Genomic DNA, 57,088 nt, shown 5'->3' with positions numbered 1-57,088 from the left:
CGTGTAACAATCCACCAATAATCGCTTCGGCAATAGAGCCTGCACCGAGAAAGGATATGTTTTGAATAGACATGATGTTCCTCCTTTAAACTTGGTTAGAAATACTTATAAATGTACATACATTCGGTTTTTTATAGAAAACACCTCTTTTTATCTGAAAATAATGACAAATTTATGTAGAAGTTGTAAACTGAAGAGGTATTCATTTTTGAACCGGAAAGAGTCAGGGGGGCTAAGCATGACGGCGATTCACCGAATGGAGATTCCTGTGCCATTTGCAGTTGAGACTGTGAATGTGTTTTTAGTTGAGGGGGAGACATTAACATTAATTGATACAGGGACGAATACAGAAGAGGCAAAAAATGCGTTAGAAAGTCAATTAGGTGCATTAGGTTATACGATAGAAGATATTGAAACGGTAGTGATTACGCATCATCATGCGGATCATTGTGGACTTTTAAATATATTTTCTGAGAAAACGAATATTATTGGACACCCTTGGAATGAGCCGTGGATCACGCAAAATCCAGAGTTTTTAAAGCGGTATCATGAGTTTTTTAGAGAGACAGCCTTGCAGTTCGGTGTTCCAGCAGCATTTTTGAATGACGAGGCATTATTGACGACAAGGACACTTAAATATTCTTGTAATAGATCGTTAACACATACTGTGAGAGAGGGGGATCGTATTGATTCTTTACCTGGGTTTACAGTAATTGAAACCCCAGGTCATGCTTCTACTCATATTTCTTTATATAGAGAATCCGATGGGATATTAATTGGTGGGGATGCTCTCATTAGTCATATTTCTTCAAATCCAATATTAGAACCACCATATGAAGGGCAAACGGAAAGAGCACGTCCATTGCTACAATACAATCAAACGTTAAAACGTTTAAGTGAAATGAATATTTCACGTATTTTATCAGGGCATGGGGAAGATGTTCTAAATGTGAAACAACTTATTGAAACGAGGTTACAAAAGCAAGAAACACGTGCATTTAAAGTACTTGAGTTATTAAAGGAAAAACCGATGACAGCATTTGAAGTATGTGTGAAGCTATTTCCAGTATTATATAAAGAACAATTGCCGCTTACTATCTCCGAAACTGTTGGACAATTAGACTTTTTAGCATATAATCAACAAGTGATGATTGATGAATCTTCGCAACAATTGATTTATTATGCAAAGTAGGTGACAGCAATGACAGGACGCTTACAAGAAAAAGTAATCGTCATTACAGGCGCTTCTAGTGGAATTGGAGAGCAAGTTGCAATGCAAGTTGCAGAGCAGGGAGCGACTCCAGTATTAATGGCTCGAACAGAGGAGAAACTACAAGCGTTAGCAGACAAAATAAAAAAAACTTATAATACGCCTTGCTATTATTATGTATTAGACGTAAGTGAAGAGACGAAAGTACAATCTGTTTTTTCAAAGGTATTACAAGAAGTGGGACGTATTGATATATTGGTAAACAATGCGGGTTTTGGTATTTTTAAAACGTTTGAAGAGGCATCAATGGATGAAGTAAAGGATATGTTCCAAGTAAATGTATTTGGACTAGTAGCTTGTACGAAAGCGGTATTACCTTATATGGTAAAAAGAAATGAAGGACATATAATTAATATAGCTTCACTTGCTGGGAAAATTGCAACTCCGAAATCGAGTGCGTATGCAGCAACGAAACATGCCGTATTAGGGTTTACGAATAGTTTGCGCATGGAATTATCGAATACAGATATTTATGTAACAGCAATTAACCCAGGACCGATAGATACGAACTTTTTTGAAATAGCTGATCAATCTGGTACATATGTAAAAAATATGGGACGTTACATGTTAAAACCAACATATGTAGCAGAACAAATCGTAAAGGCGATGCAAACGAAAAAACGTGAAGTGAATTTGCCGAAGTGGATGGGAATGGGGCCTAAGCTCTATGCGTTGTTCCCTGGTTTATTTGAACGTGTAGCAGGAAAATCATTAAGTAAAAAATAGGAGATTTCCATATGGAAATCTCCTATTTTTTTTATTTTCCAGTCACATAATCGTAAACGGTATCCTCAATTGCCTCGTATACGTCAATTTCATTATTCGAATGAATAATCACTTGAATATGTTTTACTAACATTTCCTGATCCTCTTTTGATACAGGATTGCATTGATATTGCTGAAAACTTTTTATAATCATTTTCTCAATTAACTTTTCGTTCATATTTTTCCCCGCCTGTATGTACGTATGTATTGTTTTATTGTACTTGAAGTGAAATGAAAAAACTACCATGCACTATTCTTGTATAAAAATTCGGTTGAGTATATTGTTTTTCTAGTAAAATTAAGTTTTTTTAGTTTTAAAAATTTATAAATATTTAATTGACTCTATAAATATACAATATTATAATCATACTTAATCTAAAGAATCAATATGAGGAGGAACTTATGAAAGTCGCAATTATTGGAGCAACTGGATATGGAGGTATTGAATTAATTCGGTTATTAGAGCAGCATCCGTATTTTTCGATATCATCTCTCCATTCTTTTTCGCAAGTTGGTGAGTGTATAGCGAATGTATATCCACATTTTCGAAATATCCTTGTCCATACGTTACAAGAAATTGATGTGGAGGAGATAGAGAAGGAAGCAGAAATTGTATTTTTAGCAACCCCAGCAGGTGTATCGGCAGAATTAACTCCAAAATTATTACAGGTAGGTTTAAAAGTAATTGACCTATCTGGAGACTTTCGTATGATAGATCCCTCATCATATGAACTGTGGTATAAAAGGCCAGCTGCACAAGAAGAAATTCTTAGGAAAGCAGTATATGGGCTAAGTGAATGGAAAAGGTCTGAGGTTCAAAATGCAGATTTAATTGCAAACCCAGGATGTTTTGCTACAGCTGTATTATTAGCGATAGCGCCGTTAATGCGTAGCGGCATAATTGAAGAAGATTCCATTATTATTGATGCGAAATCAGGAGTATCTGGAGCGGGCAAAACGCCAACAACAATGGCTCACTTTCCTGAGTTATATGATAACTTACACATTTATAAAGTTAATCAGCATCAGCATATTCCTGAGATTGAGCAAATGCTTGCAGAGTGGAATAGTGAAATGAAGCCAATCACGTTTAGTACACATTTAATACCGATATCACGGGGGATTATGATTACACTTTATGCGAAAGTGAAAAAGGAAATGAAAATAGAGCAGCTTCAAAAATTGTATGAAGAAACGTATGAATACTCAGCTTTCGTTCGAGTTCGCTCTCATGGAGAATTTCCAAGTCTGAAAGAAGTAAGGGGCTCAAATTATTGTGATATTGGGGTAGCTTACGATGAAAGAACAGAAAGAGTTACGGTCGTTTCTGTTATAGACAATATGATGAAAGGTGCGGCTGGGCAAGCGATTCAAAACGCAAATGTATTAGCGGGATTGGAAGAGACAACAGGTTTACAGCATATGCCGCTTTATCCATAAGGGGGACATGATGATTAAAGTAGCGTCTATTACAAAATTAGAAAGTGGTTCAATTGTAACGCCGAAAGGCTTTTCGGCAATCGGTACTAGCAATGGTTTGAAAAAGGAGAAAAAGGATTTAGGTGCAATCGTTTGTGACGTACCAGCATCGTGCGCCGCTGTTTATACAACAAATCAAATACAAGCAGCACCCCTGCAAGTAACGAAAGATAGTATAGCAACTGAAGGGAAATTACAAGCAATTATCGTTAATAGCGGAAATGCAAATGCTTGTACAGGAATGAAAGGTTTGCAAGACGCTTACGAGATGCGCGCATTAGGGGCAGAACATTTTGGGATGAAAGAAAATTACGTTGCGGTCGCTTCAACTGGTGTAATTGGAGTACTATTACCGATGGATAGCATTCGCAAGGGAGTTACATCTCTTATACCGACAAAAGAAGTAAGTGAAGCTCATTCTTTTTGTGAAGCAATTTTAACGACGGATCTTATAACGAAAGAAACTTGTTATGAGATGATTATTGATGGAAAAGAAGTGACTATCGCTGGTGTTGCTAAAGGTTCAGGAATGATTCATCCGAATATGGCAACGATGCTTAGTTTTATTACAACAGATGCCAATATAGAGCATGAAGTATTGCAAACAGCATTATCACAAATTACGAATCATACATTTAACCAAATTACGGTAGATGGAGATACTTCTACAAATGATATGGTCATCGTTATGGCAAGTGGATTGTCGGAAACGAAACCAATCAATATGGAACACACAGATTGGGAAACTTTCGTATTTACTTTACAGAAGGTATGTGAAGATTTAGCAAAAAAAATTGCACAAGATGGTGAAGGTGCTACGAAGTTAATAGAAGTAAATGTGCTAGGGGCTAAAGCGAGTGAAGAGGCAAAGAAAATTGCAAAGCAAATAGTTGGTTCAAGTCTTGTGAAAACCGCAATACACGGTGAAGACCCAAATTGGGGGCGAATTATTAGCAGTATTGGACAAAGTGAAGTAACGATTAATCCAAATACAATTGATATTACTCTTCAATCTATCGTTGTGCTAAAAAATAGTGAACCTCAAATATTTTCTGAAGAGGAAATGAAAAAGAAATTAAAAGAACATGAAATTATTATTGATGTGTATTTACATGTAGGAAAAGAGACCGGATCAGCTTGGGGATGCGACTTAAGTTATGATTATGTAAAAATAAACGCTTGTTATCGTACATAAGGAGAGAGAAGATGAGTGATTATATCGTAATTAAATGCGGCGGTAGCATGTTGGATCAATTAAATCATGTGTTTTTTGGTTGTATAAAGAAATTGCAACAGAAGTATAAGGTAGTGATTGTCCATGGTGGTGGCCCAGAAATTGATGCCAAATTAAAAGAGTGTCATATCAAAGTGGAAAAAAGAGATGGATTACGAGTAACACCAAAAGAAGTGAGGGATGTTGTTCAAATGGTGCTATGTGGTAGTACAAATAAAAAGTTTGTAATGAATTTACAAAAGAATAATTTACTGGCCGTAGGGCTTTCAGGGTGTGATGGTAATTTACTTCAAGTTCAACCTGTCAGCGAAGAAATAGGATATGTAGGAGAGGTAAGTTATGTAGAAACAACCTTATTAAAAAAATTAATAGATATGAATTATATTCCTGTTATTGCCCCAATCGGAATAAATGGTAATGAGGTGTATAACATAAATGCGGATACTGCTGCAGCTGGGATTGCGGATGCGCTATCCGCAAAAGAACTTATTTTCATTACAGATGTAGATGGGATATTACATGAAGGGAAATTGGTAAAGAAAACAGATGAGTCTGAGATTGCAACTTTTATAGAAAAAGGTGTTATTACAGGCGGGATGATTCCGAAAGTACAGGCGGCACTTACATCATTAAAAATGGGAGTACAAAAGGTAAGTATTGTGAATGGTACAAAGGATTTTACTGAGGTCACAGGCGAGTGTATCGGAACGACGGTAACGAAAGGCGTGAGTATCGTATGACGAGTCATCTTTTTCAAACGTATGGAAGAAGAAACGTTGAGTTTGTAAAGGGGAATGGAACGAAAGTTATTGATAAACATGGTAAGCAATATGTAGATTTCACTTCCGGTATTGGAGTATGTAATTTAGGACATTGTCATCCTACTGTTGTAAAGGCGGTTGAAAAGCAACTTGGAGACATATGGCATATATCGAATTTATTTACAAACTCCTTACAAGAAGAGGTTGCATCGTTAGTAACAGAAAATACAGCATTAGATTATGTGTTTTTTTGTAATAGCGGGGCAGAGGCGAATGAAGCAGCTTTAAAGCTAGCTCGTAAGCATACTGGAAAATCTCTAGTCGTAACATGTGAGCAGTCTTTTCACGGTAGAACATTTGGAACGATGAGTGCAACAGGTCAAGATAAGGTGAAAGAAGGGTTTGGTCCACTACTTCCGTCTTTTTTACATATCCCTTTTAACGATATACAAGCATTAGAGGAAGTAATGAATGAAGAAGTTGCGGCAGTAATGATAGAAGTTGTTCAAGGAGAGGGCGGAGTCATACTAGCTGATTCGTTTTTTTTGAAAGAAATCGAAATATTATGTAATAAGTACGGTTCTCTATTTATTATAGACGAAGTACAAACGGGTATAGGAAGAACCGGAACACTATTCGCTTACGAACAAATGGGAATAAAACCTGATATCGTTACTATCGCTAAGGCTCTTGGAAATGGTATTCCCGTTGGAGCAGTAATTGGTAGGAAAGAACTGGGCTCTTCTTTTAATGCGGGATCACACGGTTCAACTTTTGGAGGGAATTATATTGCAATGACTGCTGCGAAAGAAGTGTTACAGGTAAGCAAGGAACCATCCTTTTTAAAAGACGTACAGGAAAAGGGCGAATACGTATTAAAGAGATTGCAAGAAGAGTTATGTCATGTCGAATGTATTCAAAATATTCGTGGCAAGGGGCTTATGATTGGAATCGAATATAAGCATGAAGTTTCAAATTTTATAGAACAACTTGAAAAAGACGGGCTACTCGTATTACAAGCAGGGCCGAATGTCATAAGACTATTACCGCCACTCATTGTAACGAATGAAGAGTTAGAACAGGCAGTATATATGATAAAAAAAGTAGTTTGTACAAAAAACGTATCAATCATATAAGGGGGAAATTTCATGTCAACTGTACAAGTACCGAAATTAAATACGAAAGATCTTTTAACACTAGAAGAATTAACGAAAGAAGAAATTATTTCTTTAATTGAGTTCGCTATATATTTAAAAAAGAATAAGCAAGAGCCTTTATTACAAGGTAAAATATTAGGGCTTATCTTTGATAAACATTCAACTCGTACTCGTGTATCTTTTGAAGCAGGAATGGTACAGCTCGGAGGACATGGAATGTTTTTAAGTGGGAAGGAGATGCAAATCGGAAGAGGAGAGACCGTTTCTGATACTGCGAAAGTACTGTCTCATTATATTGATGGGATTATGATACGTACATTCTCACACGCGGATGTAGAAGAGTTGGCAAAAGAATCGAGCATTCCTGTTATTAATGGATTAACGGATGATCATCATCCTTGTCAAGCATTAGCAGATTTAATGACGATATATGAAGAAGTGAATACATTTAAAGGAATTAAATTGGCTTTTGTAGGTGATGGGAATAATGTGTGTCATTCGTTACTGTTAGCGAGTGCAAAAGTCGGAATGAATATGACTGTGGCAACACCCGTAGGGTATGAACCGAATGAGGAAATTGTTAAAAAAGCGTTAGCGATTGCTAAAGAAACAGGCGCTGAAATTGAAATTTTGCATAATCCTGAATTAGCGGTACAGGAAGCAGATTTTATTTATACTGATGTTTGGATGAGTATGGGGCAAGATGGAGAAGAAGAGAAATATACTTTATTTCAACCTTATCAAATCAATAAAGAACTTGTTATGCATGCAAAGCAAACATATCGTTTCTTACACTGTTTACCTGCTCATCGTGAAGAAGAAGTAACAGGAGAAATTATTGATGGACCACAGTCTATCGTTTTTGAGCAAGCTGGTAATCGATTACATGCTCAAAAAGCATTATTAGTAAGTTTATTTAATAATGTAGAAGAACCTTCCTAAAAGGAAGGTTTTTTATATTAAAATGTCGGATGTATATTTGGTTAATCATTTTTATATCATTTATAATAGAAAGAGAAAACTAAATTTGTTATTCAGTGCGTGTAAGGACATACTACATATAAAATATAGTTAAAGAGATGATGAGAGTGAAAACAACTAAGCAAACATATTCGTTTTTTCAGCGGATGTGGAGAATATTAAAGTTTCAATATTATAAGTTGCTTCGATCGCCAGAAGGAGCAAAGAAAGTGTCGTTAGGTTTTGCTATTGGTTTTGGTTTAGAAATGTTAGTAATTTATACAGCATCGCTCGTATATGTAATATTTTATCCAATCGTTCGATTAGCAAAAGGATCATTTCCTGCTGCAGTTATTGGCAATATTATTGGGAAAATATCGTTTCTCCCAGTGTTTTTATTTCCGCTTGCGTATGCGCTAGGGAAAATGATTTATCCATTTCATGTACAACAAATACATCATGAACCATTTACGATATCGGACTTGTTTTCAAGTCACATTTTTACGATGTTAAAGAGCTTATTACAGAGTGAAGTATATGTATTAATTGGAATGACAATTTTAGGAGTTGTATTCGGTGTAGTTTCATATTTCGTTGTGCATTATTTATATGAAAAGAATCGTAAGTTACGTTTGAAGAACAGAAAGAAAAAAGTGAGAGAACCACTTGTACAAATATAAAGAATGGCACATTCATTTTCTCCTTTGAATATGTTTAAGAAAAAGGGGGAGAGAATGGATGTATTATTACTATGTACCTCAAGTATACCCATATATAAATTATTATCCGGTAAACGATCTGAGACAGCAAGTTGGAGTGTATCAACAGCAACAATTTCAGCAATTGCCACAAATACCACCACAACAATCGACGCAAGATCAAAAACCATATTTAACGACATGGCCATATTCAAATGTATACTACGGTAATTATTATGAATCATAAAGCTGCTTCTATTTAGAAGCAGCTTTATGCGTTTGTTTTCAAAATTAAATTTTGAATGGTTTGAAGAGATTGAATGAGCTTTTCGCGCTCTTCCTCAGATAATGTTTGGAAATTTTCTTTTAGTTTGTCTAAAATGAATTGCTGATACTGATTTACTAATAATTTCCCTTCAGCTGTTAGAGAAATTAAAATGACCCGTCGATCTTTTTCGCTATAATGACGCTCTATTAGTTCCTCTTGAATAAGTTTGTTTAATAGAGGTGTCATGTTAGGCCTTGAAATCGCTAGCCGCTTGCCGATTTCGGAAACTGCTAATGTGCCATTTTCATGCAAAAGTAGTAATACTTGTGTATGTGATGGCGGCATATGTCTTTGAGAAGAAAATTCTCCAGGAAGCATAAATTTGCGATAAAAAAGAGGCACTAGCGAAAGAAGATGATCAACAATACGTTCCCACTCGCGTGATTCCATATAAAGGCCCCCTTCCACTTTCATTGTAACAAAAAAGACATGGTATAAAAATAGAATTGTTTCACAGCAGCTTTAATATTTGTAGGATAACACTTGCTTTGTAAATGTATTAGCAATAATCGCATAGCCGTTATCATTTGGGTGCACTTGGTCAAATAGTAAATCTTTTTTATCATTCGATATTAATTTACGAATTGGTAAAACGATAGACGGTTGATTTGCTTTTGAAATGGAATAAACGGATTCATTCCATCCGTCTAAAAACATGTCTGCATAACTTGCGATGGAGTCATCGAGTTGTAACGGGTTATAGAGTTCTGAGAGAATGAGTAAAGCGTTCGGATTTTGATCTCGAACTGTCTTTACAATAGTTTTTATATCCGCTTCAAAATGAGCTTTTTCTTTATTTAACATTTTAATACCATCTATAACACCGACATCACGATTTAAGCGAAATAAATTATTTCCTCCAATATTAATCGTAATTATATTTGCAGCTCTAATTTTTTGCTTTACATCTTCTGATTGAACTTTTTTAGCGAGACGATCTGTAGTAAGGCCGTTTATCCCAAGATTTTCTACTGTAATTGGTTTATGAATTTGTGCTTCTATTTGTCTGGAAGCTAATTCAGCAAATCCACCTTGTGTCGATCCATATCCTTTAGCGAGTGAATCACCTAATACGAGGTGATAAAAGGAGTCGTTTGTTTGCTTATCAATCCAACTTGGAGCAGGTGTTTTCTCTGTTTTGTCTTCAGGTTCGTTTTGTTTTGTCTCATCGTTCTTTTCAAAATTAGAATAAGAAATGATTAGAAGGAGGAGACAAACAACTATTAAGATGACTTTTTTCATAAATTCATCCTCCTTGTAATTGGTAATTGTATCATATTCAGCAGTATTAGCAATGTAAGGGCATATTATATGTTTATGAAAAGTTTACAATAACTTTACAGAAAATTTGTTGAAGTTTGTCAAAAAATATTGACGATACGAAAGAGTTTTATATATGATAATGTCAGATAAGGTGAAATGCTACTTAGTGGGAGCTTTATCTCCCGTTAATTGTTAGTCTTCATCAATCGAGCGTTTAAGGGGACTACTCGTTAGCGCAGGATGAAATGAAAATCGTGTCTCTAATAGAAGAAAAAAGGTATGTGATTATGGACCGATAGGGATTCATTTCATTATTTCTGGTAATTGTATAAGGGGGATTTTTTGTGAAAAAGTCAAAAAAAATGCTAGCTGGAGCAACTCTTGCTATAGGTGTAATAGCGCCGCAAGTACTGCCAACAACAGCTCATGCGGATGAGAATACTGGGGAGAGTACAGTTAACTTACGAATTCTAGAAACATCAGATATTCACGTTAACTTAATGAATTACGATTATTATCAAACGAAAACAGATAATAAAGTAGGTCTCGTGCAAACGGCAACACTTGTTAATAAAGCACGTGAAGAAGCGAAGAACTCTGTCCTATTTGATGATGGGGATGCATTACAAGGGACACCGCTTGGAGATTATGTAGCGAATAAAATAAACGATCCGAAAAATCCTGTGGATCCTAGTTATACACATCCATTATATCGTGTAATGAATTTAATGAAGTATGACGTCATCTCTCTTGGGAATCATGAATTTAACTATGGTTTAGATTATTTAAACAAAGTGATTAGTAAAACAAAGTTCCCGGTTATTAACTCGAACGTCTATAAAGATGATAAAGATAATAATGAAGAGAACGACCAAAATTACTTTAAACCATATCATATTTTTGAAAAAGAAGTAGAAGATGAATCAGGTCAAAAACAGAAGGTGAAAATTGGGGTAATGGGATTTGTTCCACCTCAAGTTATGAACTGGGATAAAGCAAATTTAGAAGGAAAAGTTAAAGCGAAAGATATAGTTGAAACAGCGAAGAAAATGGTGCCGAAAATGAAAGCGGAAGGTGCAGATGTTATCGTTGCACTAGCGCATTCTGGTGTTGATAAGAGTGGATACAACGTTGGCATGGAAAACGCATCGTATTATTTAACAGAAGTTACTGGTGTAGATGCAGTATTAATGGGACATTCACATACTGAAGTGAAGGATGTATTTAATGGTGTTCCAGTTGTAATGCCTGGTGTGTTTGGAAGTAACTTAGGTATTATTGATATGCAATTGAAAAAGGTAAACGGAAAATGGGAAGTACAAAAAGAGCAATCGAAGCCACAACTTCGTCCGATTGCTGATAGTAAAGGAAACCCATTAGTACAATCTGACCAAAATTTAGTTAATGAAATTAAAGATGATCATCAAGCGACAATTGATTATGTGAATACAGCTGTAGGAAAAACGACAGCGCCAATTAATAGTTATTTCTCATTAGTACAAGATGATCCTTCTGTGCAACTTGTGACAAATGCCCAAAAATGGTATGTCGAAAAGTTGTTTGCTGAAAATGGACAATATAGTAAATATAAAGGAATACCAGTTTTATCTGCAGGGGCACCATTTAAAGCAGGTGGCCGAAACGGTGCTACATATTATACGGATATTCCAGCTGGAACGTTAGCAATTAAAAACGTTGCAGATTTATATGTATATCCAAATACTTTATATGCTGTAAAAGTAAATGGAGCGCAAGTGAAAGAATGGCTTGAAATGTCTGCAGGTCAGTTTAATAAAATTGATCCAAAGGAAACGAAAGAACAGCCGTTAGTAAATATAGGCTATCCTACATATAACTTTGATATTTTAGATGGTTTAAAATACGAAATTGATGTGACGCAACCAGCGAAATACGATAAAGATGGAAAAGTTGTAAATGCAAATACGAATCGTATTATAAATATGACGTATGAAGGTAAGCCAGTAGCTGACAATCAAGAATTTATCGTCGCTACAAATAACTATCGTGGAAGTAGCCAAACGTTCCCAGGTGTAAGTAAAGGGGAAGTTGTATACCAATCACAAGATGAAACACGTCAAATCATTGTGAAGTATATGCAAGAAACACCAGTTATTAATCCAGCAGCCGATCAAAACTGGACATTTAAGCCGATTGTTGCAGATAAATTAAATACAACATTTGATTCTTCACCAAATGCACAAAAGTATATAAAGAAAGATGGGAAAATATCATATGTTGGACCATCTGAAAATGAATTTGCTAAATATGCAATTGATATAACGAAGAAGAACGATGGTGGAGAAAAACCAACAACACCACCAACAGGTGAAGGTAATAATGGAGGAAATCCAACGACACCACCAACAGGTGAAGGCAATAATGGAGGGAATCCAACGACACCACCAACAGGTGAAGGTAATAATGGAGGGAATCCAACGACACCACCAACAAATGAAGGTAATAGTGGAAACAATGCAGGATCTGGACAAACTACAACAGATGATCAAAATACAAAAGAAACAACGACAACTGTAAGTGAAAATAAAGAAGCTGACAAAGATGAACGTGATTTACCGAAAACAGGTGCAAGTGTTGCTTCTACAATTGGAGCGGGTCTTGCATTTGTTGGAGCGGGATTACTTATGTTATTTAGAAGAAAGAAAGCAAATAGATAGTAAAGTGTTGTATAAAAAAGGATTACCGCAATCGGTAATCCTTTTTTTACTTGTATATTATGAAACTGGTACTGCTTTTTCTTTTTTCCATGAAAGACCGAATCCAGTAAAGCCGACGATAATGGTTACAACTGGACAAGCTAAACAGAAGATTGCGTATGGCAGGTAATCGAATGTTGGAACGCTAAGGACGTTTGTTAAGAATACGCCACTTACACCCCATGGTACGAGTGGATTAATTACTGTACCAGCATCTTCTAGTACTCGTGATAAATTACGACGTTCTAAACCGACTTCATCGTATTTGTTAGCGAATGCTTGTCCTGTTAAAACGATTGACAAGTATTGTTCGCCGAGTAAGAAGTTTACACCAATTGCAGTTGAAGCAGTAGAAATAATTAAGCGTGTACTATTTTTAACAAAGCTAGAGATGATATTCATCAGCTGCGCGATAATACCCATCCCTTGTAGTAATCCTCCCATGCAAAGAGCTAGGAAAATAAGGGCAACGGACATCATCATACTTTGTAAACCGCCGCGAGATAATAAGCTATCAATATCTTTTATACCAGTTTTAGAAACGTAACCGTCCTGCATAATTTTCATTAAATCAGTTAGAGATGTACTAGGTTTGAAAATAAAGAGAATAATGATTCCTACTACGATTCCAGCAAGTAATGTTGGAACTGCTGGAACCTTTTTGAATGCGAATAGGAACAGTAATAAAATTGGAATAAGTGTAACGATAGAAATTGTTGCATTTTTTTCTAACGTGCTAATAAAGGATGTGAAATCAACATTGCCTCCAGATCCACTGCCTAAAATGAAATATGCAATAAAAGCAATAATGAAAGCTGGAACTGTCGTCCAAAGCATATTACGAATATGTTCAAATAAATCTACACCGGTTACAGCAGGAGCTAAGTTTGTTGTATCAGATAAAGGAGACATTTTATCCCCAAAGAATGCACCAGAAATAATTGCACCAGCGATAAGCGCTGGATCGTATCCAAGAGCACTACCCATGCCCATAAAGGCAAGTCCTACAGTTGCAGCAGTTGTAAATGCACTACCGATACTCGTTCCAACAATCGCACAAACAACAAAAACAGTTGGAACGAAAATTTTCGGAGATACAAGTTGGAAGCCGTATACCATTAAAGTTGGAATTGTTCCAGCTGCGATCCATACACTAATTAATACGCCTACAAGTAAGAAAATAAAAATAGATGGAATCCCCGCTGAAATACTACTGATCATCCCTTTTTCCATAGTAGACCAAGAGATTTTTTTCATAAACCCAAACGCTAATAAAATAACGATACCGAATAAAATCGGGATATGCGGTGAAACTTCTAATTGAATAACACTAAAACCAATACAGAAAAAGATAAAAATTGTTAAAAGAACAGATTCAATTTTTGAAACCATTGTTTTCCCCTCCTAATTAATCGAGAATAGTCTTTTTTATATAAAATTCGCCAATATTGTATATTTCCTTTTAAATTTTAGAATTTTTTGACAAATTACCGGTAATTTGTTAATACTTCTATATGATACGGAAATGATTGGATAAAAAAACGTCCCTGCATATAATTATGCAGGGACGAAGAAATCGCGGTACCACCCTAGCTTGTAAAATGAATGTATCACAAAATAAAGGGTCGTATGATATGCGTTAATAAAATAAAAAACGCCCCTGCAATATATGCAGGGACGAAAAATTCGCGGTACCACCCTAAATTGTGAAACAGTGTCGTTTCACCACTCTTTAGACATAACGGTCTATAACCGTCTTTCACTACTCCTTACGTTTCGTAAAAGAAGCTCCAGGGGGTAATTCATAATTCGCTCTGTACTGGTTCGCACCGACCACCAGCTCTCTGAAATCAGAAATCGAAATACTACTAAATCCTATCAACGCCGATTCATATGATGTTAATTAAATTTTTATCATATATTCATCATACATGTCAATAAAAATGTGTAATATTTTTTTAGGGAAATAAAGGAGATAGGTTTTAACATTGAAAAATGTGCGTTATAATGAATTCGAAAGGGGAGAAAAGAGTGAAGAAAAAACTAATTCTTTTTACCACCTTACTAGTCATTGGCGGAAGTGCTGGAATTTACACAGCTTTTGCAGCTGAATCAGAGCAGGTGAAGCAAAAGCAAATCCAGCAATCAGAAGTGAAGAAAGTGAAAGAAACGGAAGAGAAGAAGTCGATGGAAAAAGCAGCTGCGAAACTAGGAGTTTCTACTGATGAGAAAACAAAAGAGGAAATTACGAAAGAAGTAAACACAGCTAGATTTGAGAAGCGTCATGATTTATTAATTGAGCACGCAAAACAACTGGGAATTGATACAGAAGGAAAAAAAGATGAAGAGATTATTTTAGAAATCGGAAAGATACAGCATGGAAAGTAGAACAACTTATCGTATGATAAGTTGTTCTTTTTTAAGAACTTTTTAATTTAAAAATAATTGACAGTCTTTTGGATTTAATGTTAACTATATCTATAAACTAGTTAACATTAGGGGTGGCAATTGTGACTGTAAATAGTAATACGACTGAAAAATCATCTTATACATATGAAGAATTATCAGAGAAAAATAAAGCTTACGTATGGCACCCATTTACACAAATGAAAGATTATTTAGAAGAAGATCCTGTCATTATTGAACGTGGAGAGGGAAGAAAGCTATACGATGTAAATGGAAATGAATATTGGGATGGGGTTTCATCTATTTGGCTAAATGTTCACGGACATCAAGTGCCAGAATTAGATGAAGCAATTCGTGAGCAATTAAATAAAATTGCTCATTCTACTATGTTAGGACTTGCTAACGTTCCATCAATTTTATTAGCAGAAAAAATTATTGAGGTTGTACCAGAAGGATTGAAGAAGGTGTTCTATTCAGACTCTGGTTCTACAGCTGTTGAAATTGCAATTAAGATGGCTTTCCAATATTGGCAACATAAAGGGAAACCGAGAAAACAAAGATTTGTTACATTAAAAGAAGCATATCACGGTGATACGATTGGTGCTGTTTCAGTAGGAGCAATAGACTTGTTTCACCAAGTGTATAGTTCACTCTTATTTGAAGCAATTAAAATGCCGTATCCATATACATATCGTTCTCCTTATGGAGATAATAAGGAACAAATTGTAAAAAAACATTTAGAAGAAATGGAAGAAATGCTGAAAGAAAAACATGAAGAAATTGCAGCTATTATTGTAGAACCTTTAATGCAAGGTGCTGGCGGTATGATTACAATGCCGAAAGGATATTTAAAAGGGCTAAGGGATTTATGTACAACATATAATGTTTTATTTATTACGGATGAAGTAGCAACGGGATTTGGGCGCACTGGAAAAATGTTTGCATGTGAACATGAAAATGTGACGCCAGACATTTTAACCGCTGGGAAAGGTTTAACAGGTGGTTATTTACCGGTTGCAGTTACGGTAACGACAGACGAAATATATAATGCCTTCTTAGGAGAATATGAGGAACAAAAATCATTTTTCCATGGTCATAGTTACACAGGTAATCCGTTAGGGTGTGCAGTAGCAATTGCGAATCTAGAATTATATGAAAAAACAAATTTAATAGAAGATGTTGCACGTAAAACAGAATATGTAGCAAAGCAATTAGAAGCGCTCTTTGCATATAAACATGTAGGTGATATTCGTCAGTGTGGGTTAATGGTTGGTATTGAACTAGTGAAGAATAAGGAAACGAAAGAATCGTTTGAATGGACAGAAAGAGTCGGTGTGCAAGTATGTAAACGCTCAAGAGATCTTGGCATGATTTTACGACCGCTCGGTAACACGATTGTATTTATGCCTCCTCTTGCTTCTACAATTGATGAGATTGATGATATGTTACGCATTTTATATAAAGCAATCTCAGATGTTACGGAGGGAGAAGAATGAGCGGTTTTTTCATAACAGCAACAGATACTGAAGTTGGAAAAACTGTGGTTGCAGGTGCGTTAGCAGGTGTATATAGAGAGTTGGGATATAGCGTAGGGGTATATAAACCGTTGCAAAGTGGACATGTTGCATCAAACCCTGAGGGAGATGCAGCAAGATTAAAAGCATTATCGGGTGTACCGACAAAAGAAGCTGAAATTTGTCCTTATTCCATTGAAGAACCGCTTGCTCCGAGACTTGCGATGAAAAGAGCTGGAAGAGTCGTAAAGTTAAAAGACATTATGAGGCACTATGAAGAACTATTAAAAGAGTTTAATAGCGTATTTGTCGAAGGGGCAGGCGGGCTTGCAGTCCCATATACTGAAGATAGTTTAGTAATTGATTTCGCAAAACAATTACAGTTGCCTCTTATTATAGTAGCTCGCCCTACGCTAGGGACAGTAAATCATACTGTCTTAACAATTTCTTATGCACAGGCACACGGTTTAACAGTAGCAGGTGTAATTTTGTCTAGTTGTAAAGAATGTGACAAAGAAAGAGTGCAAGAAAATAAAGAAATGATTGAGGAGTTAAGTGGAGTACCAGTTTTAGGTTTATTACCATTTCTTGAAGGTGAATTTACTAGGGAAAAATTATTGGAATCAGCAAAAGAACATATTATGATTTCAAAATTAGAGGAGTTCATTCAAAATGAATCAAACGTGGCGCACACATCTTCAATCTAAATTACAACAATTACATGAGCAAGGACAGTATCGTAATTTGCATGTAACAGAGCAAGCAGAAGAGACGTGGCTTATTCGAGATAAAAAAAGGTTGTTAAATTTAGCATCAAATAATTATTTAGGATTAGCTGGGGATGAAAGATTAAAAGAAGCTGCTATTGCGTGTACAAAAAAATATGGAACTGGTGCGACTGCCTCTCGCCTCGTTGTAGGAAATTATCCATTGTATGAAGAGGTTGAGAGAAGTGTATGCAACTGGAAAGGTACTGAAAGAGCACTAATTGTAAATAGTGGATATACAGCAAATGTAGGTGCTATATCTGCTTTAGCCTGTCGTCACGATATTGTGTTTAGTGATAAATTAAATCACGCAAGTATTGTTGATGGAATTATATTAAGCGGCGCAGAACATAAAAGGTATCGTCATAATGATTTGGATCATTTAGAGAAGTTATTGAAAATAGCGTCACCTGAAAAGAGGAAATTAATCGTAACTGATACTGTTTTTAGTATGGATGGTGATACTGCATACTTGAGAGAATTAGTGCAGCTTAAGGAGAAATACGGGGCAATCATTATAGTTGATGAAGCGCATGCGAGTGGAATATATGGAATCGATGGAGCTGGGTTATCTCATATAGAAAAAGACATTGCTCAAAAAATTGATATACATATGGGGACGTTTAGTAAAGCTTTAGGGTGCTATGGTGCGTATTTGACAGGCGATGCAATTTATATAGAGTATTTACGAAATATGATGAGAAGCTTTATTTTTACTACAGCCTTACCACCAGGAATATTAGGGGCGATACGAAAAGCAATTGAAATTGTGAAAGAAGATAACGAAAGAAGAGAGAGTCTTATAGCGAATGGTGCATATTTCAGAACCCATTTACGAGAAGCTGGTTTTGATATTGGGAATAGCTCAACTCATATTGTACCGATTGTAGTCGGTTCAAATGAAAATGCTTTACGGTTTAGTAAAAGATTACAAGAGGTAGACATCGCAGCAATTGCAATTCGTCCACCGACGGTTCCAATTAATAGTTCCCGGGTCCGTTTTGCTGTTACGTCACAACATACAATAGCTGATTTAAAATGGGCCATTGACCAAATTATTCACATTGCGAAAGAAGAGGAGCTTTTCGTATGAAAGAGCTAAAGATTATTTTTATCCCTGGATGGGGAATGGAAGAAAATGTTTGGGATTTAGTACTTCCGTATTTCAAAGAATATCCTGTTCAATGCATAGATTGGCGTAACGTGAAAGAGATAGGCGAGTTTGCGGAACGAATAATAGATGTAGCGCATGATGAAAATGTAATTTTAGTTGGATGGTCATTAGGAGCTTTAGCGGCAATTCAAGCCTATAAAAAGATTAAGGCAAAAGGTATCGTATTAATTGGTGGTACTGCTAAATTTACAAATACGAGTGACTATACAAGTGGATGGAATTCTTTGCATGTAGAACGGCTGAAAAAGAATTTGGTGGGGAAGAAAGAAGATACGCTCAAGCGGTTCTATGAAAATATGTTTACGAAAGATGAGTTGAAAGAGAATAAATGTTTTGAAGATATTGTAAAACATTTTAAAGGGGATTCTATTCAGTCTTTACAATTAGGTTTGGATTATTTAATAGAAACAGATATGAGAGGAGAGCTGAAAGAAATTCAAGCACCTATACTATTTATTCATGGAGAGCAGGATGTAATATGTCCATTGTCTGCTGCTCATAGTATGGCGGACAATACAAATGTAACACTCAAGGTAGTAAGTGAGGCAGGACACGCATTATGTATAACGAATTTTGAATATTGTGCAAATGAGGTAATTCAATTTGTAGAGGGGATACGACATGATCAACAAAACGTTACTGCAAAAACGGTTTAACGTGGCAGCTGTATCTTACGATCAATATGCAAATGTACAAAAAAAGATGGCACATTCATTACTTTCTACATTGAATCGACGATATAGTGCAAATTCATCGATACGTATTTTAGAACTTGGATGCGGGACAGGTTATGTCACAGAGAAATTATCAAACTTATTTCCAAAAGCGCATATTACAGCTATTGATTTTGCTGAAAGTATGATTGCGGTTGCGAAAACTAGACAAAATGTAAAAAATGTAACGTTTCACTGTGAAGATATCGAACGATTACGATTAGAAGAATCATATGATGTCATTATTTCAAATGCTACATTTCAATGGCTAAATGATTTAAAACAAGTGATTAGAAATCTATTTCATCATTTGTCTACAGATGGGATACTACTCTTTTCAACGTTTGGACAAGAAACTTTTCAAGAGCTTCACAATTCGTTTCGGAGGGCGAAAGAAGAAAAAAATATACGAAATGAAATAGTGATAGGTCAACGTTTTTATTCGAAAGATCAGTTACGCCATATATGCAAGATAGAAACAGGGAATGTACATGTTTCTGAAACATGTTACATAGAGAGTTTTGCAGAAGTTAGAGAGTTTCTGCATTCTATTCGAAAAGTAGGAGCGACCAATAGTAATGAAGAATCATATTGCCAAAGTCCCTCACTCTTTCGTGCGATGCTTCGTATATACGAAAGAGACTTCACGGGAAATGAAGGGATAATGGCAACGTATCATGCTTTATTTACGTATATAACAAAAGAGGGGAAGAGATGAAATGAAACAAGTACAAACAAAAAGGGATTGGAAAAAACTTGCATACGACGTAGTAGAAGAGAAAATGATTACGAAAGAAGATGCAATAGCAATATTAGAAGCTGATGATACAGAAGTTTTAGAAATTATGAATGCAGCCTACATCATTCGTCATCATCATTTTGGTAAGAAAATAAAATTGAATATGATTATTAATACGAAATCTGGCTTATGTCCTGAAGATTGTGGGTATTGTTCACAGTCTATTATTTCAGAAGCACCAATTGATAAATATGCATGGTTAACGCAGGAGAAGATTGTAGAAGGAGCACATGAAGCAATTCGCCGTAAAGCGGGTACATATTGTATTGTAGCATCTGGCCGTCGCCCGACAGATAAAGAAGTAAATCACGTAATTGGGGCTGTGAAGGAAATTCGTGAAACGACAGATTTGAAGATTTGTTGCTGTTTAGGTTTCTTAAACGAAGATCAAGCAGGACGCTTAGCAGAAGCTGGTGTTCATCGTTATAACCACAACTTAAATACACATGAAAACAATTATGAAAGCATTTGCTCAACTCATACGTATGACGATCGTGTTGATACGGTTCAAAAAGCGAAACAAGCTGGTATTTCACCATGCTCTGGGGCGATTTTTGGAATGGGAGAAACAATTGAAGAACGTGCTGAAATAGCATTTGAATTACAACGTATAGATGCAGATTCTATTCCGTGTAATTTCCTCGTTGCTGTAAAGGGCACACCGCTTGAAGGACAAAAAGAGTTAACACCTGTAGAATGTTTAAAAGTATTGGCGATGATGCGTTTCGTAAACCCAACAAAAGAAATTCGTATTTCAGGAGGTCGCGAAATTAATTTACGTTCTGTACAGCCACTCGGCTTATTTGCAGCAAACTCTATTTTTGTCGGGGATTACTTAACGACAGCTGGACAAGAGCCAACTGCAGACTGGGGTATGATTGAAGATTTAGGATTTGAGATTGAGGAATGTGCACTATAAGATAGAGGAAAAAGCAAACTTGTAAAAGAGTTTGCTTTTTTTGTAAATAAAATGTAATAAAAGGCTATTATCACTTGATACGAATGGGTTTTGAGTGAGAAAAAGAATTTTTGCAGACGAATTTTCCAAGCCCTAGTTGTACATAGTAAATATGTATTTTATATTGGGTTGGAGGATTTTACATGCACAAATACATATTAGCGATTATGACCTGTCTAATTTTAATAAAAGCAATAAGTACTGATCCAGTTAAGGCCGCTGAAAATCCTGAACAAAAAGAGATGCAACAAAGAATTGAACAACATTTTCGAACGAAAGCTGAACATTTTGGATTGAAAACGGAAGGGAAAGATTTAAAGGAAGTACGAAAAGAAATTACTATTATAGAAGAAGCGAAAAAAAGAGAGAATGTATGGAGAACAGCGCAAGCACTTCGTATAAAGACAGAAGGAAAAACGATGAATGAATTAATAAAAGATGTACGAAAAAAAGCGAAAAAATAAAAAGAGGCCGCAGCCTCTTTTTTTATGCCCATTGTTTTGATAAGTGAGCCATTTCAATGGCAGCAACGGCTGATTCATATCCTTTATTACCAGCTTTCGTACCTGCACGTTCAATCGCTTGTTCAATTGTTTCTGTCGTTAATACACCGAAAATAACAGGGATGTCAGTTTGTAGTGATAAAGACGCAACACCTTTTGCTACTTCATTACAAACGTAATCGTAATGTGTAGTAGCTCCACGGATTACAGTACCTAAAGTAATAACAGCATCATACTTTCCGCTACTGGCCATCTTTTTAGCGATTAAAGGAATTTCAAATGCACCAGGAACCCAAGCGACATCAATATCATTTTCTTCTACGCCGTGACGTTTTAATCCGTCTAAAGCGCCGCCAAGTAATTTACTTGTAATAAATTCATTAAAACGTCCAACAACAACCCCAACTTTTAATCCTGTACCAACTAAATGACCTTCGAATACCATAATAAATCTCTCCTTTGATTATAAGTTTAATAAATGTCCTAATTTGTTTACTTTCGTTTGTAAATATGTTTTATTCTCTTCTTTTGTTGGCATTTGCAACGGTACACGCTCGACTACTTCTAAATCGTAACCTTGTAAGCCAGCAATTTTTCTTGGATTATTCGTTAATAATCGTAAACTTTGTAAGCCTAAATCTTTTAATATTTGAGCGCCGATACCATAATCACGAAGGTCAGCAGGGAAGCCGAGTTTTTCATTTGCTTCTACAGTATCGAATCCTTCTTCCTGCAATTTATAAGCGCGAAGCTTATTAAGAAGCCCGATGCCTCGTCCTTCTTGTCTCATATAAAGAAGAACACCTTTTCCTTCACGCTCAATTTGAGCAAGTGCTGCATGGAGTTGTGGTCCGCAATCACAGCGACATGAACCGAATACATCTCCTGTTAAACATTCAGAATGAACACGTACAAGCACCGGTTCACCTGTTGAAATATCACCTTTTATGAGCGCAATATGTTCTTTCGTATCTAATGAGTTAGAATAGCCAATTGCTTGGAAAGTACCGAAATCTGTAGGTAAGGTAATTTCCACTTCTCTCGTCACAAGTGTTTCATGATGGCGGCGATAAACAATTAAATCTTCTATCGTAATCATTTTTATATCAAATTGTTTTGCGCACTGTAGTAAATCAGGTACACGTGCCATCGTACCGTCCTCATTAATAATCTCGCAAATGACACCAGCAGGTTCTGCTCCGCAAAGTTTTGCTAAATCGACAGCAGCTTCTGTATGACCTGAACGGCGAAGGACACCGCCTTCTTTTGCGATTAATGGAAAGATATGTCCAGGTCGATTGAAATCAGCACCTTTAGATGCAGGGTTTAACAATTCTTGTATCGTAGTTGCACGTTCGTGAGCGCTAATCCCTGTTGTTGTAGAAACATGATCAATGCTCACTGTAAACGCAGTATGATGTGAATCTGTATTATGAGATACCATTGGTTCTAATTGTAGGCGCTCTGCGTACCCTTCCGTAATCGGTACGCAAACGAGGCCGCGACCATGTGTAATCATAAAATTAATTGTTTCTGGCGTAATATACTCTGCTAAAGCGATAAAATCGCCTTCATTTTCTCGGTTTTCATCGTCGCATACGATAACGACTTTTCCTTGTTTTAAATCTTCTAGAGCTTCTTCAATACGATGAAACATTATGTTTCCCCCTTATAGAAATCCGTTTTCTTGTAAAAAGCTTTCGGACATTGACCCCGTTCGTTTTACAGGTTTAGAAATAAAGCGTTCGATATATTTACCAATCATGTCACACTCAATGTTTACGATATCTCCGGCATTCTTTTCTCCGATGACAGATTCGCTTACTGTGTGTGGGATGAGTGAAATTGTTATGGAAGATTCGTCTATATCAAATATCGTTAAACTCGTTCCATCAACAGCAACGGATCCTTTATGCAAACAATAGCGTAGCAATTCATCGGAAATTGCTATTTTGTAATAGACGGCATTGTAATGTTGTTTTTTAGTTAAAATTGTCCCGATGCCATCGATATGTCCTGAAACGAAATGTCCACCAAAGCGCCCGTTTGCAGCCATGGCCCGCTCTAAATTTACTTTAGAGTGTGATTTAAGCAGGCGAAGTGATGTTGATTTCATCGTTTCAGGCATTGCATCAACTGTAAATGAAGTAGTTGTAAAGCTCGTTACAGTTAAGCAAATCCCGTTAACCGCGATACTATCACCTAAATGGACATCAGATAAAATTTTATTTGCATGGATCGTTAATTTCATCGCTTCTCCGCTTTGTTGCATGTTTGTGATCGTTCCTAATTCTTCTACAATTCCTGTAAACATTTCGTCACCTCATTTCGGGCAGTCGCAACAATTTTGATATCATCGCCAATTTGTTTCATCTCTTGAATTTTCAAGGAAAGCGAATCTTGTAATTTTGAAAAACCGTTTCCTCCAAAAAGAGTAGGAGCACCTTTCCCGCCAATTAATTTCGGGCTTATATAGGTTACAATTTCATTGAAATTGTTTGTTTGTAAGAAACTTGCATGAACAGTTTGTCCACCTTCGATGAAGAGAGACAGGATTTGTTTTTCACCGAGTAGATCTAAAACATCTTGAATTTCAATTTGCTTCGTTTTCATTTGGAATATCGCTATATTTTTAGATTCATAAGAAGCTATTTTCTCTTTATTTACATCCTTACCTACAATAATCCATGTCGGTGCTAAAGTATCTGTTATGACATGAGAAGATGGTGGCGTTCGTAAATGGGTATCTAAAATAACGCGAATAGAATGTTTCCCGCCATTTGGAATTCTTGTTGTTAAATGTGGATTGTCGGCTATAACTGTATTCACTCCAACAAGAATTGCATCATGTGTATGGCGATATTGGTGAACGTCAGCGCGTGCTTCTGCACCAGTAATCCACTTACTTTCACCAGTTACAGTGGCTGTTTTGCCGTCTAAGCTCATCGCGGTCTTTATCGTGACAAATGGGCGTTTCGTTTTCATGTAGTGAAAAAAGTAGCGATTTAATAAAACTGCTTCCGTTTCAAGAACACCCGTAGTTACTTCGATTCCTGCCTCTTCTAATTTCTTTTTTCCATTACCAGAAACGAGCGGGTTGCAATCAAGGGTAGCAATGACAATGCGCTTAACTCCCTTTTCGATGAGTAATTCACAGCAAGGTGGTGTTTTTCCAAAGTGGCTACACGGCTCAAGTGTTACATAGACGGTAGCGTTTATGGCTTTCTCACCAGCCATATGAAGGGCATGAACTTCCGCGTGTTCTTCACCAGCACGTAAATGAGCGCCCATTCCGACAATTTTTCCATCTTTTACCACAATGGCACCAACCATAGGATTCGGACTCGTTTGTCCTGATGTCCCCTTAGCTAATTGCAAGGCAATCCTCATATATTCTTGATCAGTCATTCTCTTCACCTCTCCTAAAAAAATCAAAAAACCCCAAGGATTTAATATCCTTGGGGTTTGGGAGACGTGATTTCTAGAATTATAGTTCGAATACGAAAGTACAGGAAAGAAACCTAGCGATGATTGACATTTTTGCGTAAGGAAAAAACCTAGCAAAATATCGAATTTTTTAAACGCTAGTTGTCTCTTTTTTATTTCAGTATAAAAAATGAGTATAGAAAACTAAACATATATATAAATTCAAAATGAATGTATAAAAATATGCATACTGAAATAAAAGTGTATTCACTATATAAAAAACTAGAAACATATCCTTCTCCCATCCAGACTATACTGTCGGCCCTAGAGTTTCACTAGATCCACCGTTTTCGAGTTGAAAACGGGTCACGGACTTAGAAGTTTTCACTTCATCACCGCCGGTTGGGAATTTCACCCGACCCCGAAGGATGCTGTTTGGTCAAATTATAGCACAAAAAAGAAAAAAGGCTAGCAAAAAATATTTGAATGTGAAGAATTGTGTGAAAATACATGGAGATTGAAATGGAGACAAAAGTGTTAAAAATGTTGTTAGGAAAAGGAATATCCAGACTTTGATTAAAAGAAAAAACATGCACAAAAAATGTGCATGTCACATACGAAATTACTTTGCCTCTGGTGCTCTAACAACAGATTCGAATTTACCTTTATGCGAAGCATCGCAATAAGGCATATTTTTTGATAAACCACAACGGCATAAAGAAAATGCTGGTTTTGCTGGGAATACATTCCCTTGTGAGTCGACTAATTCCACGTCCCCTGTAACGCGAAAAGAGCCATTATCATTTACTTTAATTTGTACTTTTGCCAACGCTATCCCTCCTTCCCAAACGCTTAATTTCATCATATAATCAAGGGAAGCACTTGACAATATAAAGTGAAACTTTAATTAGTGGAGGGGGTTCATTCCACTGATTATTAGCCTTCACCAATCGGGCGATTACGGGCAGTTAATCTCCCGCCTAACTTCTTTGCTTTAGCCGAATTTTGAGATGGGAGTCTCACTGCCCGTTAACGCGGGATAAAAAGAGCACTTTCTTTGGGAGAGAAGAGAGTGTTATAATGTTTTTTATAACTGACTAGAGTAAGGTGACGAAAGATGGATAAACAATTACTTACATTACGAAATATTGCAAATGAGCGCACGTGGGCATCATTTTTGAATGATAATCATCCATATAGTTTATTGCACTGGTCGATTGCCGGTGTAGGACAAGAAGCGAAGGATGTTTGGTTACTTCAAGATGAGGTAACGTTTCAAACGACAGAATTTCCAACGCTAGATGAAGCTGTGCAATGGATTTCTGAAAACATGGAACAAGTTACAGACGTTTTATCGCAATGAAAAAAACAGGCTTATGCAAGCCTGTTTTTTGTTTCTTTTACGTATGTGTTCAAAAATTGATCAAGAGCTGCTTCATACTCCTCTTTATTTTCGTTATAAGAGCAAGCGTGTGCACCGTGTTCTGCAATATAAAGTTGTTTATTATTTTCTTTTGCTTCATATAGAGCTTTTGTCATATCGGCTAAAATATAATCGTCATCTTTACTATGAATAAAGAGAACGGGATTGTTAATGTTTTTTATACAGTCGATTGGTGAAACTTCACGAATTGTATACCCGTCACGAACTTTTAAAAAAGCATTTGCTAATGGTAATAAAGGCCATTTGGGTAAATGGAATTCAACCTTTAAGCGGTGCTGTAATTGCCCATAGAAATCAGAAAAAGGACAATCTGCAATATAGAAATCAGCACCATCTTCTACAAGTCCTGCGTATTGAAGTAGTGTTGCAGCGCCCATAGATTCACCATGAATACCGAGTATTATATTTGTGCCAAAACGACTTTTTAGCCAGTCAACTACTGATTTTAAATCATGTTTTTCATAGTATCCATAGCTTGTTGTTTTTCCTCCGGTTTTACCATGACGACGATGATCATAAATAAGGACATTAAATCCTCTGCTTAAAAATAAGTTTGCATATTTTACAGAGTTCATTTTGTTTACAGTTACGCCGTGACAAAAAACCATAAACTTGTTGGAATGACCTGCAGGAATGTAATATCCATGAAGATCATATCCGAATTGCGAAGGGATATGAATTTCTTCTTTATGAAGAGCGTCAAAATCTTCTATACGAAAATGTTTTTTCGATTCTCTTTCTAGAACTTCTTCCTCTGTTTTTTTCTTCAAGTACATCACTTTATTTGTAAAGAAAATCCCAAGGGCAGTTATCGCACCTAGTATAGTAAACAATGCTGCAAAAAAACGTTTCATACTTTACCTCATCCTCCAAATACCGTTACATGTGATACACTTACATTGTATCACAAGGATAGAAAAGGAGAGAAATAGGAAATGGTGCATATAAAAAAAATTACATCAACAATGAAAGAAAAAATCCGAATGTTCATGTGTGAAAACTGGGGGAGCTCATTGATGGTTTCGCGTGGTAAGGGGCATCAGTTAGAAGAGCTACCAGGATTTGTTGCGTTTTTAGATGACAGAATAATCGGAATTATAACGTATGAAGTGACTGGGAATTTGTGTGAAATTGTATCGTTAGATAGTTTTGAAGAAAGGAAGGGGATCGGGACGAAGCTTGTGGATTGCGTATTGCAAGTTGCTCAAGAAGCACAGTGCCAAGGAGTTTGGCTCATTACAACAAATGATAATATGAACGCGTTACGCTTTTATCAAAAACGTAATTTCATGATGACAAATTTATATGTAAATGCAGTAGAAGAGGCGCGAAAAATAAAGCAAGAAATTCCGCGCATTGGATATGATAATATCCCGATTTTACATGAAATTCAGATGGAGTATCGTTTATTGAAATGATGTAACAATTTTCAGAAATATAAGTTATTAATCTTGACGAATACTGTAATTTAAGTTACCTTAAAATTGTAATCTATTACCATATTAAGGGGTGACGATGTGGCAACTATACGTGATGTTGCAAAATTGGCAGGTGTTTCAGTCGCAACCGTTTCACGAGTTATTAATGAAAAAGGATACGTTCATGACGAAACAGTAAAACAAGTAAAGGAAGCAATTGAGGAATTACGTTATAGGCCAAACAGTGCAGCAAAGCCATTATTTAAAGAGAATTCAACAATCATTGCATTACTTGTAGAGAATTTATGTAACCCATTAAACATCACTTTGCTACATTGTATTGAGGAAATAGCATATAAAGAAGGCTATCAAATAATCGTTTGTAATATAGAGAATAAAGATAGATACATACATATGTTGAAGCAAAATAACGTTGCAGGTGTTATTTTGACAAAATCAGTTTTTAAAAGTCTAGGGAAAATCGAATTCCCATTTGTTGTGATGGAGGAAAAACAACCTCTTACAAATCATTATGAAAGTGGACAGAGGGCTGTTTCTTTATTAAAAGAGAAAGCATGTCACTTTCTTGCTTATTTCGGTGAGGGGGAAGAAAGTGAAGAAATGGAAGAGCGTATATCAGGATTTTTAGACGCTGTTTGGGATGAAGGGATCTCTTATCGAGAAGCATGTGTACAAAGGTATACGAATAAACAGTTTATTACATTATTGCAAACTCATCCGTATATAGATGGAATTGTAGCTTCAAGTGATAAGGTTGCTACCGAGTTAATTCGAGCAGCCAAATTTCTAAATATACATATACCAGAAAAATTAAAAATTATTGGACCGAATGGGAGTATCGAGAGTGAATGGATAGGTCCATCACTACCAGCAATTGAAAATTACGTCGAAGAAGAAGCGAAAATAGCTTTTCAACAATTAAAAGGGAAAATGAAAAAGTAAAAGGTGCGTTTTATACGCACCTTTTACAATGTAATTGCGGCAATAAAGCCAAATATAAGTAACGGTATATTATAATGCAGAAAAGTCGGTACACATGTATCCCATATATGATGGTGTTGACCGTCAGCGTTTAAACCTGATGTTGGTCCAAGTGTACTATCAGATGCTGGAGATCCTGCATCACCTAGCGCTCCTGCTGTACCGATAATTGCAATTGTAGCCATTGGACTAAATCCAAGCTGAATGCAAAGGGGTACAAAAATTGTTGTTAAGATAGGAATGGTTGAAAAGGATGAACCAATTCCCATCGTAACGAGAAGTCCGATAACGAGCATAAGAAATGCAGCAAGCGGTTTGTTATTTCCGATGAAATGTGCACTCGTTTGCACAAGTGATTCAACATGTCCTGTTTTTCGAAGAACAGCGCCAAATCCAGCGGCAGAAATCATAACAAATCCGATAAAGGACATCATACGCATTCCACTTGTTAATATTGCATCTGCTTCTTTAAGGGGGAGACTACCACTAATTGATAAGACAATAATCCCCGCTAAGGCACCGAAAATCATTGATTCTGTTGCTAATTGAACAGTTAATGTAGCTGTGATAGATAATAATCCGAAAGTGATGCTTCGCTTTGTATAGGGAACGATTTCACTTTCGGCGGTATGAATTTGTTCTGTTTCATATGTACGAGGTTTTCGGTACGTAATGAATACCGCTACACATAATCCGATAATCATTCCGATTGCTGGAATAGTCATCGCTTTTGGGATAAGCGCGACATCAAATGTAAGGCCGCTTTGGGCAGCATTTGTTTGCAATACGTCATGATAAATTTTTCCGAATCCTGCAGGGATCCACATATAAGGTGTAATTAACCCGAATGTAATAATACATGTGACAAGTCTACGATCTACTTTCAGCTCGTTTAATACTTTTAAAAGTGCAGGAATTAAGATTGGGATGAAAGCGATATGAACAGGGATAACATTTTGTGAGAAACAAGCCATTGTTAAAATGATGAATAAAATCAGTATTTTAGAATAAACTTGTTTTTTTGTGTCTTGTTCGTTGCCAATCCATTTTAATGCGGTTTGAATCATGGCATCTGGAAGTCCTGTTTTAGAAAGAGAAATAGCGAAACCGCCAAGCATTGCATAGCTTAATGCGATAGGGGCACTGTTTCCAAGACCAGTTGTAAAAGTGTTAATTGTTTCTGAAATACCGAGTCCGCCGATAAGTCCGCCTGTTAGAGCTCCAATAATAATGGCGACAATGACTTGGACACGTAACAAACTAAGCAATAGCATGACTGCTACTGCGACGAGTACAGCGTTCATAATAGATATAATCTCCCTAATTTTTATTCTGTTAAGGCAAGTGAATATGAAGCAGTTTGCTATATTTATACATAATACTTGCGACATATTATTATAAAATGTTTTCTATGAAATGTAAAAGAGCCTTTTGTATTTAATGATGAAAAGATAGCTCTTGTTTGATGGATTGTAAAGAATTAGCAAATAGTTCTGGTTCTTCTAGATCAGGAGAATGTGCTGAATTTGGAAACCAAATCATTTTCTTTATGGGTGCTTCAATAACATCACAATATTCTTGAACGAGTGCATACGGAGTTTGATAATCATAGCGACCAGAACAAAAATATACCGGAATAGATAAACTTGAAATAGACGAAAAGAAATCGATTGTCAGCATTTCTTCCCATAAAACGCCAGATTTTAAATTTCCTGCGAGAAACTTGAACCAATCTAATAGCGTATACTCAGGAGAAAAGAAACCTTTTCGTATGAAAGAAAAGGAAGATCCGTTTTGGATTGCGCCTCCAAATGTGCCAAGCCACTTTCTTTGAATAATAAGACGTCTCGTATCTAAAAATGGTGGTTTGCCTAATTTTAAAAGGGAAGCTAATGCTTTTTTATGATCATGTTTTTTGGCAGAATGAATTAAATGTTGATATAGCAATTCTTCATTTTGTTTCATATGTACAATTTGCCCTATACCGATGTAAGCCTCGATATATTTTGGATATTGATGTGCTATGTTAAGCCCAATAATACTTCCCCAAGAATGACCACCGAGAAATAGTTTTTGTTTGTTGAACCTTTTAAGTACATATTGAATCACTTCTTTTGCATCGGAAACGAATTGTTCGATTGTGAAATTTGCTCCGAAATCTTTCATTGAAAAGGATTTACCTGCCCCGCGTTGATCCCAATTAATAACGATAAAGTGCTTCTCTAATTCTTTTTGGAAATGGCGAATAAATCCGATTTGTGCCATGCCAGGTCCGCCGTGACAGCATAATAAAATAGGCTGTTCTATGTTTTGACCACGCATGAGGAGGAATTGTTTTCGGTTGTTAATCATAACGCTTTCCATCGTAGCAATACTATTAGGAATGAGTTGTTTATTTTCATTATAGAACTGTGGGGTACAGCTACGAAAAAGCATATTGAAAACCTCCTTTTCTGAAATCGTATGAATCGCACAGGCTATTTATTTTGCATATACTGTTAGAAAATCATTGTAACATACCATGCTAGTGTCATTTCAACATGGGAGGAGGGGAAATTGTGACGATTGGAGAAATTATAGATTGTTTAAATAGGCGTGAATCCATCGCTATTATAGCAAAGCGCCTTGAAATAAGTCCGTATACATTATCGAAGAAATTAAGGTGGATTGGATACGAGTATGATGGAGAACGGAAGAAACGTATTTTTGTAGGAGATGGAGAAGAACCACGTCACTTACAACTCCAAGAAGCGACCGCCCTTCAATATGCGAAAACAGATTATCAAGTATTAATTTATGAGCAATTACAAAGCATTTATGAATTATTAAGAAAGAGAGAAGAAGTAAGTGCACCAATTATGAGTAAAAGTACAGAAAAAAAGAAACGTACCTTCTCTATTAATAAAGAAATATTAGCAAGATTAGACATCATATCAGAATCAAAAGGGATTCAAAAATCTAAACTTGTAGAAGAGGCATTACAACAATTTTTACAGCAATATGACTTTAACAACACATCACATTTTGATAATTGAAGAAAAGGATACTGTGTTCATTATAAGAACGAGTATCCTTTTCTTTGTTTCATGTATATTACGGCTAGAATAAAGGATAAGTGCATATCCTTTGCAATGAAAAGTACAGAGTGCGTATTTCGAGCGTACTTAATTTATTTTTTGAATTCTACCATCAATAGTTGGTTGAATTGGCTCTTTTACTTGTTTTACATAATCAACTAGTGCTTCAAAGTCATTTGGACCAGTCTCTGCATTTTTACCATTTTTAAATGATACGAATCCATCACCACCAGAAGCTAAGAAAGCATTTGCAACTACGCTATACGTTTTAGATGGAGATAATTCTTCTCCATTTGTTAAGCGTATATTCGTAACCTTTTCACCGTTTGGTTTGCTTGCATCCCAAGTATATTGAATACCTGAAATTTGCAGCATTCTCGTTGTTCCTTTTTGCCATTGTTGATTTAAAATATCACGAATATCTTGACCTGTTAAATCTGCTTTAATCAACTGATTTCCAAAAGGTTGAATGCCGTACAATTCGCCCCATGTAATATCACCAGCGTCTAAGTCGTTACGAATCCCACCAGGATTCATAAGTGCGATTTGAGTTTGCATCGTTTGGCGCTGTGCATCGGCAACTAAATTTCCAAGTGTAGATTCACCAGCATCGTTTTGTTTACGGTCAATAGGTGCTGTAGATTTTCCGACTACTTCATTTACAAGAGGTGCGATTTTTTCTTTATATTGATCTAACTTTTGTTTTACTTGTTTATCAGGTTCGACACCTTCATGGTATGTTGTAACAACTTCAGCTTTTTTCTTTACGATATCTTTTGTTTTACGGTCAATTGTTACATCTACGTCTGAGAAAGCCATCCCGTAAGAGTTCGCTTGTACGATAAGTTTATTATTAACAGTACCATTTACATACGTATGACTATGCCCACCGAAAATAACATCAACTTCTGGATCAGCTTCATTTGCAATTCGGTTAAGGTCGCCATTTGTTATACCAGATTCATCTGTCGTTCCGCCAACATGTGCAAGGACGACGATAGATTTAACACCGAGACGCTTTAATTGTTGCGTTGATTTATTAATCGCTTCCACTTCGTCAGTAATCTGTACATTTTTAAGCATAGTAGGCATAACGACATTTGGTGTATCAGTTGTAACGACACCAATGAATCCTACAGGAACACCATCTACCATTTTTACAGTAAATGGTGGTAAGAATAAGCGACCAGTTGATTTGTTATAGAAGTTTGCAGCGACATAAGGGAAGTTTGCTCCTTTGAAATTCCCTGTTTTTTCGTGGTAACCACCGTAAATGAGTCGTTTCATTTCATCGATGCCTTCATCAAATTCATGGTTTCCGATTGTACCTACATCAAATTTTAAGTCGTTTAAAAATTCAATCGTTGGTTCGTCTTGTAACAATGCTGAAACTGGTGGACTAGCTCCGACAATATCGCCAGCATGTACGAGAAGTGTATTAGTGTTTTGTTTTTTACGTTCTTTTAAATAAGTGGCTAAGTAATCAGCGCCACCAGCTTCTTTATTATTAATTTTTTTAACAGTATCTAGTTGTCCATGGAAATCATTAATGCCAAGCATTTGTACGTCTATGTAACGGTTTTGTTCGGCTGGAGTCTGAGATGGGGGAGCGGCGAATACACTTGAAAAAGTAATGGTGCTTAAAACTGCGACAGCGGGAATAATTTTTTTCCACATAATTCATTTCTCCTTTTTTTATAATCTGACATCATACGACATAATTTTAATAGATTCATAGGATTATATCTATATAAAAATTTAGTTTTTTTAAAAAATTAACAAATTTACAAATAATGAATAATAGAGTAATGAACCTTTTTTATTGTCGATTTCAGCATGTATCCTCTATAATGGAGAAAAAAGTAAAAGGTGAGCGGTATGAAGAAAAAGAAACAAAGGCAAGTGCAAAGACAATCTCAAATGAACCAACCGAAGAAAGAATCACTTACATTAGGTGATCAATTAAATGATTCACTCATGCAACAATTAAAAAATAAGAAAAAAGAGTTACAAGTGAGAGAAGAGAAAAAAGAGGCAGCAGAACTGGAAAGAAAGCGTCAAGAGCAAAAAGAACGTGAAAAGAATAAATCATTTGAAGAACTGTTAAGTGAAAGTAATCTTACTTGGAAAGACTTTAAATAATAACGAAAATGATCAGTGTATATCGCTGGTCATTTTTTTGACGAGCTTGTAAGAAAAGGGGAGTTAAAATGAGAAAAATTGTAGTCGTACCATATGAAAATCATTGGATTGAAAAATTTCAAATGGAAGCCGAAAGATTGAAGTCTGTGCTGCCAGAAACAGTGGAGATTCATCATATTGGCAGTACATCAGTGCCAGGACTAGCAGCTAAACCTATTATCGATATGATTATGGAGGTAGAAAGTATCGATCGTGTAGATCGTTGGAATGAAAGATTTAAAGAGCTTGGTTACATCGTAAAAGGAGAAAATGGTATTTCAAGACGCCGTTATTTTATTCATGGAACGGAGGAAAAACGCTCGTATCACTTACACGTGTTTGAAAAAGGAAATCCTGAGATAGTAAGGCATTTAGCGTTTCGTGATTATATGATGGCGCATTGTGAAGAAGCAAAGGCGTATGCAGTTTTAAAGAGAGAACTAGCCGAAAAATATACATATGATGGCACGTTATATACGGAAGGGAAAAACGAGTTTGTACGTAATATTGATGAAAAAGCAAAAGAATGGAGAAAAGGAAACGTAAATAATTGAGTTCGTATTTTTAGTGTATAAAATTATTATGTCAACTATACGTATATTTTGACTTTTTGGATGAATCTTGTTGAAATAAAGTAGTGGTTTATAAAATGTAACAATGAAAGGGAGAACGACTGTGCATATTCCAACAACTACACTTCATAATGGCGTGAAAATGCCGATGATTGGTCTAGGCGTCTATAAAGCGAAAGAAGGCGACGAAGTAAAGCAAGCAGTAAAAACAGCGTTAGAAGTTGGATACCGTTCGATTGATACAGCAGCTGTATATGAAAATGAAAGCGGTGTCGGTGAGGCAGTTCGTGAATCAGGAATTCCGAGAGAAGACATATTTATTACAACAAAAGTTTGGAACGACGATCAAGGATACGAGGAGACACTCGAAGCATTTGAAAACAGCTTAAAGAAATTACAGATGGACTATGTAGATTTATATTTAATCCACTGGCCAATTAGAGGGAAGTATATTGAAACGTACCGAGCTTTAGAAAAATTGTATGAAGAAGGTAAAGTACGCGCGATTGGTGTTTCTAATTTTCATAAACATCATTTAGAACTGTTATTACCAAATTGTAAAGTGAAGCCTATGGTAAACCAAGTGGAACTTCACCCCATGTTAACACAATTTGAATTGCGTAATTTCTGTGAAGGCGAGCAAATTCAAATGGAAGCGTGGAGTCCGTTAATGAGGGGCGGCGAAGTATTCGAGCACCCAATTATTCAGGGGATTGCTAACAAATACGAAAAAACACCCGCACAAGTTATATTACGATGGGATATTCAAAGTGGGATAGTAACGATTCCTAAATCTGTGACACCATCTCGTATTCAGGAGAATTTTACTATCTTTGATTTCTCATTAACTGAAGAAGAGATGAATCAAATTAATACGTTAAATCGCAATTTACATGTAGGAACGAATCCGGACAAATATGATACGTTATAAAAAAGACTGCCTCCTAATGTTTAATGTTGGGGGCAGTCATCTGTTTTTATCAGTAAATCGATATTTTAACGGTGCAAGGCATATGAATCATGCTTAACGATTTTTTGAAGTTGTATATATTCTTCTTTTGTTACAGGTAACTGTTGGCAAGCGTGTACATTTATCTGTAATTGTTGAATAGAGCTTGCACCAGGTATAACAGCTGCAACAGTTTCGTTATGTAAGCAATAGTGAATAGCTGTTCCTGTTAAAGATTTTTCTCCGATAACTTCTTTTACACTCCCGAGTGTAGTGTTTAATTCATCGTAAGAATAAGAGAGATAGTCCTTTTCTTTTACTCTTTCTATCTTTCTTGCATTGTTGTCAGTTAAAATCCCTTTCGCAAGTGGTCCGCGGGCAATGACACTAATTTGGTGTTCATTAAGAAGTGGGAACCATTCTTCTGGACGACGATTTAAAAGGCTATATTCCATTAGTACACTAACGATATTTGAGCGTTTTGCATACTCACGGATGACATTTGGACGTATAGAAGAAATACCGTAATGGCGAATAATACCTTCTTTTTTCAATTCTTCAAAAGCTTCAATAGTTTCATCTATCGGATCTTCCAGCGTTCCGCCATGAAGTTGATAAAGGTCAATATAATCAGTTTGAAGTCTACGTAAACTTTCTTTTACTTCGGCTTTTATGTAGGCTTTAGAAGGGTCCCAAGCCCAGCCGTTTTTTTCTTCTGTCCATCGATTTCCAACCTTTGTTGTAAGAACAATTTGGTCTCGTTTTCCCTTCAATGCTTTTCCAACAAATTCTTCGTTTAATCCATAATCATATAAATCCGCTGTGTCAAAAAAATTGATTCCTAAATCGATTGCTTCATCGATAATGCGCATAGCTTCTGTTTCAGATGTGCCGAGAGACATACAGCCAAGTCCCATTTCTGTCACAAATAAATCTGAGTTTCCTAATTGACGTTTTTTCATAAGTCAACCTCCTTTCCTTTATTGTACGAAAGGGAAAAGAGGTTGACAAACGTTTACTTTTTATTCGCTGTAATCCACTCTTGTACGGTTGTATACTCTTTGCCATATTGTTTTAGTTTATGGCGAATTTGCCATGCTTTGCCGACTAACGTGATGCGATTTGGTAAAATATAAACTTTCATTTCTATCACGCTCCTTTCAATGTGGTAAAATGTATGAAGAAAGAATAGGAAATAGAACAGGGAGATGAAATAGTATGAGTAATCTTGCAGAGAGAACGGTAAAAACTGAGCCGATTTTTGATGGTAGAGTTATAAAAGTTCGTGTTGATGATGTAGTATTACCAAATGGAGAAATGAGTAAACGTGAAATCGTAAATCACCCTGGTGCAGTTGCTATTATTGCTATTACTGATGAGGGGAAAATTGTGCTTGTTGAGCAGTACCGTAAAGCGCTTGAGAAGGCGATTATTGAAATTCCTGCTGGGAAATTAGAACCTGGGGAAAAGCCAGAGGTGACAGCAGTTCGTGAATTAGAAGAAGAAACAGGATATGTATGTGAAAATATGGAGCTCATTACTTCTTTCTATACATCTCCAGGATTTGCAGATGAAATTTTATATGTATATAAAGCGACAGGTTTGACAAAAAAAGAAAATAAAGCAGCTTTAGATGAAGATGAGTTTGTGGAATTAATGGAAGTATCATTAGAAGAAGCGATTGATCTTATGAAAGACCTTCGTATCCATGATGCGAAGACGATGTTCGCTGTGCAATATTTACAATTACAAAAATAAAACACTCGCCAAAGGCGAGTGTTTTTTAATTGATTTTTGCATATACACGTGCATCACGTAAGCTACCATCTGGCGCAAGGAAATCATTTTCCATTGTACCTTCTAGAATAAATTCTAAACGTTCTGCTAAGTTACATGCATTGGCATTTGTTGCATCAGTACGAATTTCAATCCTTCTAGCACCTAGCTTATCAAAGGCAAATTGAATGGCACCTTTAACAGCTTCAGTCATATAGCCTTGTTTTGTATAAGCACTATGGAGCCAAAAATGAAGTGAAAACTTTGGAATATCCCAGTTTTCAGGCTTGAGCGTAATAGCTCCGATGAATGTACCGGATACTTTATCGTATAAGTGAAAATCAAGTGTTTCACGAAGTAAAAACTGCCCGTGAGCGTTACGAACGATTTCTTCAGCACTCTCTTCTGTTTCAGCGTCAATTGGCATCCATGGTACTAAGTCTTCTAGAGAAGCTTGGATTGCTTCATATACTTCTGCACCATCACCTGGAAACGGCTTGCGAACTTGTAAGCGTTCAGTTTGAAATAATGTTGGAAAATCTAATAATAATGGTTTCAAGAGAAATCCCTCCTATTCTCTACTTTTTAGTTTAGCAAAGTAGAGCGGAATTTCAATGTTAATTCGTCATACTTTTTTTCTTTCTTTCATACATTTTTAGTAAGAGTGTGAACGGAGGGAAGAAAAATGTGGCGAAAAACTTGGCAAAACCGCGTAATGTCTCACATACAGGAAAACTCTTCATTATATATATTTAATGCTGTTTTATTATTGATGGGAGTAATATTTGGAGCTATTCTTGTGAATAGTTTACAAATGAATCAAAAGCAAGATTTATCATTTTATTTACAACGTTTTTTTGGACAAGTTTCTAAAGGAGAATTTGCTATTGCAGGCGAAATGTTTCGAGAAAGTTACTTTTCGCAATTAAAATATATCGGCTTTATTTGGATTTTAGGGATTTCAATTATTGGGTTGCCCCTCATTTTTATTTTATTATTTGTAAAAGGAGTAGTTGTTGGATTTACAGTAGGTTTTTTAGTAAGCCAGCACGGATGGAATGGATTATTATTAGCATTTGTATCTGTATTGCCGCAAAATTTAATTATCATTCCAGTCTTTCTCGTTATGACAACAATTGCTGCAAGCTTTTCCTTACGTATGATTAGGCATCAGTTTATTAGGAAAATAACCGAGCCACTATTACCATTATTAATTCGTTATACATGCTTCTTTCTAGTGATCGGAGTGGTGTTAGCTCTTGCTTCTAGCGTTGAAGCATATGCATCACCAGTTTTAATGAAAGAAGTTGTTGAGGCTATTAACAAAAAATAAATATTTTTTGAGAATAATTATCAATTTGTTTTTATTGTTTTTCTTTTGACAGAAGCCCTTCTTCTGATATAATGGTGTAAGAGTGGCGAGGAGGGAGTAGTACCGAATGGAAGAAAGAATTGAACGAATTAAGAAGCAATTACATGCAGCGAGCTATAAATTAACACCGCAACGTGAAGCAACAGTTCGTGTGCTGCTAGAAAATGAAGAAGATCATTTAAGCGCAGAAGATGTTTACCTCCTTGTAAAAGAAAAGTCGCCAGAGATCGGATTAGCAACCGTCTATCGAACTTTAGAGTTATTATCTGAGTTAAAAGTTGTCGATAAGATTAACTTCGGAGACGGTGTTTCACGCTATGACTTACGCCAAGAAGGTGCGCAGCGTTTCCACCATCATTTGATTTGTACACAATGTGGTGCTGTACAAGAAATACAAGAAGATTTACTTGGTGAAGTGGAAAGGAAAGTAGAACGAGATTGGAGCTTTAAGGTGAAAGATCATCGTTTAACATTCCATGGGATTTGTAAAAACTGTCAAGAAAATGAAACGGATGAAAAATAACCTTTTCCTATTTATCTAGGAAGAGGTTTTTTATTTGAATAAGGTATAAATTGGTGAAAGCTTGGCATATGTTGTAATAACTTATATTTTGGAGGAATTTACAATGCGCCGAGCTTTAAAATTAACTTTTGATGGAATAAAAGTATTTTTATTATTTACAAGTTGTACGATTTTGTTTTATTTCGCTATACTATGGATAAATGAAGAATACGAAAGCTATCATCGTTATGAAAAGCCAAAAGAAGAGACTGTAGAAAAAGTATCAGGGAATGAAGAACCGGCAAAGGATGCTTTCGTAAATAGAATGATGTTTTTCTATGAAAATGGGGAGTAGTGTAGATTGGAAGATCAATTAAAAGATTTTATTCATTATATGATTGTCGAAAAGGGATTAGCGAAAAATACAGTAGTATCTTATGAACGTGATTTAAAAAGCTATGTAAAGTATTTGCAAAATGTAGAACAGATGAAAACCTTTCATGAAGTGACACGTTTGCATATTGTTAACTTTTTGCAGTATTTAAAAGAAAACGGAAAATCTTCGAAAACATTAGCACGTCATATTGCATCAATTCGTTCATTTCACCAATTTTTACTTCGTGAAAGAGCGGTAGAGCACGACCCATCAGTACATATCGAAACGCCGCAAGGAGAACGAAAGTTACCAAAAGTATTATCAATCGATGAAGTAGAGGCGTTACTGCAGACACCAAAAATGACAAGTGCTTTTGGGATTCGTGATAAGGCAATGCTAGAGTTATTGTATGCAACAGGACTTCGTGTTTCAGAATTAATTGCTTTAAATTTAGAAGATGTACATTTAACGATGGGATTTGTTCGCTGCATTGGGAAAGGGAATAAAGAAAGAATTATTCCATTAGGAAGTTTAGCGACAGAAGCGATTCAAAAGTACATTGAAAAAGGAAGAAGAGAATTGATGGGTAAAAAAGTAGTAGATGCACTATTTTTAAACCATCACGGTAATCGATTATCAAGGCAAGGTTTTTGGAAAATATTAAAACGATTAGCGAAAGAAGCGAATATTGAAAAAGAACTTACACCTCATACGTTACGTCATTCTTTTGCTACGCATTTATTAGAAAATGGGGCAGATTTACGTGCTGTACAAGAAATGCTTGGACATGCAGATATTTCAACGACGCAAATTTATACGCACGTTTCAAAAGCTAGATTAAAAGATGTATATAAACAGTTTCATCCGAGAGCATAGTTACTATGCTCTTTTTTCATAGATTAAGAAGAGTAAGCCGTTTCACAGAAACTTCACAAACATTTCGTATATTGTTTTCAGCAGAAGACTGGAATATTACAATGTATTTCCTCTATACTAAATAAAGTATAAAGGAGGAAATGATGATGAAAAAACTGATTATAACTTTATTTATCGCGATGCTAGCGTTGGCTGGCTGTAATACAAACAAAGAAGAACCGAAAAAAGAACAGAAACTTGAAGCTGTAAAAGTAGCAGTCCAAACAAATCCGAAAGAAATTAAACCAGGTGAAAAAACAGAAGTACAAGCACTTGTTACACAAGGAAAAGAAAAAGTAACAGATGCTGATGACGTAAAGTTTGAAATTTGGAAAACTGGTGACGAAAAACACGAGATGTTAAATGGTAAGCATAAAGGAAAAGGTGTTTATGCAGTAGAGAAAACATTCGAAACGGATGGCGTATATCATATTATCGCTCATACAAATGCACGTGAAATGCATGTAATGCCAGAAGTAAAAGTCGCTGTAGGAAACGCAAAAGTAGAAGATGCGAAAAAAGAAGAGGCACATGGTGATCATAAAAGTGACACAATGATTCATCTTATGGCTGGTGACATAAAAGCAAATGCTGAATCAACGATGAAAGTTCATTTAAAGCAAAAAGAAGAAGCGTTAACTGGTGCTGAAGTGCAACTTGAGATTTGGAAAGATGGCGTTGAAAAGCACGAATTTATTCCAGCAAAAGAAGGGAATAAAGGAGAGTATGAAAGTAAACATACTTTCAAAGAAAACGGTGCTTACAAAGTGAAAGTACATGTAAGAAAAGGCGAACTGCATGAACATAAAGAAGAAACAGTAGAAGTAAAATAAAAAGTAGCTCTTTAGAGCTGCTTTTTATTTTTATATGAAGAAATAAATCATAAAATAATTAGCACTTCTTCGCCGAATGGATTACAATAGAAGTGTGAATAAAATAAGAAATTCTACGAAAATGTATTAAAAAGAAAGCGTAAACATGTTATGATATCAATATCAGATGTCTGACATCTGACTTAGAAAAAACTAGAAATGTTTTTGAGTCGTTTCAAGTAAAACGAAATAGGTTAGAGAATGATTTAAAGAAGTACTGTTTGACAATGAGAAGGAAAGAGAATTCTTATGAATAACAGTTTCACTTTATAGCGTTTTGAACATACTACAAGAAGTAGAACTGAACTTATAGGAGGTCGCAGTTATGAATAAATATAAACGTATATTCCTAGTCGTAATGGACTCTGTAGGAATCGGTGAAGCACCAGATGCTGAACAATTTGGTGATCTAGGTTCTGACACAATTGGTCACATTGCTGAACATATGAATGGATTACAAATGCCAAACATGGTGAAATTAGGTCTTGGTAACATTCGTGAAATGAAAGGTATTTCTAAAGTAGAGAAACCACTTGGATATTACACAAAGATGCAAGAAAAATCTACTGGTAAAGATACAATGACAGGACACTGGGAAATCATGGGCCTTTACATTGATACACCATTCCAAGTGTTCCCTGAAGGATTCCCGAAAGAATTACTTGATGAATTAGAAGAAAAAACAGGCCGTAAAATTATCGGTAATAAGCCAGCTTCTGGAACTGAGATTCTTGATGAACTTGGTCAAGAGCAAATGGAAACAGGCTCTTTAATTGTTTACACTTCTGCAGATAGCGTACTACAAATTGCAGCACACGAAGAAGTAGTACCACTTGATGAGTTATATGAAATTTGCAAAATTGCACGTGAATTAACACTAGATGAGAAGTACATGGTAGGTCGTGTTATCGCTCGTCCATTCGTTGGAGAACCAGGGAAATTCACACGTACACCAAATCGTCATGACTATGCATTAAAGCCATTTGGTCGCACAGTAATGAATGAATTAAAAGATAGCGATTATGATGTTATTGCTATCGGTAAAATCTCTGATATTTATGATGGTGAAGGGGTAACGGAATCACTTCGTACGAAGTCTAATATGGATGGAATGGATAAGCTTGTAGATACATTAAACATGGACTTTACAGGTCTTAGCTTCTTAAACTTAGTTGACTTTGATGCATTATTTGGTCACCGCCGTGATCCACAAGGATATGGAGAAGCACTGCAAGAATATGATGCACGTCTTCCAGAAGTATTCGAAAAACTAAAAGAAGATGATTTATTATTAATTACAGCAGACCATGGTAATGATCCAGTACATCCTGGTACTGATCATACACGTGAATATGTACCGTTATTAGCATATAGCCCAAGCATGAAAGAAGGCGGACAAGAATTACCACTTCGTCAAACATTTGCTGATATTGGTGCAACTGTAGCAGAAAACTTCGGTGTGAAAATGCCAGAATACGGAACAAGCTTCTTAAACGAGCTAAAGAAATAGGGGGATAAACAAATGAATCGTGAACTTATTACAAAATCAGCTTCATACTTAAAAGAGAAATTTCAAGAAACACCACAAGTAGGACTAATCCTTGGATCTGGACTAGGCGTATTAGCAGATGAAATCGAAAATGCGGTAACAGTGCCTTACAGCGAAATTCCTGAATTCCCAGTATCAACTGTAGAAGGACATGCAGGTCAATTAGTATTCGGTACACTTCAAGGTGTAACAGTAGTAGCAATGCAAGGACGTTTCCATTTCTACGAAGGATATGACATGCAAAAAGTAACATTCCCAGTTCGTGTTATGAAAGAGTTAGGTGTAGAAACTGTTGTTGTAACGAACGCGGCTGGTGGTGTAAATACATCGTTCGAGCCAGGTGACCTTATGTTAATTTCAGATCACATTAACTTCATGGGTACGAATCCATTAATCGGACCAAATGATTCTGAAATGGGTGTACGTTTCCCTGATATGTCTACATCATATACGACAGAACTTCGCGAAATGGCGAAACAAGTTGCAGCAGACTTAAACATTAAAGTACAAGAAGGTGTATACGTTGGAATGACAGGTCCTGTATATGAAACACCTGCTGAAATTCGTATGCTTCGTACATTTGGTGGAGATGCAGTTGGTATGTCAACAGTACCTGAAGTAATTGTAGCTCGTCATGCTGGTATGAAAGTACTAGGTATTTCTTGTATTTCAAACATGGCAGCTGGTATTTTAGATCAGCCACTTCACCATGATGAAGTAATTGAAACGACAGAACGTGTCAAAGCAAACTTCTTAGCATTAGTAAAAGCTATCGTAAAACAAATGAAGGGGTGACCTCACAATGAGAATGGTGGACCTAATTGCAAAAAAACGTGATGGACAAGCATTAACGACAGAAGAAATTAACTTTATTGTTGAAGGATATACAAATGGTGATATTCCTGATTATCAAGTAAGTTCACTTGCAATGGCAATTTTCTTCCAAGATATGAATGATCAAGAACGTGCAGATTTAACGATGGCAATGGTAAATAGCGGTGATACAATTGACTTATCAGCCATTGAAGGGGTAAAAGTAGATAAGCATTCAACAGGTGGAGTTGGTGATACAACGACACTTGTATTAGGTCCATTAGTAGCTGCTTTAGGTGTACCAGTTGCGAAAATGTCTGGGCGTGGTTTAGGACATACTGGTGGCACAATTGATAAATTAGAAGCAGTTCCAGGATTCCATGTGGAAATTGAAAATGATGAATTCATGCGTCTTGTAAATGAAAATAAAATTGCTGTTATCGGTCAAAGTGGAAACTTAACACCTGCTGATAAAAAATTGTATGCACTTCGTGATGTAACAGCAACAGTAAACTCAATTCCGCTTATTGCAAGCTCGATTATGAGTAAAAAAATTGCTGCTGGTGCAGATGCAATTGTTCTTGATGTGAAAACTGGAGCAGGTGCATTTATGAAAACAGATGAAGATGCAAAACGTTTAGCAGAAGCAATGGTACGTATCGGTAATAACGTTGGCCGTAATACGATGGCTGTTATTTCTGATATGAGTCAACCACTTGGTGAGGCTATTGGTAACGCATTAGAAGTACAAGAAGCAATTGATACATTACAAGGTAAGGGACCGAAAGATTTAGAAGAGTTATGTTTAACACTTGGAAGTCAAATGGTATACCTTGCTGGGCAAGCTTCATCTTTAGAAGATGCGCGTGAAAAGTTAATTGAAGTGATGAACAACGGTAAAGCGTTAGAATCTTTTAAAACGTTTTTATCAGCACAAGGCGGAGATGCATCTGTTGTTGATGATCCTTCTAAATTGCCACAAGCACAATTTAAAATTGAAGTAGAAGCGAAAGAAGACGGTTATGTATCGGAAATCGTTGCAGATGAAATCGGAACAGCAGCAATGCTTTTAGGAGCAGGACGTGCAACGAAAGAATCTGAAATTGATTTAGCAGTTGGCTTAATGCTTCGTAAAAAAGTAGGGGATAGCGTGAAAAAAGGTGACTCCCTTGTTACGATTTACACAAACCGTGAAAATGTTGAAGATGTAAAAGCGAAAATTTATGAGAACATGAAAATCTCTAAAGAACACGTAGATGCACCAACTTTAGTACACGGAATTGTAACGAAGTAATAAAGTGAAACTTTAATCAGCGTGGGCTTTATCCCCACTAATTATTACCCTTCACTAACCGGGCGTTTATGAGCAGTTGATCCCAGACCTAACTTCTTTGCTTTCGCTGAATGTTGAGGTAGGGGTCTTACTGTACGTTAATATGGGATAAAAAAAGGCTGAGGAGATTTCTCCTTGGCTTTTTTTACTATTTTTTGTTTATAATAATAATGGGTGAAATTATGATTAGAATATGTGCAGTAACAAAAACAGATGAAGTATTATATGACGTTTCGCTAGAAGAAACAACGAAAGACCATATTGTATGGTATTGGCTAGATTTATATAAGCCAACGAAAGAAGAGTATACATATATTTTGCAAGACCATTTTAAGTTCCATCCCCTTGCAATTGAAGACTGTATAGAATATGTACAGAGGCCAAAGGTTGATTTTTATGATGGATATAATTTTTTAGTTCTCCATGGATTTGGTGAGGATGGATTAGAACCGCATGAAATCGATTTATTTATTAGTGATCGTTATATTGTTTCTTTCCATTTTTCTCATAACAATGCAATCGAAAGAGTATGGAAAACACTTGGCGAAAAAAAACGTATTAAGAAAGGTCCTTTGCATGTGGCACATACAATTATTGACCAAATTGTAGATGACTATTTCGCACCTGTTTATTACATTGAAGACCATTTAAATGCGATTGATGATAATTTAACGGGTGAGACAGCAGGAAGCGTGTTAGAAGAGGTATTTGATATACGTGCGGATTTATCTAAGCTAAGGCGGACAATTATTCCGATGCGTGATTTATTGTATCGTATTTTAAATTCAACTCGTTTTTACGGCATAAGTGATCATGAGATTTACTTTAAAGATATACATGACCATTTGCTTAAATTAACTGAAATGATTGAAGCGAGCCGAGAGTTGACGGCAGATATTCGGGATAGCTACTTTTCATTAAACTCACATCATATGAATAACATTATGAAAACATTAACTGTTTTCTCTACTATTTTCATGCCACTAACATTTATTGCAGGAGTATATGGAATGAACTTTTCACATATGCCAGAGCTTGGTGGGAAGTATAGTTATTTTATTTGTTTGTTGTTAATGGCGTTAATTGGTGGCGGAATGATGGCCTGGTTTTATAAAAAAGGATGGTTTAAATGAAAAAACACCGAGGTATTCACCTCGGTGTTTTTTTATTTAACCAATAGCATGTAATACAAACATGGCTAAGAATAGGCATGTAACGATATACATAGATGGCGCGACTTCTTTACGCTTTCCAAGTGCAACTTTTAAGATAGGGTAAGCAATAAATCCGAACGCAATGCCATCAGCGATACTATATGTGAGCGGGATCATAACGATAATTAAAAACGCTGGAAATCCTTCTGAAAAGTCGTTCAGAGGAATTTGTTGAATGCTTGTAATCATCAGACCGCCAATAATAATTAAGATTGGTGCAATGGCACTATCAGGAATTAATTTGACAAACGGAAGAGCGAACAGTGATGCAAAGAATAACATCCCAGTAACGATAGACGTCAGACCTGTCTTTCCGCCTGCAGTAATACCTGCGGCACTCTCTACTGTTGAAACGGTAGGACTTGTGCCAAATAGACCACATGTCATTGCTGAAATCGCATTGGCTTGGTAAGCACGTGGGAATTTGCGGTCATCTTCTAATAAACCGTGCAGAAGTCCCATGTTCTCAAAAATAAGCACCATGCTTAAGGAGAATGTTGCAATCCAAAACGGTAAGGAAGAAAGTTTCCCAAATGACATAGCTCCAAACACATCGCCGTAATTAGCGAATGAAAATGAACTATTTCCCATTTGACTCGTATCAACAAGACCAAATAGCCATGCAATACCAGTTCCTATTGCAATCGTCCATAAAAAGTTTCCACGTACGTTACGAATAAATAATACAAGTGCAACGATAAGAGTAAGCAATGTCGCAAGAACGACAGGATTACTTAATTTCCCCATTGCAACAGCAGTATTTGGATTCGAAACGACTAAACCACCTTTTTGCAATCCGATAAATGCTAAAAACAATCCGATACCGACAGTAATAGCTTCCTTTAATGACTTTGGAATCGATACTGAAAGCACGCGAGCAATTGGTGTAAACGCAGCAATTGCAAAAATAATACCAGAGATAAAGACAGCTGCTAATGCTTCTTGCCAAGTTAAACCGAGCGTATGCACAGCTGTGTACGTGAAGAATGCATTTACACCCATACCTGGGACAAGAATAGCAGGTGCATTTGCCCAAAATGCCATGAGCAGACATCCGACAAATGAACTGAAAACAGTTGCTAAAATTCCAGCTTCAAGTGGAATGCCGGCATCCGATAAGATTGACGCATTTACAATCATAATATATACGATTGTGAAAAATGACGTAACTCCAGCTAAAACTTCTTGTTTTGGTGATGTTTCGTGTAAGCCTAATTTAAATGTTCTTTCAAGTATTCCTTTCATGTTAAACCTTCTTTTTCATATCCCTCTCCCACCCGTGATATCTCTTTTGTAAGAGCTCACCGTCCTTTATTATATCAGAACATCATGTTTTTACAACAACGAAAATGATAACGTTTACTTATAAACGAAATTATTTATAAATACGTAAAAATAGCCCGTATAGTTGAAATGATTTCTAATTCTCCCGATTGAATAGGTGGAGCTGTTTGTGCATGCAAAGTAGCATAGGAAGCAATCTCCCGTGGTAATTGAGCAGATTCTTCAACGAGTGAGAGGGGGACAGGATTAATATTTAAATTGTATGTACTCGCAATAGCACGAGCTTTTTCTACCGCTTGATGCAGAGCCTGAATAAGAGCTTGCTCATAATATTTATTTGGATGAGATATTCGAAAACGTAAACCTTTTGCTACGTTTGCTCCATTTGAAACGGCTATATCATATACTTCCCCTGCTTTTTGTACATTTAAAACGGTAATTTCATACAAATGTTCCACACGATATCCTTGTAGTAACGCTTTATCATTTACATACTCGTATTGAGGAGTGATCGTATAAGAAATCGTTTCTATATCTTTATCAGCAATACCAAGCTGTTTAAGTGCATCCAGCAATTGTTTTGATTGTACTGCATTTTCTTCTTGCGCTTGTTTCACATTTTTACTATCAGTTCGAATGCCAAGTGTTAATAGAACAACATTTGGTTTCGCTTTGACAACACCTTCACCTTGTACAGTAATAGTCGCTTCTTTACCAGTATTAGCTGTGCGTACGTTTTGTAAATAAGGATTCATTCCACCCTGCATTTTCCATCACCATCCTTTTTATATGTATATGTGTGAACAAAAAAGAAATTTATATGAAAAAAGTTACATAAATGAGAATGTTGAGGAAAGAAAGCATATACAACATAGGTATTTATAGATTATAATATGTGTAAATATGATAAAAAAGGGACGAGGCTAGTGAACGAAAAAAGAGAAACACTGATTTTAGATTTATCCGCATCATTTCGAAAGATGATACGTTTATTACAAAATGATATTAATACACGCTTTGCAGAACATATGCCATATAATGAATTTTCTGTATTACGTGCGTTATTTTTAAACAGTCCACAGATGGCTTCGCAAATTGCGAGTGAAGTAAACGTAACCTCCAGTCATATTACAGCTGTTACAGATCGTCTCGTACGAAAAGGGTTTGTAGAAAGAAAGCGTTCAAATTCAGACCGTCGTATCGTGTACTTAGAAATTACAGAACACGGAAGAGAAGTAACTGAAAAACTTGAAGCTGTGCGTAAGGAATACTATAAAGAGAGATTTAAAGGTTGGAGCGACCAAGAAATAGAAATGGTATTAGAATTATTTGGCCGCGTATTATAATAAATGAGGATAGGAAGCGAAAGCTTTCCTATCCTTTTTCTTTTGAATAAAAATATTTTGAAACTCCAATACTTTAATTAAAAAGAATCGGAGTGAAAAATTATGAAACGTATTTTTACGCTTTTCATTATGATTGGAAGTATGTTCTGCTTTAATAAGTTCGTGGATGCCGCAACGCCAATTCATGTCGTTCAAAAAGAATTACAACATATTTCAAATAAGCAACCTGTTTTATATTCAAAACTATGGATTCGTTCTATGCAGAATGCCATTTTATTTCATCATAGTGATAACATGCGGCATGAAGATACGATAAGCAATGTGACAAAGTCTTCTCTTGTAAAAGTAAAACAACTTCCACTTCAGAAAGCATCACAGTACATCCCGAGATTATCACAATATATTGCTAAGTTTGAGGCTGAAAATGTTCAAGTGTATTATGTTGCAGCTCGTTATGAAGTGAAAAAAGAAAATCCGTATCAATTAAATGGAATGAATTATTTTATGCAAGTGTTTATTCAACAAGGGGGAGAATGGAGAATTGCTGAAAGTATAGTTGCTCCAACAGATCAAATCGTAGCAAATGGTGACGGATTTGGAACGAAGCAAGAAAAAGAGTATGGGAAAAGAAGAGAGAATGTGAAATAACCTCCTCAAGAAGAGGAGGTTATTTTATTTGAAATTCCAAGAGACTTTCCATTTTAATATTTTAGGTAGAAGGAAGTAGGTAATTATGCTCGTCACGAAAAATCCAATGTAAAAATTCAGTAATGATTTGTCTCTCCCCAAGACTAAACCACCAACTATTCCTATAAAGAAAATAGCAAGGCTCATAACTATTTTTTGAAACTTCGGATATAGTAAGAAACTTCCATTTCGCTCATTGACTGAACGAACATATAAATATAAACTGAGTGGTAACAAAATAATGATATATATAATAGGTGCAATCAATAATTTTGCTGAAGGGATTTTTGTAAAGTTTGGTTCGTTATGACGCACTCCATCATCATCAATATAAGAACTTTGTGGATCGTAATCAAAGCGAATAGTAAAATTTTCTGCCGGACCAGAAATCCGCATGTTTTCCATAACCCGATGCATATTGCCATTGTTCTCATGAAAGTCAATATTTGAGTGGACAGCGATGACTCCTGAGATAAGTGTTGGAAGTAATAATGGGAATATGAATATAGCTGCAGTGAGAAGTCCTTGCGAGATAAGATTCCCAGTTATTGTCCCTATACATAAGGCAAGTGTATAAATAGCAATTAATACAATTAACATGTATATAAAATAAGAATGAAATGGGGAAAATACTTGATATTTATTATGAAAAGTTAACTTTTTCATAATAGCAAATAGTCCCCAGTTTATACTAACAGCTGCTACAATGTTACAAATACCAAACAACCATTTTGTCATAAAAAGGTGTGAACGTTTAAAAGGCATAGACCAAAGAAAATCGATGGAGTTATTTTGCCTTTCCCAACCTATTAACGTACAGGCTAGAATGATAAGTGCACCACCTTGAAAGATGACAGGGTCCATAAGTAATAAACCGAAATTGTAATGATATACATATTCCCCTTCTTTTTGCATTTTTAGAAGGTATTGTTGTTCAATCGATGCCAAATAGTATTTGTATGACAAATTGTATAAGCTAACGAACCAAAAGAGCCATAAAACATATTTACTTTGTTGATACGTTCTTAGCCATAGTGCTTTTTGAAACATAGGATCTCTCCTTTAAAAAACTTTATAATTTGTTAGGCGTGATAATACAATATAAGTAATGATTCCAGCGAGAAACAAACCGATATAGTAGTTAAATAAGAAACTAAATTGATTTATTTTATAGCCACCTAGTAATGCAAAATAAATGGTTGTTCCCCATATCCATATTCGTAAATGTTTTTGGAAAATAAATATCTTTTGAGTGTTTTCATTAGGCGATCGTGTATATAAAAATGAGCCAAGTAGTAAGTAAAATATTGTATACAAAATAGGGACTAACACTGATTTAGCCGAATAATACGTATAAGATGCTGGATCTCTTAAAGTAGTTGGGTCATTTTCTTTTTTGCGCGATTCAGGATTATATTGGTAATAGATCGCGAAATTATATATTGGTGCAACTATATTTGTTTTTCGATTGATTTCATCAAGCTGGTGATACAAGTTGGTATTTGTAGTATCTGTAGCCTGTAAATGGTTTATTGTAAAATTGTACAATAATGGAGTAAATGTAAGTCCCATTAGTAGCCATGGAATACAAAAAGCGATTTGTGAAACAATGCTCCCAGTAAAAGTACCGATACATAATGCAGCTGTATAGACTGCAACATAAGAAACAATTGCATAAAGAAAGTATCGATGAAATGGACTGAATGTTTGATACTCAAAATGAATGGTTGTTCTATAAATAATGTACATAAGGATCCAGTTTACAAGGAGAGACCCTATAATCCATAGTGAACCGAAAGCCCATTTAGAGAAGAAAATATCTTTTCTTGTAAATGGCATTTCCATAAGTAGGGTATTAGATTGGTTGCTACGTTCCCAACCTATTAATAGACAAGCTAAACAAATAATAAGAATAGTTAGCCAAAAACTATTACCTGTATTTGACAAAAAAGCATAATAGTAATAGAAAGTCCCCTTTTCTGAGAGTTCATAATAATTAGCAAGTTGTTGCTGAGCTGCTTTATAGTATCCGAAAGATAAAAGATAAAGTGTACTCAAGAAAAAGAGTAATACACCATATTTCCCGCGTTTCCAATTCCACATCCATAGTGCCTTATGAAACATACCCATCCTCCTCAAGTATCGTAACGAAGACATCTTCAAGTGACATTGTTAACTCTTCAATAAGTATTGGTTGCTCTTTATAAAACTTTTCAAGCGTTGTAGCAACATTTCCTTCGATTAAAATCGTAAATACTTTTCCTGTTTGATTTAATATTTTAATATTGCTTAAGTTTTCTAGTTTTTGAGGTAATGACCGTTCATAAGCTACTTGTATTTTTGCAAATCGTGATTTTGCATCATCAAGTGAAGTAATAGATGCCACGGTATGGCCTTTTAACATAATGATTGTATCTGCAATTTGTTCCACTTCATCTAAATGATGAGTTGAGATGAAAATGGTAATCTCTTTTTCTGCAACTTCTCCAACGAGAAACTGCAAAATCTGTCTTTTAACGATAGGATCGAGCCCATTTGTCGGTTCATCTAAAATGATATACTCTGCTTTTGTAGCAACGGCTAAAATGATCGCAAGCAGCGCTTTCATTCCTTTTGAGTAACTACGAATCCGCTTGTTTGGTAAGTTAAAACGTTCAAGCAGTTCGTAGAAATATGATTCATCAAATGCTGTATAAACTGCTTTATAAAATTTCACGATTTCTTTTACTGTATATCCGTTCAGTATGTTAGTAGAATCTGGGACATATACGACCTTTTGTTTCATTTCAGGCTGCATATGAATATCTGTATCTTCATATGTAACCGTGCCTTCATCTGGGTCTAAAATGCCGATCATCGTTCGTAATAAAGTTGTTTTCCCCGCACCGTTTCTTCCGAGTAATCCGACGATACTACCTTTTTGTAATGTGAAAGAAACATCGTCTAAAATCGTTTGATTATCAATTGTTTTCTTCAAACTTGTCACTTTCAGCATCCATATTTCCTCCAATCTCTTTATAGTATGAATCTATCCAATCATGAATTTTATCTTTCGTAATCCCAAGATAAGAGGCTTCTAGTAATAATTGATGAAATTGCTTTTCAACCATAGCGATTTTCCTTTCGTCTAATGTTGGGGTAATCGATTGAGATACAAATGTTCCTTTTCCTCGTAACGTTTCAATAATCCCTTGTCGCTCTAATTCTTGATACGCTTTACTCACTGTATTTGGATTTATAACAAGTAATGAAGCGAGCTCACGTACAGAAGGAAGTTTATCACTTGGAGCTAACATGTTTTTTAATACGAGTTCTTTTATATTTTGAACAATTTGTTCCCATATCGGAGTGTTGCTTCTTGGATCAAGTTGAATATGCAAGAGCAATGTCTCCTTCCTCATATGTATTAAGTGTACTACTATGCGTAATACACTTAATACAATATAGGGTATGAATGTGTTTGTCAACTGAAAAAAATAGAAGAATATGGTATTAAAAAATAATAAATTGGAAAAAATAGGTCTGATATAGAATGGAGGGTTAGTCATGAAGCGAGTTTTTGGAATACTTGTTTGTTTCATGTTATTGCTTTCTGGTACTTCAGTTAGTTTTGCACAATCTGAGAAAACGAAGCAGGAGAAAACAGAAGAAACCGCGCCGAAGTTAGCGGAGCAAGCATCGTCAGCAATCGTAATTGAGCAAGATACAGGTAAAGTTTTATTTGATAAAAATCCGAATGAAAAGTTACCACCTGCTAGTATGACAAAGATTATGACAATGCTATTAATTATGGAACAAGTTGAAAAAGGAAAACTAAAACTAAACGATAAAGTTAGAGCAAGTGAACATGCAGCTTCAATGGGTGGATCACAAATCTTTTTAGAACCTGGGGAAGAGATGACCGTAAATGAAATGCTAAAAGGTATTGCCATTGCATCTGGAAATGATGCATCTGTTGCAGTAGCAGAGCATATCGCTGGTTCAGAAGAAGGATTTGTAAATATGATGAACAAAAAAGCGAAAGATTTAGGGTTGAAAAATACACATTTTCAAAACCCGACAGGTCTCCCGGCTAAAGATCATTATTCTACAGCAAATGATATGGCTATAATGGCGAGAGAATTGATGAAGTATCCACTTATTCGCAAATACACAGGTAAATACGAAGATTATTTACGAGAAGATACGGATAAGAAGTTTTGGCTCGTCAATACGAATAAGTTAGTGCGTTTTTATCCTGGAGTAGATGGTGTAAAAACGGGCTTTACAACAGAAGCAAAATATTGCTTAACAGCATCGGCTGAAAAAAATGGCATGCGTGTTATTTCAGTTGTTATGGGAGCACCTACATCTAAAGAACGGAACAATCAAGTGACGAAGCTTCTTGATTATGCATTTGGTCAATATATGACGAAGAAAATGTATACGCGCGGTGAAAAAATTAAGACTGTACAAGTAGGAAAAGGTAAAAAAGAAAAAGTAGATTTAGTTGCATCAGATAATGTGTCTCTTCTTATGAAGAAGGGCGAAAATATGGACAAAGTAAAGCAAGAAGTAATTGCTGAAAAGAAAGTGAAAGCACCGATTAAAAAAGGTGATGCACTTGGCACGCTTGTTATTAAAAAAGATAAAGAGGTTTTATTAAAACAAACAATCGTAGCAAAAGAAGATGTTGCTGCAGCAAGCTGGTGGGAGTTATTTAAAAGAAGTTTTGGGATGTTTTCAACATCAAAATAGCGGCAAACATTTTGCCGCTTTTCTATTCGTATGTAAGTAAATAATTGTTGAATGGTTTCACTTTATGGCGAAATAGTTCTTCTTTTGTCAGTAGGAAGGATTCTTATGTTGTATCACGAAAATCTTTATGTATGTAAATGAGTAAAGTTTGAGCATAAGGAGGAAATCGTGTGAGTCTTTCCATGCAATTAGAAGTAAAACGTGACGTCCTATGTGTGAGACTAGCGGGTGAATTAGATCATCATACTGCTGAAGAGTTGCGAACGAAAGTGACAGATATGATTGAGACACATGGTGTTCATCACATTGTTTTGAGCCTAGAGAACTTATCATTTATGGATAGTTCTGGTTTAGGTGTGATATTAGGCCGATATAAGCATGTAAAGGGATTAGGTGGAGAAATGGTTGTTTGTGCAATTTCACCGCCTGTTAAGCGTTTATTTGAAATGTCGGGCTTATTCAAAATTGTTCGCTTAGAAGAAAGTGAAGCGCACGCGCTCGCGACGTTGGGGGTGGCATAAATGAGAAATGAAATGAACCTTCAATTTTCAGCATTAAGTCAAAATGAATCATTCGCTCGCGTTACAGTGGCAGCATTCATTGCGCAACTAGATCCAACGATGGATGAGCTAACGGAGATTAAAACTGTTGTGTCAGAAGCGGTTACAAATGCAATTATTCATGGATACGAAGGAAATGCAGAAGGTACTGTTTATATTTCTGTAATTTTGGAAGAGGCAATGGTGAAACTCACGATTCGAGATGAAGGGATTGGCATTTTTAATTTAGATGAGGCAAGACAACCCCTTTTTACAACTAAACCTGAATTAGAGCGTTCCGGAATGGGATTTACTATCATGGAAAATTTTATGGATGAAGTAGAAGTTATTTCAAACGAATCTTTCGGGACAACAATCCATTTGACAAAATACTTATCAAATAGTAACGCTCTATGCAATTAAGGAGAATAGCCTATGGACATAGAGGTCAAAAATGAGAAGAAGAAACCTCAGTTAAAGGACCACGAGCTAAAAGCGTTAATTCAAAAAAGTCAAGGTGGAGATCAACAAGCAAGAGATACGATTGTTCAAAGTAATATGCGTCTAGTATGGTCGGTTGTACAGCGTTTTTTGAATCGAGGATACGAACCAGACGATCTATTTCAAATTGGATGTATTGGGCTCTTAAAATCGGTAGATAAATTTGATTTATCTTTCGACGTGAAATTTTCAACATATGCAGTTCCAATGATTATTGGAGAAATTCAACGATTTTTACGTGACGATGGATCAGTGAAAGTAAGTAGATCTTTAAAAGAAACAGGCAACAAAATTCGAAAGATGAGAGACGAGCTTTCGAAAGAATTCGGAAGGGCTCCAACGATTAATGAAGTAGCAGAGGCGCTAGAACTAACGCCTGAAGAAGTTGTTCTGGCGCAAGAAGCGAGTCGTCCTCCTTCATCGATACATGAAACCGTGTATGAAAATGATGGAGACCCTATTACTATTTTAGATCAAATTGCAGATCAATCTGAAACGAAATGGTTTGATAAAATAGCTTTAAAAGAAGCAATTAGAGAATTAGATGAACGAGAACGTCTTATTGTATATTTGCGCTATTATAAAGATCAAACCCAATCAGAAGTAGCAGAGCGCATAGGTATTTCGCAAGTACAAGTTTCAAGACTTGAAAAGAAAATATTAAAACAGATGAAAGATCGAATAGATGAATAACTGTCTATTCGATTTTTTTATGACTTTAATAGGAGGGAGTTGTTAATTTTCGCAAAAATTAACAGAATTTATTGATAATTTAGTTAATTTAAAATATAATCCAAGTATGAACTTGTCATAAAGGGGGAAGGAAACATGGAAACGAGGCAACAATGGGGAACGAGGGCTGGATTTATTTTCGCAGCGGTCGGCTCAGCCGTTGGATTAGGAAACATATGGCGTTTTCCTTATACAGCGTATGAAAATGGAGGAGGTGCATTCTTTTTACCGTACTTATTTGCATTATTAACGACTGGTATTTCATTGCTAGCATTCGAATTCGCTCTTGGGCATCGTCATCGTGGTTCTGCACCACTTACATTCTTCCGTATTCATCCACGTGCTGAATTTATTGGATGGTGGCAAATGTGTGTAACGTTTATCGTTTCAACATATTATGCAGTAATTATCGCTTGGTCTATTTCGTATACGTATTTTGCAATTACTGGAGCGTGGGGGAAAGACACGCAATCATTTTTATTTAAAGAATATTTACATGTTGCAGATAAACCAGGGCAATTTGGGGGGCTTGTGCCAGAAGTATTAATTCCGTTAGCTCTCGTTTGGATTATTGTGCTTGGCGTTGCATTCAAAGGCGTTAAAAAAGGAATCGAAGTTGTTAACCGCATTTTTATTCCTTTATTAGTTGTTATGTTTTTAATTATCGTTGTTCGTGCAGTGACGATGGAAGGTGCGATGCAAGGGTTAGATGCATTCTTTAAACCAGACTGGAGTCGTATTTTTGATGGGAAAGTATGGCTTGCTGCTTATGGACAAATTTTCTTTAGTTTATCTCTAGCATTCGGAATTATGATTACGTATTCTAGTTATTTACCGAAAAACTCAGATACAACAAATAATGCTTTTATTACAGGGTTTGCAAATTCAGGATTTGAATTATTAGCCGGAATTGGAGTCTTTGCTGCTCTTGGATTTATGGCAAATAACATGGGGGTACCAGTTGATAAAGTTGCGAGTGCTGGCGTA

The 57,088-nt window shown here is 35.9% G+C and carries 65 protein-coding genes, 1 riboswitch and 1 other annotated feature (2 of these 67 running past the window's edge); of the genes, 42 read left to right on the top strand and 23 right to left on the bottom strand.

From position 1 onward, the window contains the following. Positions 1-73, bottom strand: partial view of a pyrroline-5-carboxylate reductase ProI gene (proI, locus tag MHH42_RS20900; protein WP_000027276.1) — the 5' end (the start) only. The gene continues 767 nt to the left of window position 1, outside the view; the window shows 73 of its 840 coding nt (coding positions 1-73); the start codon lies at positions 71-73; the stop codon falls past the left edge of the window. Between the two features lie 165 nt (positions 74-238). On the opposite strand from proI, the gene MHH42_RS20895 reads away from it, so the two are divergent. Both MHH42_RS20895 and MHH42_RS20890 read left to right on the top strand, forming a co-directional pair. Beyond that, positions 239-1,192 carry an MBL fold metallo-hydrolase gene (locus tag MHH42_RS20895; protein WP_000125110.1) on the top strand — a complete coding sequence of 318 codons (954 nt, stop codon included), beginning with the start codon at positions 239-241 and terminating at the stop codon, positions 1,190-1,192. A gap of 9 nt (positions 1,193-1,201) precedes the next feature. Next, positions 1,202-1,996, top strand: coding sequence for an SDR family oxidoreductase (locus MHH42_RS20890; protein WP_000147787.1), 795 nt, complete (start codon positions 1,202-1,204; stop codon positions 1,994-1,996). Between the two features lie 31 nt (positions 1,997-2,027). Here the strand turns inward: MHH42_RS20890 and MHH42_RS20885 are convergent, their stop codons facing one another. Beyond that, positions 2,028-2,213 (bottom strand): YqzH family protein, encoded by a 186-nt coding sequence (locus MHH42_RS20885; RefSeq protein WP_001003215.1) that lies wholly within the window; start codon positions 2,211-2,213, stop codon positions 2,028-2,030. Between the two features lie 224 nt (positions 2,214-2,437). Between MHH42_RS20885 and argC the strand changes: the two genes are divergently transcribed. The 7 genes from argC to MHH42_RS20850 all read left to right on the top strand — a co-directional run bounded on the left by argC (position 2,438) and on the right by MHH42_RS20850 (position 8,571). Then, positions 2,438-3,475, top strand: coding sequence for an N-acetyl-gamma-glutamyl-phosphate reductase (gene argC / locus MHH42_RS20880; RefSeq protein WP_016109073.1), 1,038 nt, complete (start codon positions 2,438-2,440; stop codon positions 3,473-3,475). A gap of 10 nt (positions 3,476-3,485) precedes the next feature. Then, entirely contained in the window at positions 3,486-4,709 is a 1,224-nt protein-coding gene (gene argJ, locus MHH42_RS20875; protein WP_000598406.1) for a bifunctional glutamate N-acetyltransferase/amino-acid acetyltransferase ArgJ, read from the top strand. 11 nt (positions 4,710-4,720) lie between these two features. Further along, positions 4,721-5,488 carry an acetylglutamate kinase gene (argB, locus tag MHH42_RS20870; RefSeq protein WP_016109072.1) on the top strand — a complete coding sequence of 256 codons (768 nt, stop codon included), beginning with the start codon at positions 4,721-4,723 and terminating at the stop codon, positions 5,486-5,488. Beyond that, positions 5,485-6,645, top strand: coding sequence for an acetylornithine transaminase (locus MHH42_RS20865; RefSeq protein ID WP_000200530.1), 1,161 nt, complete (start codon positions 5,485-5,487; stop codon positions 6,643-6,645). The genes argB and MHH42_RS20865 overlap by 4 nt, the downstream gene beginning before the upstream one ends. Before the next feature lie 12 nt (positions 6,646-6,657). Beyond that, a complete protein-coding gene (gene argF, locus MHH42_RS20860) occupies positions 6,658-7,608 on the top strand; it encodes an ornithine carbamoyltransferase (RefSeq protein WP_016109071.1) in 951 nt (316 codons plus the stop codon). Between the two features lie 137 nt (positions 7,609-7,745). Continuing rightward, entirely contained in the window at positions 7,746-8,306 is a 561-nt protein-coding gene (locus MHH42_RS20855; protein ID WP_002044856.1) for a DUF2062 domain-containing protein, read from the top strand. Positions 8,307-8,364: 58 nt separating this feature from the next. Next, positions 8,365-8,571, top strand: a complete 207-nt coding sequence (locus MHH42_RS20850; RefSeq protein WP_000291937.1) for a hypothetical protein — start codon at positions 8,365-8,367, stop codon at positions 8,569-8,571. A 24-nt stretch (positions 8,572-8,595) separates the two neighbouring features. On the opposite strand, the gene MHH42_RS20845 is transcribed toward MHH42_RS20850, so the two are convergent. Then, positions 8,596-9,042, bottom strand: coding sequence for a MarR family winged helix-turn-helix transcriptional regulator (locus MHH42_RS20845; protein WP_000445820.1), 447 nt, complete (start codon positions 9,040-9,042; stop codon positions 8,596-8,598). Positions 9,043-9,114: 72 nt separating this feature from the next. Beyond that, positions 9,115-9,894 carry a GDSL-type esterase/lipase family protein gene (locus MHH42_RS20840; RefSeq protein WP_340894027.1) on the bottom strand — a complete coding sequence of 260 codons (780 nt, stop codon included), beginning with the start codon at positions 9,892-9,894 and terminating at the stop codon, positions 9,115-9,117. A 365-nt stretch (positions 9,895-10,259) separates the two neighbouring features. Between MHH42_RS20840 and cpdB the strand changes: the two genes are divergently transcribed. Continuing rightward, positions 10,260-12,611 carry a bifunctional 2',3'-cyclic-nucleotide 2'-phosphodiesterase/3'-nucleotidase gene (gene cpdB / locus MHH42_RS20835; protein WP_016109070.1) on the top strand — a complete coding sequence of 784 codons (2,352 nt, stop codon included), beginning with the start codon at positions 10,260-10,262 and terminating at the stop codon, positions 12,609-12,611. A gap of 57 nt (positions 12,612-12,668) precedes the next feature. Here cpdB and nhaC read toward each other — a convergent pair whose 3' ends face one another. Then, positions 12,669-14,042 (bottom strand): Na+/H+ antiporter NhaC, encoded by a 1,374-nt coding sequence (gene nhaC, locus MHH42_RS20830; RefSeq protein ID WP_000253727.1) that lies wholly within the window; start codon positions 14,040-14,042, stop codon positions 12,669-12,671. Positions 14,043-14,320: 278 nt separating this feature from the next. Beyond that, positions 14,321-14,541, bottom strand: a binding site (T-box leader). A gap of 140 nt (positions 14,542-14,681) precedes the next feature. Here nhaC and MHH42_RS20825 point away from each other — a divergent pair. From MHH42_RS20825 to MHH42_RS20790, 8 genes are all read left to right on the top strand, one after another. After that, positions 14,682-15,038: a hypothetical protein gene (locus tag MHH42_RS20825; protein ID WP_000727842.1), complete on the top strand. Its 357-nt coding sequence runs from the start codon at positions 14,682-14,684 to the stop codon at positions 15,036-15,038. 122 nt (positions 15,039-15,160) lie between these two features. Next, positions 15,161-16,552 carry an adenosylmethionine--8-amino-7-oxononanoate transaminase gene (gene bioA, locus MHH42_RS20820; RefSeq protein WP_000217832.1) on the top strand — a complete coding sequence of 464 codons (1,392 nt, stop codon included), beginning with the start codon at positions 15,161-15,163 and terminating at the stop codon, positions 16,550-16,552. Next, positions 16,549-17,277, top strand: a complete 729-nt coding sequence (gene bioD / locus MHH42_RS20815) for a dethiobiotin synthase (protein ID WP_340894022.1) — start codon at positions 16,549-16,551, stop codon at positions 17,275-17,277. Before bioA ends, bioD begins: the two co-directional genes overlap by 4 nt. Next, on the top strand, positions 17,243-18,430 hold the full coding sequence (gene bioF / locus MHH42_RS20810; RefSeq protein WP_001077303.1) for an 8-amino-7-oxononanoate synthase: 1,188 nt from the start codon (positions 17,243-17,245) through the stop codon (positions 18,428-18,430). Before bioD ends, bioF begins: the two co-directional genes overlap by 35 nt. Continuing rightward, positions 18,427-19,167: an alpha/beta fold hydrolase gene (locus MHH42_RS20805; RefSeq protein WP_000661287.1), complete on the top strand. Its 741-nt coding sequence runs from the start codon at positions 18,427-18,429 to the stop codon at positions 19,165-19,167. Before bioF ends, MHH42_RS20805 begins: the two co-directional genes overlap by 4 nt. Further along, complete coding sequence (gene bioC / locus MHH42_RS20800) at positions 19,133-19,942, top strand: malonyl-ACP O-methyltransferase BioC (RefSeq protein ID WP_016109068.1); 810 nt, start codon at positions 19,133-19,135, stop codon at positions 19,940-19,942. Before MHH42_RS20805 ends, bioC begins: the two co-directional genes overlap by 35 nt. A 1-nt stretch (position 19,943) precedes the next feature. After that, entirely contained in the window at positions 19,944-20,942 is a 999-nt protein-coding gene (gene bioB, locus MHH42_RS20795; RefSeq protein ID WP_000815851.1) for a biotin synthase, read from the top strand. A 182-nt stretch (positions 20,943-21,124) separates the two neighbouring features. Next, positions 21,125-21,445: a hypothetical protein gene (locus MHH42_RS20790; protein WP_000549775.1), complete on the top strand. Its 321-nt coding sequence runs from the start codon at positions 21,125-21,127 to the stop codon at positions 21,443-21,445. A gap of 22 nt (positions 21,446-21,467) precedes the next feature. Here the strand turns inward: MHH42_RS20790 and ribH are convergent, their stop codons facing one another. From ribH to MHH42_RS20765, 5 genes are all read right to left on the bottom strand, one after another. After that, entirely contained in the window at positions 21,468-21,929 is a 462-nt protein-coding gene (ribH, locus tag MHH42_RS20785) for a 6,7-dimethyl-8-ribityllumazine synthase (protein WP_000230897.1), read from the bottom strand. An 18-nt stretch (positions 21,930-21,947) separates the two neighbouring features. Then, a complete protein-coding gene (gene ribBA / locus MHH42_RS20780) occupies positions 21,948-23,141 on the bottom strand; it encodes a bifunctional 3,4-dihydroxy-2-butanone 4-phosphate synthase/GTP cyclohydrolase II (RefSeq protein ID WP_000469004.1) in 1,194 nt (397 codons plus the stop codon). Positions 23,142-23,153: 12 nt separating this feature from the next. Next, a complete protein-coding gene (gene ribE / locus MHH42_RS20775; protein ID WP_000493931.1) occupies positions 23,154-23,798 on the bottom strand; it encodes a riboflavin synthase subunit alpha in 645 nt (214 codons plus the stop codon). Beyond that, positions 23,780-24,892 carry a bifunctional diaminohydroxyphosphoribosylaminopyrimidine deaminase/5-amino-6-(5-phosphoribosylamino)uracil reductase RibD gene (gene ribD / locus MHH42_RS20770; protein WP_016109066.1) on the bottom strand — a complete coding sequence of 371 codons (1,113 nt, stop codon included), beginning with the start codon at positions 24,890-24,892 and terminating at the stop codon, positions 23,780-23,782. The genes ribE and ribD overlap by 19 nt, the downstream gene beginning before the upstream one ends. 307 nt (positions 24,893-25,199) lie before the next feature. Then, a riboswitch (FMN riboswitch) is annotated at positions 25,200-25,343 on the bottom strand. Positions 25,344-25,532: 189 nt separating this feature from the next. Continuing rightward, complete coding sequence (locus MHH42_RS20765; RefSeq protein WP_002039507.1) at positions 25,533-25,775, bottom strand: CDGSH iron-sulfur domain-containing protein; 243 nt, start codon at positions 25,773-25,775, stop codon at positions 25,533-25,535. Positions 25,776-26,027: 252 nt separating this feature from the next. On the opposite strand from MHH42_RS20765, the gene MHH42_RS20760 reads away from it, so the two are divergent. Continuing rightward, positions 26,028-26,273: a DUF2552 family protein gene (locus MHH42_RS20760; RefSeq protein WP_000360799.1), complete on the top strand. Its 246-nt coding sequence runs from the start codon at positions 26,028-26,030 to the stop codon at positions 26,271-26,273. A gap of 11 nt (positions 26,274-26,284) precedes the next feature. Here the strand turns inward: MHH42_RS20760 and MHH42_RS20755 are convergent, their stop codons facing one another. Then, positions 26,285-27,208 (bottom strand): alpha/beta hydrolase, encoded by a 924-nt coding sequence (locus tag MHH42_RS20755; protein ID WP_000819220.1) that lies wholly within the window; start codon positions 27,206-27,208, stop codon positions 26,285-26,287. Positions 27,209-27,289: 81 nt separating this feature from the next. Here MHH42_RS20755 and MHH42_RS20750 point away from each other — a divergent pair, with 81 nt between their 5' ends. Next, a complete protein-coding gene (locus tag MHH42_RS20750) occupies positions 27,290-27,772 on the top strand; it encodes a GNAT family N-acetyltransferase (RefSeq protein WP_000233394.1) in 483 nt (160 codons plus the stop codon). Between the two features lie 99 nt (positions 27,773-27,871). Beyond that, complete coding sequence (locus tag MHH42_RS20745) at positions 27,872-28,735, top strand: LacI family DNA-binding transcriptional regulator (protein ID WP_000201332.1); 864 nt, start codon at positions 27,872-27,874, stop codon at positions 28,733-28,735. 23 nt (positions 28,736-28,758) lie between these two features. On the opposite strand, the gene MHH42_RS20740 is transcribed toward MHH42_RS20745, so the two are convergent. Next, the gene (locus tag MHH42_RS20740) at positions 28,759-30,078 is read right to left on the bottom strand and encodes a Na+/H+ antiporter family protein (protein ID WP_000994821.1); all 1,320 of its coding nucleotides are present in this window, start codon (positions 30,076-30,078) and stop codon (positions 28,759-28,761) included. 133 nt (positions 30,079-30,211) lie between these two features. After that, positions 30,212-31,210, bottom strand: coding sequence for an alpha/beta fold hydrolase (locus tag MHH42_RS20735; RefSeq protein WP_016109065.1), 999 nt, complete (start codon positions 31,208-31,210; stop codon positions 30,212-30,214). 122 nt (positions 31,211-31,332) lie between these two features. On the opposite strand from MHH42_RS20735, the gene MHH42_RS20730 reads away from it, so the two are divergent. Then, on the top strand, positions 31,333-31,809 hold the full coding sequence (locus MHH42_RS20730) for a ribbon-helix-helix domain-containing protein (protein ID WP_000151924.1): 477 nt from the start codon (positions 31,333-31,335) through the stop codon (positions 31,807-31,809). A 129-nt stretch (positions 31,810-31,938) separates the two neighbouring features. Here MHH42_RS20730 and MHH42_RS20725 read toward each other — a convergent pair whose 3' ends face one another. After that, positions 31,939-33,528: a bifunctional metallophosphatase/5'-nucleotidase gene (locus MHH42_RS20725; RefSeq protein ID WP_016109064.1), complete on the bottom strand. Its 1,590-nt coding sequence runs from the start codon at positions 33,526-33,528 to the stop codon at positions 31,939-31,941. Between the two features lie 201 nt (positions 33,529-33,729). Here MHH42_RS20725 and MHH42_RS20720 point away from each other — a divergent pair, with 201 nt between their 5' ends. From MHH42_RS20720 to MHH42_RS20710, 3 genes are all read left to right on the top strand, one after another. Continuing rightward, a complete protein-coding gene (locus tag MHH42_RS20720; RefSeq protein ID WP_000727568.1) occupies positions 33,730-33,993 on the top strand; it encodes a YqkE family protein in 264 nt (87 codons plus the stop codon). Positions 33,994-34,061: 68 nt separating this feature from the next. Beyond that, the gene (locus tag MHH42_RS20715) at positions 34,062-34,586 is read left to right on the top strand and encodes a GrpB family protein (protein WP_001227193.1); all 525 of its coding nucleotides are present in this window, start codon (positions 34,062-34,064) and stop codon (positions 34,584-34,586) included. A 121-nt stretch (positions 34,587-34,707) separates the two neighbouring features. After that, entirely contained in the window at positions 34,708-35,535 is an 828-nt protein-coding gene (locus tag MHH42_RS20710; protein ID WP_000547983.1) for an aldo/keto reductase, read from the top strand. Positions 35,536-35,600: 65 nt separating this feature from the next. Here MHH42_RS20710 and MHH42_RS20705 read toward each other — a convergent pair whose 3' ends face one another. Together MHH42_RS20705 and mciZ are read right to left on the bottom strand one after the other, a co-directional pair. After that, positions 35,601-36,515 (bottom strand): aldo/keto reductase, encoded by a 915-nt coding sequence (locus tag MHH42_RS20705; RefSeq protein ID WP_000747220.1) that lies wholly within the window; start codon positions 36,513-36,515, stop codon positions 35,601-35,603. A 53-nt stretch (positions 36,516-36,568) separates the two neighbouring features. Next, on the bottom strand, positions 36,569-36,697 hold the full coding sequence (gene mciZ, locus MHH42_RS20700; protein ID WP_000870289.1) for a Z-ring formation inhibitor MciZ: 129 nt from the start codon (positions 36,695-36,697) through the stop codon (positions 36,569-36,571). Between the two features lie 74 nt (positions 36,698-36,771). On the opposite strand from mciZ, the gene MHH42_RS20695 reads away from it, so the two are divergent. Then, positions 36,772-37,311 (top strand): NUDIX domain-containing protein, encoded by a 540-nt coding sequence (locus tag MHH42_RS20695; RefSeq protein WP_000067046.1) that lies wholly within the window; start codon positions 36,772-36,774, stop codon positions 37,309-37,311. 25 nt (positions 37,312-37,336) lie between these two features. On the opposite strand, the gene MHH42_RS20690 is transcribed toward MHH42_RS20695, so the two are convergent. Then, positions 37,337-37,888, bottom strand: a complete 552-nt coding sequence (locus MHH42_RS20690) for a GNAT family N-acetyltransferase (protein WP_000803486.1) — start codon at positions 37,886-37,888, stop codon at positions 37,337-37,339. Positions 37,889-38,014: 126 nt separating this feature from the next. Here MHH42_RS20690 and spoIIM point away from each other — a divergent pair, with 126 nt between their 5' ends. The 9 genes from spoIIM (at position 38,015) to corA (ending at position 46,194) form a co-directional block, all read left to right on the top strand. After that, positions 38,015-38,662: a stage II sporulation protein M gene (spoIIM, locus tag MHH42_RS20685; RefSeq protein WP_000269108.1), complete on the top strand. Its 648-nt coding sequence runs from the start codon at positions 38,015-38,017 to the stop codon at positions 38,660-38,662. Positions 38,663-38,768: 106 nt separating this feature from the next. Then, on the top strand, positions 38,769-39,224 hold the full coding sequence (gene fur / locus MHH42_RS20680) for a ferric iron uptake transcriptional regulator (protein ID WP_000392657.1): 456 nt from the start codon (positions 38,769-38,771) through the stop codon (positions 39,222-39,224). Between the two features lie 103 nt (positions 39,225-39,327). Beyond that, positions 39,328-39,558: a YqzK family protein gene (locus MHH42_RS20675; RefSeq protein ID WP_001250432.1), complete on the top strand. Its 231-nt coding sequence runs from the start codon at positions 39,328-39,330 to the stop codon at positions 39,556-39,558. A gap of 6 nt (positions 39,559-39,564) precedes the next feature. Beyond that, positions 39,565-40,455 carry a site-specific tyrosine recombinase XerD gene (gene xerD / locus MHH42_RS20670; RefSeq protein ID WP_000390076.1) on the top strand — a complete coding sequence of 297 codons (891 nt, stop codon included), beginning with the start codon at positions 39,565-39,567 and terminating at the stop codon, positions 40,453-40,455. 143 nt (positions 40,456-40,598) lie between these two features. Then, positions 40,599-41,327, top strand: a complete 729-nt coding sequence (locus MHH42_RS20665; RefSeq protein ID WP_016109062.1) for a FixH family protein — start codon at positions 40,599-40,601, stop codon at positions 41,325-41,327. 364 nt (positions 41,328-41,691) lie between these two features. Beyond that, positions 41,692-42,876 carry a phosphopentomutase gene (deoB, locus tag MHH42_RS20660; RefSeq protein WP_001046072.1) on the top strand — a complete coding sequence of 395 codons (1,185 nt, stop codon included), beginning with the start codon at positions 41,692-41,694 and terminating at the stop codon, positions 42,874-42,876. Between the two features lie 12 nt (positions 42,877-42,888). Next, a complete protein-coding gene (locus MHH42_RS20655; RefSeq protein ID WP_340894010.1) occupies positions 42,889-43,710 on the top strand; it encodes a purine-nucleoside phosphorylase in 822 nt (273 codons plus the stop codon). A 7-nt stretch (positions 43,711-43,717) separates the two neighbouring features. Further along, entirely contained in the window at positions 43,718-45,022 is a 1,305-nt protein-coding gene (locus MHH42_RS20650; protein ID WP_340894008.1) for a pyrimidine-nucleoside phosphorylase, read from the top strand. 209 nt (positions 45,023-45,231) lie between these two features. Next, positions 45,232-46,194: a magnesium/cobalt transporter CorA gene (gene corA / locus MHH42_RS20645; protein WP_002039517.1), complete on the top strand. Its 963-nt coding sequence runs from the start codon at positions 45,232-45,234 to the stop codon at positions 46,192-46,194. A 36-nt stretch (positions 46,195-46,230) separates the two neighbouring features. Here the strand turns inward: corA and MHH42_RS20640 are convergent, their stop codons facing one another. After that, positions 46,231-47,520: an NCS2 family permease gene (locus MHH42_RS20640; RefSeq protein ID WP_000676245.1), complete on the bottom strand. Its 1,290-nt coding sequence runs from the start codon at positions 47,518-47,520 to the stop codon at positions 46,231-46,233. A gap of 134 nt (positions 47,521-47,654) precedes the next feature. After that, complete coding sequence (locus tag MHH42_RS20635) at positions 47,655-48,326, bottom strand: SIMPL domain-containing protein (RefSeq protein WP_098225844.1); 672 nt, start codon at positions 48,324-48,326, stop codon at positions 47,655-47,657. A gap of 159 nt (positions 48,327-48,485) precedes the next feature. On the opposite strand from MHH42_RS20635, the gene MHH42_RS20630 reads away from it, so the two are divergent. Next, positions 48,486-48,905 (top strand): MarR family winged helix-turn-helix transcriptional regulator, encoded by a 420-nt coding sequence (locus MHH42_RS20630; RefSeq protein WP_001003306.1) that lies wholly within the window; start codon positions 48,486-48,488, stop codon positions 48,903-48,905. A gap of 102 nt (positions 48,906-49,007) precedes the next feature. Then, positions 49,008-49,553, top strand: a complete 546-nt coding sequence (locus tag MHH42_RS20625) for a hypothetical protein (RefSeq protein ID WP_000821091.1) — start codon at positions 49,008-49,010, stop codon at positions 49,551-49,553. A 24-nt stretch (positions 49,554-49,577) separates the two neighbouring features. On the opposite strand, the gene MHH42_RS20620 is transcribed toward MHH42_RS20625, so the two are convergent. Genes MHH42_RS20620 through MHH42_RS20605 form a run of 4 tightly spaced genes read right to left on the bottom strand, consistent with a single transcriptional unit; the run spans position 49,578 to position 52,972 of the window. Next, entirely contained in the window at positions 49,578-50,642 is a 1,065-nt protein-coding gene (locus MHH42_RS20620) for an ABC transporter permease subunit (RefSeq protein WP_016109060.1), read from the bottom strand. Between the two features lie 12 nt (positions 50,643-50,654). After that, positions 50,655-51,716: an ABC-2 transporter permease gene (locus MHH42_RS20615; RefSeq protein ID WP_340894001.1), complete on the bottom strand. Its 1,062-nt coding sequence runs from the start codon at positions 51,714-51,716 to the stop codon at positions 50,655-50,657. Next, positions 51,706-52,587 carry an ABC transporter ATP-binding protein gene (locus MHH42_RS20610; protein WP_016109059.1) on the bottom strand — a complete coding sequence of 294 codons (882 nt, stop codon included), beginning with the start codon at positions 52,585-52,587 and terminating at the stop codon, positions 51,706-51,708. Before MHH42_RS20610 ends, MHH42_RS20615 begins: the two co-directional genes overlap by 11 nt. Beyond that, positions 52,553-52,972: a GntR family transcriptional regulator gene (locus MHH42_RS20605; RefSeq protein ID WP_000548026.1), complete on the bottom strand. Its 420-nt coding sequence runs from the start codon at positions 52,970-52,972 to the stop codon at positions 52,553-52,555. The genes MHH42_RS20610 and MHH42_RS20605 overlap by 35 nt, the downstream gene beginning before the upstream one ends. 166 nt (positions 52,973-53,138) lie before the next feature. On the opposite strand from MHH42_RS20605, the gene dacF reads away from it, so the two are divergent. From dacF to MHH42_RS20580, 5 genes are all read left to right on the top strand, one after another. Further along, the gene (gene dacF, locus MHH42_RS20600) at positions 53,139-54,329 is read left to right on the top strand and encodes a serine-type D-Ala-D-Ala carboxypeptidase DacF (RefSeq protein WP_000831987.1); all 1,191 of its coding nucleotides are present in this window, start codon (positions 53,139-53,141) and stop codon (positions 54,327-54,329) included. 170 nt (positions 54,330-54,499) lie between these two features. Further along, the gene (gene spoIIAA / locus MHH42_RS20595; RefSeq protein ID WP_000059133.1) at positions 54,500-54,850 is read left to right on the top strand and encodes an anti-sigma F factor antagonist; all 351 of its coding nucleotides are present in this window, start codon (positions 54,500-54,502) and stop codon (positions 54,848-54,850) included. After that, complete coding sequence (gene spoIIAB / locus MHH42_RS20590) at positions 54,851-55,291, top strand: anti-sigma F factor (protein ID WP_001243394.1); 441 nt, start codon at positions 54,851-54,853, stop codon at positions 55,289-55,291. It begins immediately after the preceding gene. Positions 55,292-55,303: 12 nt separating this feature from the next. After that, positions 55,304-56,062, top strand: coding sequence for an RNA polymerase sporulation sigma factor SigF (gene sigF, locus MHH42_RS20585; RefSeq protein WP_000350732.1), 759 nt, complete (start codon positions 55,304-55,306; stop codon positions 56,060-56,062). A gap of 135 nt (positions 56,063-56,197) precedes the next feature. Continuing rightward, positions 56,198-57,088, top strand: partial view of a sodium-dependent transporter gene (locus tag MHH42_RS20580; RefSeq protein WP_000450075.1) — the 5' portion only. It continues 636 nt past the right edge of the window; 891 of the gene's 1,527 nt are visible here — the first part of the coding sequence; it begins with the start codon at positions 56,198-56,200; its stop codon lies off the right edge, out of view.

Source organism: Bacillus sp. FSL L8-0099 (genome assembly GCF_038006385.1).
Lineage (GTDB): Bacteria > Bacillota > Bacilli > Bacillales > Bacillaceae_G > Bacillus_A > Bacillus_A toyonensis.
This window is presented reverse-complemented; position numbering and strand designations above follow the sequence as displayed.

What these genes read in the sequence shown, in the direction of transcription:
- MHH42_RS20895 (WP_000125110.1), top strand. Translation starts at nt 239, where the DNA reads ATGACGGCGATTCACCGAATGGAGATTCCTGTGCCATTTGCAGTTGAG.
- MHH42_RS20890 (WP_000147787.1), top strand. Translation starts at nt 1,202, where the DNA reads ATGACAGGACGCTTACAAGAAAAAGTAATCGTCATTACAGGCGCTTCT.
- MHH42_RS20885 (WP_001003215.1), bottom strand. Translation starts at nt 2,213, where the DNA reads ATGAACGAAAAGTTAATTGAGAAAATGATTATAAAAAGTTTTCAGCAA.
- argC (WP_016109073.1), top strand. Translation starts at nt 2,438, where the DNA reads ATGAAAGTCGCAATTATTGGAGCAACTGGATATGGAGGTATTGAATTA.
- argJ (WP_000598406.1), top strand. Translation starts at nt 3,486, where the DNA reads ATGATTAAAGTAGCGTCTATTACAAAATTAGAAAGTGGTTCAATTGTA.
- argB (WP_016109072.1), top strand. Translation starts at nt 4,721, where the DNA reads ATGAGTGATTATATCGTAATTAAATGCGGCGGTAGCATGTTGGATCAA.
- MHH42_RS20865 (WP_000200530.1), top strand. Translation starts at nt 5,485, where the DNA reads ATGACGAGTCATCTTTTTCAAACGTATGGAAGAAGAAACGTTGAGTTT.
- argF (WP_016109071.1), top strand. Translation starts at nt 6,658, where the DNA reads ATGTCAACTGTACAAGTACCGAAATTAAATACGAAAGATCTTTTAACA.
- MHH42_RS20855 (WP_002044856.1), top strand. Translation starts at nt 7,746, where the DNA reads ATGATGAGAGTGAAAACAACTAAGCAAACATATTCGTTTTTTCAGCGG.
- MHH42_RS20850 (WP_000291937.1), top strand. Translation starts at nt 8,365, where the DNA reads ATGTATTATTACTATGTACCTCAAGTATACCCATATATAAATTATTAT.
- MHH42_RS20845 (WP_000445820.1), bottom strand. Translation starts at nt 9,042, where the DNA reads ATGGAATCACGCGAGTGGGAACGTATTGTTGATCATCTTCTTTCGCTA.
- MHH42_RS20840 (WP_340894027.1), bottom strand. Translation starts at nt 9,894, where the DNA reads ATGAAAAAAGTCATCTTAATAGTTGTTTGTCTCCTCCTTCTAATCATT.
- nhaC (WP_000253727.1), bottom strand. Translation starts at nt 14,042, where the DNA reads ATGGTTTCAAAAATTGAATCTGTTCTTTTAACAATTTTTATCTTTTTC.
- bioD (WP_340894022.1), top strand. Translation starts at nt 16,549, where the DNA reads ATGAGCGGTTTTTTCATAACAGCAACAGATACTGAAGTTGGAAAAACT.
- bioF (WP_001077303.1), top strand. Translation starts at nt 17,243, where the DNA reads ATGAATCAAACGTGGCGCACACATCTTCAATCTAAATTACAACAATTA.
- MHH42_RS20805 (WP_000661287.1), top strand. Translation starts at nt 18,427, where the DNA reads ATGAAAGAGCTAAAGATTATTTTTATCCCTGGATGGGGAATGGAAGAA.
- bioC (WP_016109068.1), top strand. Translation starts at nt 19,133, where the DNA reads ATGATCAACAAAACGTTACTGCAAAAACGGTTTAACGTGGCAGCTGTA.
- bioB (WP_000815851.1), top strand. Translation starts at nt 19,944, where the DNA reads ATGAAACAAGTACAAACAAAAAGGGATTGGAAAAAACTTGCATACGAC.
- MHH42_RS20790 (WP_000549775.1), top strand. Translation starts at nt 21,125, where the DNA reads ATGCACAAATACATATTAGCGATTATGACCTGTCTAATTTTAATAAAA.
- ribH (WP_000230897.1), bottom strand. Translation starts at nt 21,929, where the DNA reads ATGGTATTCGAAGGTCATTTAGTTGGTACAGGATTAAAAGTTGGGGTT.
- ribBA (WP_000469004.1), bottom strand. Translation starts at nt 23,141, where the DNA reads ATGTTTCATCGTATTGAAGAAGCTCTAGAAGATTTAAAACAAGGAAAA.
- ribE (WP_000493931.1), bottom strand. Translation starts at nt 23,798, where the DNA reads ATGTTTACAGGAATTGTAGAAGAATTAGGAACGATCACAAACATGCAA.
- ribD (WP_016109066.1), bottom strand. Translation starts at nt 24,892, where the DNA reads ATGACTGATCAAGAATATATGAGGATTGCCTTGCAATTAGCTAAGGGG.
- MHH42_RS20765 (WP_002039507.1), bottom strand. Translation starts at nt 25,775, where the DNA reads ATGATGAAATTAAGCGTTTGGGAAGGAGGGATAGCGTTGGCAAAAGTA.
- MHH42_RS20760 (WP_000360799.1), top strand. Translation starts at nt 26,028, where the DNA reads ATGGATAAACAATTACTTACATTACGAAATATTGCAAATGAGCGCACG.
- MHH42_RS20755 (WP_000819220.1), bottom strand. Translation starts at nt 27,208, where the DNA reads ATGAAACGTTTTTTTGCAGCATTGTTTACTATACTAGGTGCGATAACT.
- MHH42_RS20750 (WP_000233394.1), top strand. Translation starts at nt 27,290, where the DNA reads ATGGTGCATATAAAAAAAATTACATCAACAATGAAAGAAAAAATCCGA.
- MHH42_RS20740 (WP_000994821.1), bottom strand. Translation starts at nt 30,078, where the DNA reads ATGAACGCTGTACTCGTCGCAGTAGCAGTCATGCTATTGCTTAGTTTG.
- MHH42_RS20735 (WP_016109065.1), bottom strand. Translation starts at nt 31,210, where the DNA reads ATGCTTTTTCGTAGCTGTACCCCACAGTTCTATAATGAAAATAAACAA.
- MHH42_RS20725 (WP_016109064.1), bottom strand. Translation starts at nt 33,528, where the DNA reads ATGTGGAAAAAAATTATTCCCGCTGTCGCAGTTTTAAGCACCATTACT.
- MHH42_RS20720 (WP_000727568.1), top strand. Translation starts at nt 33,730, where the DNA reads ATGAAGAAAAAGAAACAAAGGCAAGTGCAAAGACAATCTCAAATGAAC.
- MHH42_RS20715 (WP_001227193.1), top strand. Translation starts at nt 34,062, where the DNA reads ATGAGAAAAATTGTAGTCGTACCATATGAAAATCATTGGATTGAAAAA.
- MHH42_RS20705 (WP_000747220.1), bottom strand. Translation starts at nt 36,515, where the DNA reads ATGAAAAAACGTCAATTAGGAAACTCAGATTTATTTGTGACAGAAATG.
- mciZ (WP_000870289.1), bottom strand. Translation starts at nt 36,697, where the DNA reads ATGAAAGTTTATATTTTACCAAATCGCATCACGTTAGTCGGCAAAGCA.
- MHH42_RS20695 (WP_000067046.1), top strand. Translation starts at nt 36,772, where the DNA reads ATGAGTAATCTTGCAGAGAGAACGGTAAAAACTGAGCCGATTTTTGAT.
- spoIIM (WP_000269108.1), top strand. Translation starts at nt 38,015, where the DNA reads ATGTGGCGAAAAACTTGGCAAAACCGCGTAATGTCTCACATACAGGAA.
- fur (WP_000392657.1), top strand. Translation starts at nt 38,769, where the DNA reads ATGGAAGAAAGAATTGAACGAATTAAGAAGCAATTACATGCAGCGAGC.
- MHH42_RS20675 (WP_001250432.1), top strand. Translation starts at nt 39,328, where the DNA reads ATGCGCCGAGCTTTAAAATTAACTTTTGATGGAATAAAAGTATTTTTA.
- MHH42_RS20665 (WP_016109062.1), top strand. Translation starts at nt 40,599, where the DNA reads ATGATGAAAAAACTGATTATAACTTTATTTATCGCGATGCTAGCGTTG.
- deoB (WP_001046072.1), top strand. Translation starts at nt 41,692, where the DNA reads ATGAATAAATATAAACGTATATTCCTAGTCGTAATGGACTCTGTAGGA.
- MHH42_RS20655 (WP_340894010.1), top strand. Translation starts at nt 42,889, where the DNA reads ATGAATCGTGAACTTATTACAAAATCAGCTTCATACTTAAAAGAGAAA.
- MHH42_RS20650 (WP_340894008.1), top strand. Translation starts at nt 43,718, where the DNA reads ATGAGAATGGTGGACCTAATTGCAAAAAAACGTGATGGACAAGCATTA.
- corA (WP_002039517.1), top strand. Translation starts at nt 45,232, where the DNA reads ATGGGTGAAATTATGATTAGAATATGTGCAGTAACAAAAACAGATGAA.
- MHH42_RS20640 (WP_000676245.1), bottom strand. Translation starts at nt 47,520, where the DNA reads ATGAAAGGAATACTTGAAAGAACATTTAAATTAGGCTTACACGAAACA.
- MHH42_RS20635 (WP_098225844.1), bottom strand. Translation starts at nt 48,326, where the DNA reads ATGCAGGGTGGAATGAATCCTTATTTACAAAACGTACGCACAGCTAAT.
- MHH42_RS20625 (WP_000821091.1), top strand. Translation starts at nt 49,008, where the DNA reads ATGAAACGTATTTTTACGCTTTTCATTATGATTGGAAGTATGTTCTGC.
- MHH42_RS20620 (WP_016109060.1), bottom strand. Translation starts at nt 50,642, where the DNA reads ATGTTTCAAAAAGCACTATGGCTAAGAACGTATCAACAAAGTAAATAT.
- MHH42_RS20615 (WP_340894001.1), bottom strand. Translation starts at nt 51,716, where the DNA reads ATGTTTCATAAGGCACTATGGATGTGGAATTGGAAACGCGGGAAATAT.
- MHH42_RS20610 (WP_016109059.1), bottom strand. Translation starts at nt 52,587, where the DNA reads ATGCTGAAAGTGACAAGTTTGAAGAAAACAATTGATAATCAAACGATT.
- dacF (WP_000831987.1), top strand. Translation starts at nt 53,139, where the DNA reads ATGAAGCGAGTTTTTGGAATACTTGTTTGTTTCATGTTATTGCTTTCT.
- spoIIAB (WP_001243394.1), top strand. Translation starts at nt 54,851, where the DNA reads ATGAGAAATGAAATGAACCTTCAATTTTCAGCATTAAGTCAAAATGAA.
- sigF (WP_000350732.1), top strand. Translation starts at nt 55,304, where the DNA reads ATGGACATAGAGGTCAAAAATGAGAAGAAGAAACCTCAGTTAAAGGAC.